This is a genomic window from uncultured Gimesia sp. (assembly GCF_963972345.1).
Classification (GTDB): Bacteria; Planctomycetota; Planctomycetia; order Planctomycetales; family Planctomycetaceae; genus Gimesia.
This window is the reverse complement of sequence record NZ_CAXAVM010000034.1, coordinates 1-44,967: the sequence shown is the minus strand read 5'-3', so window position 1 is coordinate 44,967 and position 44,967 is coordinate 1. Positions and strand designations below refer to the sequence as shown.

The 44,967-nt window shown below is 52.1% G+C and carries 42 protein-coding genes; 9 read left to right on the top strand and 33 right to left on the bottom strand.

The genetic code is table 11. The features are described 5' to 3' along the window. On the bottom strand, positions 1-1,411 hold a 1,411-nt coding region (locus tag AACZ40_RS08410), incomplete at its 3' end, for a PAS domain S-box protein (protein ID WP_339674001.1). A 303-nt stretch (positions 1,412-1,714) separates the two neighbouring features. On the opposite strand from AACZ40_RS08410, the gene AACZ40_RS08405 reads away from it, so the two are divergent. Next, positions 1,715-1,999, top strand: a complete 285-nt coding sequence (locus AACZ40_RS08405; protein WP_291173890.1) for an antibiotic biosynthesis monooxygenase — start codon at positions 1,715-1,717, stop codon at positions 1,997-1,999. 17 nt (positions 2,000-2,016) lie between these two features. Here AACZ40_RS08405 and AACZ40_RS08400 read toward each other — a convergent pair whose 3' ends face one another. The 7 genes from AACZ40_RS08400 to AACZ40_RS08370 form a co-directional block, all read right to left on the bottom strand. Next, entirely contained in the window at positions 2,017-5,229 is a 3,213-nt protein-coding gene (locus AACZ40_RS08400; protein WP_291173894.1) for a M56 family metallopeptidase, read from the bottom strand. A 5-nt stretch (positions 5,230-5,234) separates the two neighbouring features. Further along, positions 5,235-5,645, bottom strand: a complete 411-nt coding sequence (locus AACZ40_RS08395) for a BlaI/MecI/CopY family transcriptional regulator (protein ID WP_291173897.1) — start codon at positions 5,643-5,645, stop codon at positions 5,235-5,237. Positions 5,646-5,730: 85 nt separating this feature from the next. Next, positions 5,731-6,516: an MBL fold metallo-hydrolase gene (locus AACZ40_RS08390; RefSeq protein WP_291173900.1), complete on the bottom strand. Its 786-nt coding sequence runs from the start codon at positions 6,514-6,516 to the stop codon at positions 5,731-5,733. Further along, on the bottom strand, positions 6,516-8,165 hold the full coding sequence (locus AACZ40_RS08385; protein WP_291173903.1) for a TaqI-like C-terminal specificity domain-containing protein: 1,650 nt from the start codon (positions 8,163-8,165) through the stop codon (positions 6,516-6,518). The genes AACZ40_RS08390 and AACZ40_RS08385 overlap by 1 nt, the downstream gene beginning before the upstream one ends. 84 nt (positions 8,166-8,249) lie before the next feature. Further along, positions 8,250-8,678, bottom strand: a complete 429-nt coding sequence (locus tag AACZ40_RS08380) for a hypothetical protein (protein ID WP_291173904.1) — start codon at positions 8,676-8,678, stop codon at positions 8,250-8,252. Between the two features lie 55 nt (positions 8,679-8,733). Continuing rightward, positions 8,734-10,956 carry a right-handed parallel beta-helix repeat-containing protein gene (locus AACZ40_RS08375; RefSeq protein ID WP_291173907.1) on the bottom strand — a complete coding sequence of 741 codons (2,223 nt, stop codon included), beginning with the start codon at positions 10,954-10,956 and terminating at the stop codon, positions 8,734-8,736. Positions 10,957-11,120: 164 nt separating this feature from the next. Next, positions 11,121-11,579 (bottom strand): hypothetical protein, encoded by a 459-nt coding sequence (locus AACZ40_RS08370; RefSeq protein ID WP_291173910.1) that lies wholly within the window; start codon positions 11,577-11,579, stop codon positions 11,121-11,123. Positions 11,580-11,804: 225 nt separating this feature from the next. Between AACZ40_RS08370 and AACZ40_RS08365 the strand changes: the two genes are divergently transcribed. After that, positions 11,805-12,887: an SUMF1/EgtB/PvdO family nonheme iron enzyme gene (locus AACZ40_RS08365; protein ID WP_291173912.1), complete on the top strand. Its 1,083-nt coding sequence runs from the start codon at positions 11,805-11,807 to the stop codon at positions 12,885-12,887. Positions 12,888-12,904: 17 nt separating this feature from the next. Here AACZ40_RS08365 and AACZ40_RS08360 read toward each other — a convergent pair whose 3' ends face one another. The 8 genes from AACZ40_RS08360 to AACZ40_RS08325 all read right to left on the bottom strand — a co-directional run bounded on the left by AACZ40_RS08360 (position 12,905) and on the right by AACZ40_RS08325 (position 19,558). Then, entirely contained in the window at positions 12,905-13,534 is a 630-nt protein-coding gene (locus tag AACZ40_RS08360) for a hypothetical protein (protein ID WP_291173914.1), read from the bottom strand. Continuing rightward, positions 13,531-14,019, bottom strand: a complete 489-nt coding sequence (locus AACZ40_RS08355; RefSeq protein ID WP_291173917.1) for a metallophosphoesterase family protein — start codon at positions 14,017-14,019, stop codon at positions 13,531-13,533. The genes AACZ40_RS08360 and AACZ40_RS08355 overlap by 4 nt, the downstream gene beginning before the upstream one ends. Continuing rightward, positions 14,016-14,732 carry a hypothetical protein gene (locus tag AACZ40_RS08350; protein WP_291173920.1) on the bottom strand — a complete coding sequence of 239 codons (717 nt, stop codon included), beginning with the start codon at positions 14,730-14,732 and terminating at the stop codon, positions 14,016-14,018. The genes AACZ40_RS08355 and AACZ40_RS08350 overlap by 4 nt, the downstream gene beginning before the upstream one ends. 54 nt (positions 14,733-14,786) lie before the next feature. After that, positions 14,787-16,247, bottom strand: coding sequence for a hypothetical protein (locus AACZ40_RS08345; protein WP_291173922.1), 1,461 nt, complete (start codon positions 16,245-16,247; stop codon positions 14,787-14,789). Positions 16,248-16,391: 144 nt separating this feature from the next. Then, positions 16,392-17,417: a hypothetical protein gene (locus tag AACZ40_RS08340; RefSeq protein ID WP_291173925.1), complete on the bottom strand. Its 1,026-nt coding sequence runs from the start codon at positions 17,415-17,417 to the stop codon at positions 16,392-16,394. A 169-nt stretch (positions 17,418-17,586) separates the two neighbouring features. Continuing rightward, a complete protein-coding gene (locus tag AACZ40_RS08335) occupies positions 17,587-17,871 on the bottom strand; it encodes a hypothetical protein (RefSeq protein ID WP_291173928.1) in 285 nt (94 codons plus the stop codon). A gap of 44 nt (positions 17,872-17,915) precedes the next feature. Then, the gene (locus tag AACZ40_RS08330; RefSeq protein WP_291173931.1) at positions 17,916-18,401 is read right to left on the bottom strand and encodes a DinB family protein; all 486 of its coding nucleotides are present in this window, start codon (positions 18,399-18,401) and stop codon (positions 17,916-17,918) included. Between the two features lie 17 nt (positions 18,402-18,418). Next, a complete protein-coding gene (locus AACZ40_RS08325; protein ID WP_291173934.1) occupies positions 18,419-19,558 on the bottom strand; it encodes an NAD(P)/FAD-dependent oxidoreductase in 1,140 nt (379 codons plus the stop codon). Positions 19,559-20,010: 452 nt separating this feature from the next. On the opposite strand from AACZ40_RS08325, the gene AACZ40_RS08320 reads away from it, so the two are divergent. Continuing rightward, positions 20,011-23,070 (top strand): PQQ-binding-like beta-propeller repeat protein, encoded by a 3,060-nt coding sequence (locus AACZ40_RS08320; RefSeq protein ID WP_291173937.1) that lies wholly within the window; start codon positions 20,011-20,013, stop codon positions 23,068-23,070. Positions 23,071-23,129: 59 nt separating this feature from the next. On the opposite strand, the gene AACZ40_RS08315 is transcribed toward AACZ40_RS08320, so the two are convergent. The 12 genes from AACZ40_RS08315 to AACZ40_RS08260 all read right to left on the bottom strand — a co-directional run bounded on the left by AACZ40_RS08315 (position 23,130) and on the right by AACZ40_RS08260 (position 35,756). Beyond that, positions 23,130-26,819 (bottom strand): carboxypeptidase regulatory-like domain-containing protein, encoded by a 3,690-nt coding sequence (locus AACZ40_RS08315; protein ID WP_291173939.1) that lies wholly within the window; start codon positions 26,817-26,819, stop codon positions 23,130-23,132. Further along, positions 26,816-27,214, bottom strand: coding sequence for a BlaI/MecI/CopY family transcriptional regulator (locus AACZ40_RS08310; RefSeq protein ID WP_291173942.1), 399 nt, complete (start codon positions 27,212-27,214; stop codon positions 26,816-26,818). Before AACZ40_RS08310 ends, AACZ40_RS08315 begins: the two co-directional genes overlap by 4 nt. A gap of 172 nt (positions 27,215-27,386) precedes the next feature. Further along, positions 27,387-28,655, bottom strand: a complete 1,269-nt coding sequence (locus AACZ40_RS08305) for a hypothetical protein (RefSeq protein WP_291173945.1) — start codon at positions 28,653-28,655, stop codon at positions 27,387-27,389. 80 nt (positions 28,656-28,735) lie between these two features. After that, complete coding sequence (locus AACZ40_RS08300; RefSeq protein ID WP_291173948.1) at positions 28,736-29,713, bottom strand: carboxypeptidase-like regulatory domain-containing protein; 978 nt, start codon at positions 29,711-29,713, stop codon at positions 28,736-28,738. A gap of 1 nt (position 29,714) precedes the next feature. After that, positions 29,715-30,062: a PadR family transcriptional regulator gene (locus tag AACZ40_RS08295; protein ID WP_291173950.1), complete on the bottom strand. Its 348-nt coding sequence runs from the start codon at positions 30,060-30,062 to the stop codon at positions 29,715-29,717. Between the two features lie 380 nt (positions 30,063-30,442). Beyond that, positions 30,443-31,735, bottom strand: a complete 1,293-nt coding sequence (locus AACZ40_RS08290) for an AI-2E family transporter (protein WP_291173952.1) — start codon at positions 31,733-31,735, stop codon at positions 30,443-30,445. 14 nt (positions 31,736-31,749) lie between these two features. Next, complete coding sequence (locus AACZ40_RS08285; RefSeq protein ID WP_291173954.1) at positions 31,750-32,454, bottom strand: manganese catalase family protein; 705 nt, start codon at positions 32,452-32,454, stop codon at positions 31,750-31,752. Between the two features lie 266 nt (positions 32,455-32,720). After that, entirely contained in the window at positions 32,721-33,851 is a 1,131-nt protein-coding gene (locus tag AACZ40_RS08280; protein WP_291173956.1) for an endonuclease/exonuclease/phosphatase family protein, read from the bottom strand. Between the two features lie 47 nt (positions 33,852-33,898). Then, positions 33,899-34,468 carry a YetF domain-containing protein gene (locus AACZ40_RS08275; RefSeq protein ID WP_291173958.1) on the bottom strand — a complete coding sequence of 190 codons (570 nt, stop codon included), beginning with the start codon at positions 34,466-34,468 and terminating at the stop codon, positions 33,899-33,901. Between the two features lie 166 nt (positions 34,469-34,634). Next, on the bottom strand, positions 34,635-34,997 hold the full coding sequence (locus tag AACZ40_RS08270) for a hypothetical protein (protein ID WP_291173960.1): 363 nt from the start codon (positions 34,995-34,997) through the stop codon (positions 34,635-34,637). Positions 34,998-35,140: 143 nt separating this feature from the next. Beyond that, positions 35,141-35,569, bottom strand: a complete 429-nt coding sequence (locus AACZ40_RS08265; RefSeq protein WP_291173962.1) for a contact-dependent growth inhibition system immunity protein — start codon at positions 35,567-35,569, stop codon at positions 35,141-35,143. A 19-nt stretch (positions 35,570-35,588) separates the two neighbouring features. Beyond that, entirely contained in the window at positions 35,589-35,756 is a 168-nt protein-coding gene (locus tag AACZ40_RS08260; RefSeq protein WP_291173964.1) for a hypothetical protein, read from the bottom strand. Between the two features lie 25 nt (positions 35,757-35,781). Here AACZ40_RS08260 and AACZ40_RS08255 point away from each other — a divergent pair, with 25 nt between their 5' ends. Further along, positions 35,782-35,940: a hypothetical protein gene (locus AACZ40_RS08255; protein ID WP_339673974.1), complete on the top strand. Its 159-nt coding sequence runs from the start codon at positions 35,782-35,784 to the stop codon at positions 35,938-35,940. Positions 35,941-36,010: 70 nt separating this feature from the next. On the opposite strand, the gene AACZ40_RS08250 is transcribed toward AACZ40_RS08255, so the two are convergent. Next, on the bottom strand, positions 36,011-36,178 hold the full coding sequence (locus AACZ40_RS08250) for a hypothetical protein (RefSeq protein ID WP_291173966.1): 168 nt from the start codon (positions 36,176-36,178) through the stop codon (positions 36,011-36,013). A 449-nt stretch (positions 36,179-36,627) separates the two neighbouring features. Here AACZ40_RS08250 and AACZ40_RS08245 point away from each other — a divergent pair, with 449 nt between their 5' ends. Further along, the gene (locus tag AACZ40_RS08245; RefSeq protein WP_291173968.1) at positions 36,628-37,353 is read left to right on the top strand and encodes a class I SAM-dependent methyltransferase; all 726 of its coding nucleotides are present in this window, start codon (positions 36,628-36,630) and stop codon (positions 37,351-37,353) included. A 439-nt stretch (positions 37,354-37,792) separates the two neighbouring features. Here AACZ40_RS08245 and AACZ40_RS08240 read toward each other — a convergent pair whose 3' ends face one another. Next, entirely contained in the window at positions 37,793-38,182 is a 390-nt protein-coding gene (locus tag AACZ40_RS08240; RefSeq protein ID WP_291173970.1) for a hypothetical protein, read from the bottom strand. A gap of 339 nt (positions 38,183-38,521) precedes the next feature. On the opposite strand from AACZ40_RS08240, the gene AACZ40_RS08235 reads away from it, so the two are divergent. Next, a complete protein-coding gene (locus AACZ40_RS08235) occupies positions 38,522-38,848 on the top strand; it encodes a hypothetical protein (RefSeq protein WP_291173972.1) in 327 nt (108 codons plus the stop codon). Between the two features lie 20 nt (positions 38,849-38,868). On the opposite strand, the gene AACZ40_RS08230 is transcribed toward AACZ40_RS08235, so the two are convergent. Together AACZ40_RS08230 and AACZ40_RS08225 are read right to left on the bottom strand one after the other, a co-directional pair. Beyond that, positions 38,869-39,303, bottom strand: coding sequence for a secondary thiamine-phosphate synthase enzyme YjbQ (locus tag AACZ40_RS08230; RefSeq protein WP_291173974.1), 435 nt, complete (start codon positions 39,301-39,303; stop codon positions 38,869-38,871). 226 nt (positions 39,304-39,529) lie between these two features. After that, positions 39,530-40,498 (bottom strand): hypothetical protein, encoded by a 969-nt coding sequence (locus AACZ40_RS08225; RefSeq protein ID WP_291173976.1) that lies wholly within the window; start codon positions 40,496-40,498, stop codon positions 39,530-39,532. Positions 40,499-40,813: 315 nt separating this feature from the next. On the opposite strand from AACZ40_RS08225, the gene AACZ40_RS08220 reads away from it, so the two are divergent. The 3 genes from AACZ40_RS08220 to AACZ40_RS08210 all read left to right on the top strand — a co-directional run bounded on the left by AACZ40_RS08220 (position 40,814) and on the right by AACZ40_RS08210 (position 43,936). Beyond that, positions 40,814-41,692, top strand: coding sequence for a DUF1559 domain-containing protein (locus AACZ40_RS08220; RefSeq protein WP_291173978.1), 879 nt, complete (start codon positions 40,814-40,816; stop codon positions 41,690-41,692). Positions 41,693-42,052: 360 nt separating this feature from the next. Next, positions 42,053-42,355, top strand: a complete 303-nt coding sequence (locus AACZ40_RS08215) for a hypothetical protein (protein WP_339673968.1) — start codon at positions 42,053-42,055, stop codon at positions 42,353-42,355. A 150-nt stretch (positions 42,356-42,505) separates the two neighbouring features. Further along, entirely contained in the window at positions 42,506-43,936 is a 1,431-nt protein-coding gene (locus tag AACZ40_RS08210; protein WP_291173982.1) for an HTTM domain-containing protein, read from the top strand. 182 nt (positions 43,937-44,118) lie between these two features. On the opposite strand, the gene AACZ40_RS08205 is transcribed toward AACZ40_RS08210, so the two are convergent. Further along, the gene (locus AACZ40_RS08205; RefSeq protein WP_291173984.1) at positions 44,119-44,814 is read right to left on the bottom strand and encodes a class I SAM-dependent methyltransferase; all 696 of its coding nucleotides are present in this window, start codon (positions 44,812-44,814) and stop codon (positions 44,119-44,121) included. Between the last annotated feature and the right edge of the window lie 153 nt (positions 44,815-44,967).

Below are 44,967 nucleotides of genomic sequence, written 5' to 3'. Positions count from 1 at the left end.
CCATCACGCATAACATCATGATCTTGTAACTGACAAGACCTTTTCTACAGAGCAGCTCGAAAATATTTTTCAACGTCTCCTGATCCATGCCGGTACCGTTATCGCTTACCACCAGTTGCACATATTTGCCAGGCAGATAACCCGGATGTTCCAGGCAGTATGCTTCATCAAATTCCACGTTATGTGTCTCCAGCGTAATTTTCCCGATGCCGGAGATCGCATCACTGGCATTCACACACAGGTTGGCCAGGATCTGATCGATTTGTGAGGGGTCCATTTTGACCAGCCCCAGCGAAGAACCCGGCAGCCAGACAAATTCGATTCCTTCACCAATGAGCCGCCGCAGCATTTTGATCATATCTTCAATGGTTTCATTCAGATCAAGCAGTCGGGGCTCAATCACCTGACGACTGGCAAAGGCCAGTAATTGCTCCGTCAGTTCTGCAGAACGTTCGGCGGCACTGCGAATTTCTACGAGATGGTCGTGCAGGGAATGTTTTTCATCGATGTCCAGCAGACCCAGTCCCACATGACCTAAAATGACATTCAGCATATTATTGAAATCATGCGCCACACCGCCGGCCAGTCGGCCAATCGATTCCATTTTCTGGGACGCGGCGAACTGTTCCAGCAGTTTCCGGTTTTCTATTTCCAGTAACTTCCGCTCCGTGATATCCTCGGTCAGCATCACGATACCACCAATGATCTCCGGCGATTCATGCCAGGGCTGAATCACCCAGCGCAGCCACTGCAGCGAACCATCCGCGCGCACAAAACATTCTTCGTCACGTAAGACAGAACCAGCCAGTGCCTGCTGATGTGCTGTTTTCCAGTGCTCGGGGATCTCAGGGAAGACTTCATAATGCGTGCGTCCCAGCAGGTGCTCACTGACCAGACTGTAATCTTCCAGCCAGCGCTGACTCGTTGCCAGATACCGCAGTTGCTGATCGAATAAAGCAATCGCGATCGGCGCGTTTTCAATAAAGGTGTGTAAATCGTGTTCACTGAGCCCGAGCTTCGGCTGAGTGCTCTTTCCAGCAGATTTGGTATGCAGCTGATAAAGGGCGCCGATGATTGTTCCATTTTTCTCCCGTACCGGTAAAATCTGACCCGAAATGAGATGTTCTGCGGCATGGCTTTCCTGCAGGAACGTCCAGTCGGGAATATTGACTGTCCGGCCAGACTGCAGAACCGGCGCCAGCAGAAGACTGTGGTCGAGCGTCTGAGACTTAGTTGAAAACTCCAGAATCTCAGAAACCGGTTTGCCCAGCGCGTCACTCTGTTTCCAGCCGGTCAACTGTTCGGCGGGGGAGTTCAAAAGCATGACCTGTTCCTGAAGACTGACCGCAATCACAGTCTCTGTCAGGTTCTGCAATGCCGCTGCATACCAGTCTGTACCATGTTGGTCCATTTGAAGATTCCCGGTTAGATGAATATCTGGTGAAACAGGAATTTCAGGTAATCCGGACCGAGTTTCTCGCATGGAAAATAGGATTAGAACTCAGGCCCGCAAGTAGCATTATATAACTGAATTCCCCAGTGACGGCATTAAAAAATGGGAATCGCGTTCAGAATGGAAATAATAAAGAAAACGCAGATTTCTCGGCGGGGTTGATCAAGTACTCTGCTCATGATGATTGTGAACCTGACGATTGTGTACTAATATGAGCGCAGCAATTTTAACAGACCATATTTTTCAGGAGCAGATCAAGCCATGATCACCGTTGGCATGAATTACCACGTTATCGAAGGCAAACAGGAATCATTTGAAGAAAAGTTCGCCAGCGTGCTTGCTGCTTTGAATGAAGCGGAAGGGCACGACAGTTCCAACCTGTGGAAAGATGTTGCCGACGATGCCTCGTACATGATCACCAGCGAATGGTCGGACGAGCAGGCCTTCAAAGACTTCATCCAGAGCGACGCCTTCCGCGCTGTCACCAACTGGGGCAAAGAAGAAATCCTCTCCGACCGCCCCCGCCACAAAATTTACAAGCACTAAAAGGAAGTAAGCGTTCCTCACTCGTTCAGGTGGATTTCGATCTCACCCAGATCTTTCTGCTCTCCGGGCTGCAGGACAAACTCATGGGTGATTTGAGGATGCCCGTCGACAATAATCACATGCCGGTAAGAAGCACCGGGAATCAGTGCGGGAAAATCCAGTTTCCCCTGCGCGCTGGTGGTCGTCGTAGCCGGTGATTGATAATTCAAGCGGTCAATATTGACGACGAATGCTTCGTCCGCCAGTTTTTCTCCCCTTCGAATCGCCTGCAGATCATAATGAGTTTGCCCCGATGTGACGATCATTCTCAAACCCCCCAGCATTTCATCAACGAGCGGTTTTCCTTTTTGATCCACGTATCTTGCGGTGGCAGAGCCACACGGCTGGAGCACGATTCGGGGCGCAGGGTTTTTCGAACTGATCAGTGCTGCAGCGCCCAGCCGACGTTCGGGATCCAGAAAATAGACCGGGTATTCTTCCCCTTCGCGCAGTCCTTCCAACTTGAAGTTTCCGTTCTGCACTTTGTCCGACTCACCGCGCCACCAGTCGGGCGAAGTAGGCGCGACCTTCAATCGCGAAATCATCAGCGCCTGTTGCACGGGTTTACCGGACGGATCGACCAGTGTGCCTGCGACCGTGGCTCCTGATTGCAGGGTAATCTCGAGCGGTTCGAGCGTTTTACCCATCTGCGGATTGATCTTCTGAAACGCGTGAGCATAGACCCGGGTGCCTCCCGGTTTTCCTTCGTGTAATTCCCGGGAACCCTGTTCCTGCAGAATATATTTTCGTTCGGCAGCGTGTACGAGCAGTGATCCCGGACCCGGCAAAACAGGAATCTGAAACTTGCCTGCTTTGTCGGTTTTCTGAATGCTCTGCCAGCCGGTGATGATGTCTTCCGTGTATCGTTTATTAGCCCGCTCGGGATAATACTGGACCGCGGCTCCCTCTAACGGCTGGCCGGTCTTTGCATCGCGGACGAAACCTTCTGCCAGTACGACCTTGTCGAGTTTGATCTCAATCTCTTTCGAAGTTTCAGGAGTCCAGTGCAGATCTTTTATTTCCCGGGTAAGGTAGGGAGTCCCTTGCGGGGGATATGCGACTATTCCGAATCGAATTCCCGGACGGGGATTCAACCGAAAGTTTCCTTCCTCGTCGGTCTTGCCTTCAATCGAAACCATCGAACCAAAAGGTTCCTGCTGACTGGCCCAGATTTTAATCCGCGTGTTGGCAGCTGGTTTCCCCGTATCGCCCAGTAGAACCCGGCCTGAAAACCACTGAGCCGGCGCGAGGGGAATTGTCAACGTCTCTCCCGGTTTGATGTTTCGGACAATGTCACGATACGTTCCGTCGTGTTTGCTGCGTTCTTCGGGTTGACCCGTATTGATATTCACCCACTGCGGAGCGAATTGTTCCGAGCCGGTCACTTTCAGGGTGACTCCTCTTCGCAGATCAAACATGTTAAGCAGTAGCTTGCCCTGGTCATCGGTTTTGCGGGGAATGAGGATCAGCATGGAATCGGGGGCCAAGTGCATTATATTCTGAGGGCGTTTGGCCGGCTTATCAGCAGTCTGCAAAGGTTGAATGACCGCACCGGGAGGTGCCGAGATTTTGATGTTGCGCCGTTCCATCTCCAGCGACAAATGTTTCGCAGGCCGTCCTTTCGCATCGACGAACTGGATGACACCATTTGATGGTTTGAAAAGTTTCAGATCGACGGTCATGGAATCACCTTGCCATTTTCTGTTCCGTGATAATAAACCGGAGTGCTCGGTCCGTGCGAGGATATTCATCTCGGTATACATTTTCGGCACATCCACAGGCAGCGTCAGTTCATAATGACCTGCTTTGTCCGCCACTCCTTCTGCCAGCATTTTTCGATCGGGTATTGTCTCATCCACAGGTTTCAACCCGATGATCTCTACGCGTGCCCCTGCCGCCGGTTTGTCTTCGTGGGTGGTGATCGTGCCGCGAACGATGATGCCTTTCGCTACGGGTTCGGACTTTTTTGATTCCTTAGTTTGTGCGACCGCCGTTGTGAAGGTTCCCGCTGCGAGACCGGCTGTCATACATAATGAGAGTGCGAGCAGACACAGCAGCTTCTTTCCTGTGAGCCTGGTTAAGCGACTTCGTTTCCGGTCAAGCAGGCCGGCGATTCGATGTTCGAGCTTCCAGCGCGAGGTAAACAGGCCAATCGCACCGGGCAGAAATCGCTCACTCTGAATCAGGCTGGCAAGCGTGAACAACGTCTGACTGTACGTTTTCGCGTCCGTTTTCTCCAGCACGTAATTATCGCAGACTTCTTCACGCGCCTGGGCCAGCTGTCGGTTCAGGAACTTCACCAGCGGCTGCAACCAGAACAACGCTGACACCAGGTTTTGAATCAACAGAATCACCTGGTCGCGGCGGACGCTGTGCGCGATTTCGTGAATGAAAATATCCCGCAATGCCTTGGGAGCAATCTGGTCGGCAAGCTGTTCAGGAAAAATGACCCGCGGCCTGAATAAACCGGCAGAAACAGGCCCGGATACATGCGCTGATAAAACCAGTTCCGGCAGTCGATTGTGTGGAAACAGGCGTCCCGCTTCTGCGAAGGACTCTGCCAGTGAAGAATGACAGTTGGATTTCGCAGAACGCAAAATGGCGGTGAGTCGGTACCAGCCCGTGAGCTGTCTGATCAGCGCGATGATGGTGCCTGCAATCCAGATGAGCAGCACACCCTGCAGCGTGATGCGGAGTGTCTGAACCGCCTCTGCTTCCTTTGTCGGGACAACACTTGCGACAAGCGTTGATTTTTTTGGTGTTCTGGATAACTCCAGCACCGATCCGGAATGCAGTTCCCGTTTTAAGGTGCCCGGTTCGGTCGGATCAGGTAACGCAGTCTGTGCTGCATATTGTTGTTCGCGATTATCGGCAGAGAAATTCAAAGGCAATGCATCGACTGCGACCGGATCGTATCTCACCTCAGTACCAGAGCGGGCATCCGAACCTTCCGTTTCCAGCGAGAAGGTCAACAGACTCGTTCCGTAAGACTGCATGACCAGCGTGATCACCGGAGCCAGCAGGACCAGGATCAACGCCGCACACAACAGTCCATACCGCACCGCCGGGTTACGCCGCAGAAACAGAGCCAGCAGCAGCGTGGTCGCTGTCACGAATGTCACCTGCAGCAACACATTCATACTCCCCAGCAGGAGCAGATCACCGGGCTTCCAGAAATCAAATGCGATCATGGGAATTACCTCTGTCGTTTGGGTTTTTGCGTGGGCTCTGTTTCCGCTGCTTCGATCATGGCACGAATGCGTTCGGCTTCGTCGGCAGACAGGCCCCGGTACTCCAATAGCGCAGTCACCATTTCCTCGGGGGAACCGGAAAACAGGCGATCCACCATCTGCGAGACTTTAGCACCCAGCGAGACCGTGCGGGGTCGGTTTGCGGAATAGACGAACGTCCGCCCCTGCTCGCGATGTTTGAGCCAGCCCTTTTCTTCCAGACGTACGAGCATGGTCTGCACGGTATTGCGGGCCAGCGGACGATGTGCCGACAACGCTTCCCGCACTTCACTCACCGTCACTTCCTCGCGTTGCCATACGATTTCCATCATCTCGCGCTGAATTTCCGTCAGCGGCGTGGTATCTGCTTTCGCCATGTCCAACTCCTAAATCCGTTGTGCCTACGTTATGTAGGTAATTAATACCTACGCATTGTAGGTGTGTCAACAGGAATTTTTCAAATCAGCGAATCTCTTCGAACCCAGGCACGGATTCGGGCAGTTCGCTTGTATCGTGATAGCCGCAGTAGTCGAATGCGTTGCTATGCTCATTGATGCATGTTTGAAGTCGCGCCAGTGAGTGGAGCCGTTGGGCATTATCGGTCGCGCGGAACGCGGCCAGTTCGCCGATCGGATGTTGCGGGTCAGTCAGTTCTCCCCGCAGGTAATAGGCGTCCCCCACATGCAGGAACCAGCGATCCTCGGTCTGCACCGCCACTCCGCAGTGGCCGCTGGTATGACCGGGCAGGGGAATCAGCCGGACGTCGATATTCACGGCGGTATCCACACAGCGGGACGGCATGCCGAACCAGTCGGCGTCGTTGATGTCGTAGGTCACCCAGTGAGGACGATGCGAAAACTGCGCGCTGCGATAGCGGGGATCGTCAGTTTCCAGCTGCTGTTTCTCTTCCGCTGCCAGATGAACGCGAGCCTCGGGAAAATCGGCCAGGCCTCCCACATGATCGGGATCGCCGTGCGTGAGCATGATATCGCTCACATCGGTTGCCGAATAACCCAGCTGCTGAATCTGTGCGAGAGCCGTCACCGATTCGATAAACTGAAAGCCGGCGTCCTGCATTGCTTCCCTGCCGACACGTTCTTCAGGCGCCTTGATATCCAGCATGCCGATCCCCGTGTCGACCAGCATCAGCCCCGCTTCACTGCGTATGATCAGACAATGACAACAGGCCGGCGGAAACGGGGGCGCGTGTAACCAGCCAAAATTCGCATGCAGCAGTTCGGTGTTCATCACGCTCCCTTTCCCCGCCCTTTAATGCGATAGTCACCCTCGATTGTTTCTTCAATACCCAGGAAGTTCGCGTACGCGGCTTCGTCAAATTCCTCGTGCTGTTCGAAGTATTTTGTGTGAATCGGCAGGACGCCAATATCGGCGCGGAGCACTTTATGCGTCTCGAAGATCGATTGAAACAGCCAGTTCATCACGCGGCTGTTCAAGAGCTGGCAGAGCTGCTGGCCCGTAATTGGAAACTCCGGCGCCGGGATTAGCATATTCACACTGTTCAGAAAATAAGACTGTGCTGTGTCTACATGAAAGACCAGGCGCGACGAGATAAAGCGATAGATCAGTTTTTCCGGCGCGTGATACAGTTCCTCGGGAGCCACCTGATGATACAGCGAGAAATCAGTGGGAATGAACACGGAAGGCTTCCGCAGTAACCCCGGTTGCAGATCCGCGCCTTTATACACGGGCAGATAACCAGCGCGCGGCGAAGCGACACAATATTTCTTATTATTTCCGGTGACGATCCCCAGCCCGAAACGCCCATGGTCGGCCAGTGTCAGATGCTCCACCTCATACAGATGCGCGATCACTGCCGCCGCTTGCGGGGAACAGGAGAAATTCAGAATCGCTTTCGGATTCTGTTGAAATGAGGCGGGAGTCCGCACCGCGGTATCAGTCAGTCCTTCGCAGACAATCGGTTGATTCCGGTTTGCCTGGTTCTGCAGCACAATTCCTTTGGCCTTGGTCACCAGGCCGGGAAACGGTTTCCCAAAGTCCATCAGCGATTTGATATCCAGGGCCAGTGCCCGCCCCCGTGCATCGGCAAACGCGGCGACGTTAAAAAACGCGTCAGGCAGCAGAAAACCCAGATAACCGCCGGGCTGCAAGCGCGACAGGGCCGCACAGAAAAACAGCGAACAGGTATCGCTGCTGCTCCCCGCGGCGAACTGAATTGCATAGGATTGCTTCTGGGCTTTACTGAGCTTCTTCCCCCACGGCGGGTTTGTGAAAATCACATCGAACCGAGGCGGCCTGCCCTGCAGACTCGCCTTCAGAAAATCCGCACGTTGAATATTCGGTGAATCAAAGCCGGTCCGTTCCAGGATTCGACGTCTGGTAATCGCGACCGCGACCGGATCAACATCAAAGCCGAAAATGTTTTCCGGTGCAAAACCCTGATCGAGGGCCGCCAGAATAAAATTCCCCGAGCCACAACAGGGATCGCAAAATGTCAACGCCCGCCGATCTGCAGGCAGGTCCGCAAAGTAACGTTCAATAATCCAGTCCGGCGTATAATAGACGCCTTCCTGGTTACGATATGTGTTCGACAGCGATGCCTGGTACTCATCGCCAATCCGCTGACTGTCAAATTCCTCCTGCTTTACCAGTAGCCGAAACCGGCTGGAAAGGGCACCGTGATCGTGACCGTCTTTTTGCGATTTGTTGGCCCGGGCAATCAGCTTCTCCTGTCCGGCGATATTCTCTATGAACCCGTCGAATGAATCGCGGGTGATACAGCCCCGATCCGTCGAGACCAGATAACCGGCCTTGATCCAGTTGCGCACCGACGCTGTCGAAACACCCAGCGTATCCGCGGCGTCTATAATCGTCAGCGAAAGCACAGAAAGATCATCCAGCGCCACGAAATGCCCCATTCTTCAAGAGAGCCAGCATGGCTCGTTCATCAAATCAGCATCGATTTTACTGAACCCAGGCGAATATGAAAATATGGTTTGGGATTATGATTGATTGCCTTTCAGAAGAAACTGACCGTGATTGGCCAATAGTTGTTTTTTATAATCCATGGTAGTAGTACTTTCAATTCGCCGCATCGCAGTTATAAATCGTTTCGGATGTAGATAATGGTGCTGATTAATGTAATGCAGGATCAGTTCCGGTGCGACGAGGATGTCACCTTTATCAGGGATGAAAATATTTTTATTGCCAGAGACGCCATCAAACTGACATAGATTACATTGATGAGCTCCCATGGAATGAAAGGGTTGAAAAGCGGTCTCAATCAGCATACTCAAGTGCCGATAATCTTCTTCTGTCACGGACCCTGAAGAATATTCCTGAGTACCATCCAGCCAGCCCACCGCTAACAGATGACCCTGATGGTCGAATCCGAAGTAATCACAGGGAGTTAAATCAGGGTAATATGACATCGGTCATTTCTTCGATTAATCACTCAGCCAAATATGAAAATATGGTTTGAACTGTTTAATAGGAATGAGGATCTCGCTTCGGTAATTCTTTTCGATATTCATCGCGATACAGGCCGATCTGATCAAAGGGAATCGCTTCGAACGACGCTTTCGCTTTCAGCAGACGCGGGTCCTGCTGCAGTTTCAGCTGTCCGTCAATGCCGACAGCCATTCCCAGCGAGATCGGCTTGCTTTTCGAACCGCTCAGATTGGTGAAGCCTTTCAGGTCTTTCGTCATCGCAATGCCGTTTTTCGCGCCTGTCGTGTTCACGGCGAGGTTCTGTTCGATCTCAAACTTGCCGAGCAGTTTCTTCACGTTGCCATCCATGTGACAGACTTCTTTGCTGCAGTCCACAAACACATTCCGCCGAATCGGGTTATACAGGGGTTCGCGTGGCGAGTCGGACATGATCTTTGCCAGATGCGGATACTCTGTGCTCCAAGGCGGACTTTTGTAGTTCATGGCTTCCGCTTTCTCTTCCAGGTTCCAGCCGGCCGACTGGGGGTCATTCCACTGTTTCCAGGTCATGCCCCGCGAATCGATGTGCAGACCAATCGGACAGTCAATCACCAGGTTATTGAGAATCGGGTTATCGCGGCCGCCCCCGATCATGATGGCCCGCCCCGTACGATAGAAAATGTTTCCTTCGATCGTGTCGCCGCTGTCGCAGTCATCCAGGTAGACGCCCATCGTATTCACATGCTCTGCATCGCCGCCCCCCAGGTTGTGAATCAGATTGTGACGCAACACGTTTCCCTGGGTGGTCCAGTCGCGACCGGTATAGAACGCGCCCGAATCGCCGGTCTCCATCACCACGCGATAAATTTCATTGCGTTCAAACAGATTCTCATTCCCGCCATACAGAATGGCGTTATGCGGGGCATCGTGAATGCAGTTGTTCTGCACAATCTGCCCGCAGCCACCCGCGTAAATGCCCGGTGCATACGTTCGCTGAAACAGACCATAATCGTGGATGTGGTTATTGATCGCCCGGTTTTCGGCCCGCTGCAGTTGTTTGCGATCGCCGCCATTCAGCGTGATGCCCCGCGTTCCCAGGTGGTACAGATCACAGCTGCGAATCGTATTCTGCGTACCCGAAACCGAGATGCCGCCACTCGCCAGGTTCGCGACGACGCAGCCCGCCAGTTCAACGCCTTCGGTCGACTGCAGCGAAACTCCTTCGGAATGACCAAATTCGAAATTCAGATTTTCGAACCGAATATGTTTTGTGCCCCGCACCTGCATCAGAGGCTGCGTTAACGTCGCCAGGACAATCTCAGCGTAGTCCAGCTTTCCCTGCGGGTACAGGTACAGCTGCTTCTGCTTACGATCGAGATACCATTCCCCCGGCGAATCGAGTTCTTCCAGCACGTTCAGCGCAAAAAAGCGACGTGCCTTCGCACCCCAGGTTCCCCCCATGATGCCGTAACTGTGCGGAGCTGCCAGCCTGATGATTTTCTGCTGCGGATCGTAATCGGCGATGCGAATAACTTCGTCACTCCAGTCGTGCGTCCAGTAACCCAGCAGCCATACCCCCTCATCCAGCTTCCAGCGGGCAGGCCGCGGATTATCAAACACAAACGAACCGGGATGTGCCTTCTGCTGCGCCGGATCTTTCGCTTTGGGATCGGGCAGTCCTTTATCGACAACTTTTGTAAACGAAGCCCAGCCCTCCTCTGCCGCATCTGCATTCGGCCAGCGGGCGAGTGTCATCGGTCGATGATTCACATACAGCCACGGCCCGACCGGGACACCCCGATAAGAGGCTTTGAACTCCGCAAAAGGTTCCTTGCTCACGGTCGACAGATCGCAGACCAGAACTTTCTTTCGGGCTTCTTCAGGCAGCCGCTTCAGAATCGCCGCATCCGTGACCGGCTGAAACGCGCCGGCATCCAGAGTTTGACCTCCCTGGATCCGCACACTCCCCGGCTGTGTCGCGCGATAAACCACCGGGTTTCCTTTGCTGCCGCCATCGTTTTTATCAAACGTCAGCGAACTGCGAACCGGATAAACGCCCGGCTCGATGTCGACCGTCACAGGATCTTCCGGTTTCAACTGTCCGTTTTCCCGCACTTTGCGAATCTGATCCCGCGCTTCCTCAATCGAGGAAAAGGGTTTCTCCCGACTTCCATTTCCATCCGCCGCATCGCGTTTGACATACAGATTCAAATCCGCGTCCACACGACTTGTGAGAATGACAGCGAGGAAACAGGTCAAGATAGTAAGAAAGTATTTCATAATCATGGCTCTGCCGGAAGTTGGAGGTAGCAGTTGCGAAACAGCGTGAGCACGCTGTGGAATTTCAACCTTGACTATATGAGGCAAACCGGAAACCGTCAAATGACTTCGCTCAGGTCCGCCACTGGTGTCAATAATCAAAATATCGAACTGATGGCCACAGATTACATCCGGGACAGGAGCGCTTCATAGCCGTTGAATTCATTTTTCCAGTCTGCATAACTACCGACGAGGCCGCAGTCCACACAGCGGCAACCCAGATAAAGCCACCTGACATCTGCAGACAGGGTATCATCGGCGTTACGGTAGCGATGAATGCCCGCTGTGATCTGGAAGACCTCAGCATAACACATACACATATGCTTTTCGACTTCCGCTTCATCAGCATAATCCTCGCTGTCACCCATCAGATGTTCTGTTTCGCATTGAGTGCAGATCCGCAGTGCGACCCCTTCATTCTGATCGGTCCGAAAGAGAAATGAATCATTCCCGCAGGTACAAACGACGTCGACAAAATTGTCAATGGGGTAGCCGTTCAACTCACTGTATCGGGTCATTTCCTGACGCAGGTCTGCATGAGTCTCGCCGTACCAGTAACCATCCGGTTTTTGCTGCACAGTCATCAGCTTCACCTTTCTGCCGTAGGGTGATCACAAACAAAAAAGAATCCAAACCCAGACATTTCAACTCGCCTGTTGACATGCCGGTTCTGTCTGGTAGGATTTTCTTAACTTCCTTTAGTTGTGAGTTCAGGAATACTACAGGCTCTGACACATCCAATGCCTCAGAGTTCGATCCTGCCTGAGACGCCCTGCCAGCATGTGATACTTTAACAAGGAACCCCCCCGATGAGAATCTCCCGCGTCTGCCGTCTGTCGCTCTTTTGCCTGTCACTTGTTTTCGCAGGGGGAATCAGCAACCCGTCTCATGCCGCCGATCCGCCGAAGCAGGGGACGGTGAAACAGATTGATCTGGGCGGCGATGTCTCTCTGGAAGTCCTGTATATTCCGCCGGGCAATTTCATGATGGGCAGTACTCCCGAGGAGAAAGCCTGGGCGACCGGCATTGAAGGCGGGGCGACGCCGGGTACCGAGCGGGAATCGTATGAAGGCGAACAGCCGCGACCGATGCAGGTCAAAGACGGCTTCTGGATGGGCCGCACCGAAGTCAGCGTGGGACAGTTCAAACGTTTCATCGAGGAGAGCGGCTACGTCACCGATGCCGAGCAACCCGACGGCGAGACGCAGGTCTTCGATCCCGAATGGAAGATCACCGCCAAAGCACCCCCGCATCCCTGGATCTCCATGAAAGGCAAAAGCTGGCGCGATCCAAATTTTGGTTTCCCGCTACGGAACTCGTATCCCGTCGTCTGTGTCAGCTGGAATGACGGCCGCGCCTTCTGCAAATGGCTCACGGAACGCGAACGCAAAGCAGGACGACTGCCGGACGGACTGGAATACCGACTGCCTACCGAAGCCGAATGGGCTTACGCCTGTCGGGGCGGCAGCAGCGAGAGCCACTACTTCTGGTGGGGCAACGATCTTCGCGACGGTGAAGGCCGTCTGAATATTTCCGCCGTCGACTTTCTGCCCGGCCGCAATAAAATCTGGCCGCTGGCGAATGCCCCGTGGAGCGATGGTTTTGCCTTCGTCTCCCCCGTCGATCAGTACGGCGAAAAAGGTCGCAACGGTTTCGGGCTGGCCGACATGTGTGGCGGCGTCTGGGAAATTGTCCTCGACGATTTCGATCCCAAAGGGGGACACGAAGAACTGTACGTCGTCGAACAGAACCCGCGTCCCGTCTGTCGCGGCGGTAACTACTTCGACGTCCCCGGCAATGCCCGCTGCGCCGTCCGCTTAGGGTTGCAGGGCCCGGCCTACTCCGATTCCCGCGACGGCTTTCGCATCTGTTTAGGTGTGCCCCGCAGGTGAAGCTGAAAGCCCGGCTTTTAATTCTGTTCGTTCATTTTACATCGCTCCAGAAATTCTTTGAGTCTTTTCGTGGAACTGTGTTTCGGATCACTGTCTTCCAGGTACGGCTTTAACCGATTACGGGCCCGGCACAGTTCCGGTGACATCTCCAGTTCCCGGGTTATGCGAGTCAACAGCAGCTCTTCGGTAGCAAGCCGCACAGACTGATGTGGATCATCAATCAAGGTCAGTATGGTTTGATCGATTTCGGGTGACGAAAAATGGACTTTTCGCAATGTAACTATCGCATAAACCCGCACGGAAATACTTTGATCTTGCTGTGCCATTTGGCAGAGTGTAGTGACCAGAGGTCGACTCTCGTTTTGATGATAGTCAATAAAATCGCCTGCCACGGAAACCGTGGTCCTTCTGATCTGATGGTCCTCGTTCTTCAAATATTCCTGCAGCACTGTGATCACGGAAGGGTCGGATATCTGAATCGTTGAACGGGCATAACGACGCAACTGGAGTTCCAATTCCCAGCGCAGGAGCCAGCCTTTCGGCACGAACAACCAGAACACAATCAAGAGCAGCGGGGCTCCAAAAAATACCAGCAAGCATCCCAGGCCCGAACGATTGTAGCGCAGCTGAAATCGTGGCAATGTCATCTCGCCACCTCCCGCAGTTCCAGTTCATCAGTCGCCAGATCGAGTACCGCGACGGTAAACACCTTCGCCCGGAACAGCGCACCCGGGTTGATGCGGCGGGTGACGCCCACATGAAAATCGTGGCTCTGATGCGAATGCCCCGTCAGCAGGTAGTCCGGTGCCGCCTCCAGCAGCGGCTTCAGATCGCGGGTGATATGGCCATGCACAACCGCGATGCGTTTTCCCGCCAGCGTCACTTCGCCGCCCCAGCCCAGGCAGTGCGCACCATGTTGTTCCGCCGCCTGTTCTAAAATTTGCACCATGTCGGCATCATGATTCCCCCACGTAAAATAAAAGGGCTGCACCGCGCAGGTCGCGACGATTTCCTCGCTCGCCAGATCACCACAGTGAAACAGTGCCTCCACACCCGCCTCACGCAACAGCGTCACGGCTTGCTCGGTCCGTTCCCGATGATTGTGTGAGTCTGACAGAATCCCGATTTTCATTGTGAAGGTTTCATGTCTTTGAGCAGGTTCGCGGGTAACTCGAAATATCTTTTACCGGACTGGGCTTCAATATATTCTGAATTCATCTGATACTTAGTGTGCTTCTCCAGTATATCTGCAAGTACCACTGCCAGGTATTTGGAGTGAAAAGTCTGCCGCGTGCTTCCATAAAAACGATCCAGGAAAAATCCAATTTTTGCGATACCAATAATCACCGGTTCTTCAACTCCTTCAAACTGCAACTGCATTACACCCAGGCAGGCGCCTCCACCATAGGATCCACCCCCTCGTCCGATGTCTGAAACAGCGCTGCGAAACATGTATTGATTATTGAGTGCCAAAGCCAGCTTTCGACATACGGCCTGGTCTTTCAATGTGACATCTACATGATGTTCTTTGTCACCGATAAAAAAGAATCGCACCTGTTTCAATTTATGATCCTGCAAAAAAGAAAGCTGTGACCAGTCACTTAAATCTCCCGGCAAATAATATGGTTTCGCTGTAAATCTTCCTCTCTCATCTTCAGGTAATTCGTTAATCCATTTCGAGTCATCGGGTGGTACATAGCTGCTGCCCATCATTTCTTTCGGAGGAAACATAAGGGAAGATTCCGACTCAGACTTGGTTTCATTAAACTGAAATAACAATATAATCGCGACAATCATGGCACAAAACCGATATCGACTCAGCTCCGAAGAAATGTCTGCAGACATGATCGCCGCTTCCTTTAATTAAGAGATTGAAATCTTGTCAACAGGTCCAACATCTCACTCATTGCGAAAGCGCAGCGAATACAGGTCGGCGTCTTTCAGTACAAAACGTATCCGCACCGGTTTGCCCGCCAGTTGGCTCAGATCGGTTTTGCCTTTCCAGGTCGCCGTGTGTGCCAGTTCGTCGCCGTAGAATTCTTCGCTCTCTTTCAGCGTGAAGCCGGGTATCGGTTCGCCACTTCCATCCAGCAGTTCATACTGCACGCTGCCTGCTGCGGAAGTCGCGAGGTTGAGTTCCAGTTCGACCGGCGTATCCCCTTTAGACTTGTCGAACGTAATCAACCGCGTCGTCATCTCGCCGCCGGTATAGGGGGCGTTGATCGAAACAAAACCGTCCTGTCTGAGCGTGAACCGCCTTAAACGACAGGGGCCGACGTAGTAATTCTCAATCGCATACAGCGACAGTTCGGGCACATGGCCGGGCAGCGGGCTGGGTGTCGTGGTGATGCCCCAGGCGATGTGATTGTTCCGCTGCCACCAGCGTTCGCGGTTCTGTCCCGGTCGCAGGAAGGCTTCATCCCAGCGTTTCCAGGTGTTCCCGTCGCGGCTCGTCATCAATACACCATCACTGACGCCCGGGTGATTGTGTTCCGGATCCGGATGCCAGGCCGCTTTTCGGCTGGGAACGAAGCGTTTGGGAAACGCCAGAAACAGATGCGGGGCCCGCGGGTAGGCGATCGTCGCGTTCGTATAAAGGTGTTGAGGCGGAGAGTCTTTGATATCGATCAGGGTGGACGGCGTCCACTTGAGAAAATCATCTGAAGTACACGTCATGATGGCCCGTACTTTGTTCGAGAACGCGCGATGAAAATCGACATAGCGGCCGCGATGCTCGTCCCAGAATGCCAGGTTCTGCGAATCGAAGGCCCCTTTGGTGATCACCGGTTTGTCGTGCATCAACTGCCAGTGGATGCCATCAGGCGAGGCGAACGCGTAGAGCCCCCCTTTGCCGCGACCCAGGGCCTTGAACTTTTCGTCCGGCTTGCAGGCCGGGTTCGTATCCACGAACGGCGAGAAATTATGCGCTCCGATGCCCGACCAGACAATGTTATTCTGTTTGGAACCGTCGAACTCGAACAGCCCGAGATCAGGTTTGGTCCAGTGAATCGCGTCATCACTCTCGGCGTAGCAGACCACTTCGGCATGTCCGCGCTTGCGTTGTTCCCAGTCATAATGTGAGCCGCGATAGTACATGCGATACTTGTCGCCGTCTTTGAGGATGCGCACGTAATAGCTGGTATTGCCTTCCGCGGGCCCGTCATAGGTGATCGCGATTTCCTGGGGTTGCGGATGATGCAGTTCCTGCCGGGCGTTGTTCAGGCTGTGAATCATCCAGTCATCCACAAACAGCTCCCGCCGCGCCCCGATATGCTCTGGCTCTTCCGCAGCCACTGGCTTAGCAGACCACAGCAATAGACAGCAAATGACGAGAGACCACAACCTCAGACAACTTCGCATCACAGACTCCTCAGAAAAAACAGATGGCCGGAAACAACGCTTCCGTGATCAAACGGTTGCTACCAGTCTGACAGAGCCGGGGCTGGTTTTCAAATGGAATGTGAAAACGAACTTGATTTATTCAAAGCGAGTTTCGTGAGCCATTCATTTCGATGTATTGACTGGGGAACCGTTACTGAGTGGCTTGACGGGGCCGACAGGTTTTCCATCTTCGTCGGTGACATAGGTAACACCTTTGATGGCATCCACGATGGTCATGCCTTCGGTAAACGGAACGACCAAGTCAGAAGGTTTGACTTTTCCGTGTTCGATGTGAGTTACTTTTATTTCATGCACTGCGATCGTTTTTGGCGCAGGAGAAGCGAGAATTTCTTCTCTCAGTTGAATGGGCATCCAGACATCTCCTGTCAGTTTACTTTCCGAAACGACAAATCGTTCGATCCGCCACTGTCGCTGTCCGCTATTTGGTTGTGTTCCTTCCCAGCGGGAAGTTCCACGAACTGGTAAAAAGCCTTTGCTCGGATCCAGCAGGAAAACTCGTTTTCCACCCGGCTCTTTTTTCCAGCTTGGCTGATAGTCAATCGTGAGTTGAACGAACTTGTCATCCACGGGAGTCTGGATATCGAAATCATCCTTGTGTTTTATAATATCCTGAAACAGAAATATTTCCTGAGAGGGGTATTCACCGCTCAACCAGAATAAAAAATGGTTGTCTCTGAGCAGCGTGTCATGGATCGTATCGATTCGCCCATACTTGTGAGTTTTATCCGTAAACGTACTGCGCGAAACGCGTTTTTTCCCATCAAAACCATCGGAGATCCATTGAGAAGCCTGTTTGTCCTGGGGACGAAACATATCCGAATCCATGCGATAGGAATTTCCCAGTCGCCACTCACGGCAGCGTCGAAACGGACCCGAACTTCGGAGTTTACCAGGCTGTTCATCTTGATTCTCATGAATAAATAAATCCAGGTCGACTTCATAAGCAAGATTTTTTGAATGCTCCAGTCGTCTCTGAAACACGTCGAGTAATAGCGTTTTTTGCGCAGCTTGATCAAGTTGTGAGAACTCGGCAACCGACATGGAGACCGGCTCAGCCGCTTCGATCAAGATTGAAGACAACAGACTGACAGTCATAATAAACGTGAAAAAAACAGGTCGCTGCTTCATACCGACACCTCAAAGAATAATTTGTGTCAAAGCCATTCACAGAATTGTGTGCTGCGCGGGTTCTCTCAAGTGCGCACGCAATGAGCCACCCCGGGAGACGAAAGTTCATTATAGCGTATGTGCACAAAAGTAAAGAACAATCGTGTGAACGCAGGACTTTCTGCAGATCTTAAGAATGGGACTCATGTTCCTCGAAGTAATCATCAATTTCTCGGTCTTCGGCTTTCCAGTTCTGGCCACGTATCTTTCGCATTGAGATGAGTCCCAGAAGTTCCAGATGACTTGAGGCAAGAAAACGAAATTCAGAATTCTCTGCAACCCATAACTGTGCGGCTGAGAGTGTTGTATCCACCTCAGCTTTGGAAATGTCAAATCCCAGAGATTTAATTGCCAGATAACAGGGGATTTCAGTATTTCCAGCTGCTGCGATAGTTTCAACAGGTTTTTGATTCATAATGTATTCACTCGAATGATAAATGATCTGGCGAAGTAAATATTTCAGCCTCGTTTAATCTGAGTTTCCCAGGTGAAAACATTCCCTTCCGGCAGAGATTCCACCCCCGAAAGGCGCAGCAGGTAGAGCAGTTGGGCGCGGTGGTGCATGCTGTGAGTGATGATGTGGGCCAGGCCGGTGCCAAAGGTTTTTTCGCGGGGTGGATCGTCCAGGACGTCGATCCAGACCTCGTCCCAGGCTTGTTCCGCAGCAACTTGTTTGCCAGTCGATTCCAGGCGGGTGGCGGCAACCGTCAGGCGTTGGAGCAGACCCGCTATGCTCTGATCGCTCTGTGGCTCAATCGGTTCTGCAGCCATCAACGTCGACCAGATTTCCATGTTGCAGATGATGTGATGCAGCGTCGCGCGGAGTGAACGGTGACCGATATCAAATTCCCGGTCGAGTTGTTCGTCCGAGAGTGTGGCACAAATTTCGAGCAGCTGTCGTGTCGTCCAGGCGTCGTGTCCCAATAATCGGTTAAGTAAGTCCATGCTGAATCGGGTCTCTGTCAAATCGGTTCGTCGAACGCTTTGGCGATCGAACTGGCCAGTTGTTCGAGGGAATAGAATTTCGTAGCGACATCGCGGATGTGGGCGACGGTGGCGGATTTGATGAACATCATTTTTGCCAGGTGCCGCGAATCGTTCTGTGTGCTCTCCACGCGGTGCTGGCGGCGTTTGACATACAGCGACAGTGCGTGTTCCATGAACCGGTTGTTCGTGCGGGAGAGTTCATCGGCAAGCACTGCGGCGGACTCCATCGCCATGGAAGCACCGATGCCCGCGGTCGGCAGGAAACCGGCGGCCGCATCGCCCAGCAGCACTACGCGGCCGCGCGCCCAGTCGCGGGAACGGACGTCCGAAAGTTTCCAGAAAAACAGGTCTTCGCTGTCAGCGGGCAACGCCGCCAGGCAGGTATCCGCCAGCTCCCCCATGCCGGCAAACCGTGCGCGGATGCGGTCGCCGCGCCCCGGTCCCGGTTCGCCGAACTCACCGGCTGCCGGTGCGCCTGCATATACGCCGGCACCGTCCTTCGTCGGATAGATGCCGAAGAACCGGCCCGCGCCCCAGTGTTCGAAGAACGTTTCCCGTGGCAGCTGCGCGGGGTCAACCCACCAGACCCAGCCTCCCCAGTGCGTGTGATAATAAGGCTGTTCGCCAAACACCTGCTGGCGGACTTTGGAATGAATGCCGTCCGCGCCGACGACCAGGTCAAAGGTTTCGATCTTACCATCATTGAACTGGACCGCGACTTCATCTCCCGTCTGACTGATTGATTGAAACGACGTGTTGAACCGCAGGTCGACACCGTCGAGCGCGGAATGCAGCAGTTTCACCAGCTGCGGCCGCGTGCAGCTCAGGTTCGGCCCAAAGCGATCCGCGATGGGAGCCATCGACCAGTGCTTGACCAGTTCGCCATGATTGTCGCGGACTTCATAATCTTTGCACTCGACACAGTCGGCGGCGAAGCGGTCGTACAGACCCAGTCCATGCAGCACCCGATACCCGAGCGGCCAGAGCCCCAGCATGTAACCTGCGTGATCGAAGTTGGCGGCCCGTTCAATCAGCGTTGGCTGCAGACCCCGCTGTTTGAGCAACGCCGCCAGAGTCATACCACCAATGCCGGCGCCGACGATTAAAATCCGCATCGTAACGTTACTCCCTGACAGGGCCCAAGATAGAGTTTGCGCGATTGTGTACTGTAGCAAACCTGTGTGTTCCCGTGCGAGAAAAAACACGAAAATTGCACCACGATGTCGCCTTGATCGATGGTTCTTCATTTTACTTCCACGATCCAGTCGAAAGAGACGAACTGTGAGCGGGTGAAGTCTGCTGTTTTCCAAAACGATTTTCTCTGCATTCTTCATGAGTTATACTGAGAAGTTTCACGGCTTATTCATCACAAATTCAACAAAGCCGGAATCCTGCAGAGAGTACGAAAAACAACGCCAGTCTGCTGTTTCGCGACGGTTTGAGGAGTGATACACTCGGCAGGAGAGCTTTATAGAAATGACGGAACTGAAACGGGGAATGTTTAGATATCCGGTTCAGCACACGTCGACTTTAACACGAACCGATTCCGCAGCAGGAACGATTGCGCATGAAAAACAAAAGAGCCGTTCTCAACCAGCGTGCAGGCCTTCTCTTAATGGTGACGTGTTGTCTGACCGTCTGTCAGGCGGGACTGCAGGCAGCCGACTGGCCCACTTACCGGGCCGACGCACAACGCAGCGGATTCACCACAGACGGTCTGGCGGAGGAGCTGGCGCTGCAGTGGCGTCTTCGAAACACGCATGCAATCCAGTCCGCCTGGCCACGCAGTACACGGCTGACTTACGATCGTGTGAATCACTGTGTCATCGCCAATGATCGGGTTTTCTCTGGCGACAGTGTGACCGGAAAAATTCAGGCGGTCGACCTGCAGACAGGAAAACCGGTGTGGGAATATTTCACCGAAGGCCCCGTGCGTTTTGCTCCCACGGTCTGGCAGGATCAACTGCTGGTGACCAGTGATGACGGTTTTCTTTACGCATTGAGTGTTGACGATGGAAGCCTGTTATGGAAACATCGTGGCGGTCCGCGTGCGGAGATGGTGGTGGGGAACGAGCGTGTGATCTCCAAATGGCCAGCCCGTGGCGCTGCCGTGATCGTCGATGATACTGTTTATTATGCTGCAGGAATCTGGCCCAGCGATGGTATCTTTCTGCATGCTTTGAATGCGAAAACGGGAAAGCCGGTCTGGTCGAACACGGATTCAGGTCAGATATATATGCCTCAGCCCCACGGGGGCGCCGATGCGAACAGTGGCATCTCGGCGCAAGGCTATCTGGCCGTCGCCGGCGATCACCTGCTGGTGCCCGCCGGTCGTGCCGTGCCAGCATCGATGAATCGCCTGACCGGTCAGTTCGAATATTTTCACCTGCAGAAAAACCGGGCACAGGGGGGCGGCGATACGATTGTGTCCGGCGATCTGTTTCTGAACAGCGGCGTGGTGTTTCAGGCAGCCGACGGGGAAGCGATCGCGAAGTCAGCACCTGGTCCGACCGTGGCAACACCGGATGGCCTGGTGCAGGCGAGCCGGGGAAGTATTTCCCGTTATCAATGGGCCGATACCGAAAGCCGGGACCGCAAAGGCAAGCTGGTGCAGGGAAAATCCTTGAAACAGCTCTGGACCGTAAAGCAGACACATCCCAGCGCGGCGCTGATTATCGCGGGCGACAAAATTGTTTCCGGCGCCCCCAATCTGGTTGAGACCATTGACCTGGAAACCGGTAAGTCGCTGTGGTCCACGCCGGTGGAGGGCACCGCTTTTGGTCTGGCTGCCAGCAACGCCCGTCTGCTGGTCAGCACCGATCGCGGGACGCTTTATGCGTTCGGTGATAAAACGGCAGTACGCGCTTCCGATAACGACGCGCAGGTGAAGAAGTCACCTTACCCCGCTGATTCAGCGGCTTCCCGGGCGGCGGCGGAAATCGTTGAACGAACCGGCATCGAGAAGGGGTACTGTTTTGATGTGGGCTGTGGTGATGGTGCCTTAGCGTATGAACTGGCGACCCGTACGCAGTTGCGGATTATCGCCATCGAAGCCGATCCTGAACTGGTTGCGCAGGCCCGTCAGAAGCTGACGGCGGCAGGCGTATATGGATCACGCGTCTCAGTACTGCAGCGTTCGCTCGATCAAACCAATACACCGAATAAAGTCGCTAACCTGGTCGTCTCGGGGAGATCCCTTACCGAGGATCCCGCCGCGCTTCCTCAGCAGGAACTCAAACGCCTGCAGCGGCCTTATGGAGGCGTGATCTGTCTGGGGAAACCGGGTGAATTGAAAATTGAGAAACGAGGCGCGATTGCGGGTGCCGGCGAATGGACGCATCAATACGCGGATGCAGCCAACACGTTGTGCAGTAACGATAAACTGATTAACGGCCAGTTAAGTATGTTGTGGTATCGGGATTTCGATTTCGTCATTCCTTCGCGGCACGGACGCGGTCCTGCCCCCCTGTACTCAAAAGGACGTCTGTTTCATGAAGGCAATAATGGGCTGCTGGCAGTCGATGCGTATAACGGTCATGAACTGTGGCGGTTTAAAATCGAGGGAGTCCTGGCAGCCTACGATGGTGATGAATTGATGGGCGCTTCGGGAACCGGTAGTAATTACTGCCTGGGCGGCGATTCCGTATTCATCCGACATGAAGAACGCTGTTTTCAACTGGACGCTGCGACGGGAGAGCTGCTGCATACATTCGATGTCCCTCCCTCCGAAGATTCCACAGCAGAGAAAACGAAACAACCCTGGGGCTACATTGCCTGGCACGACGGTATGTTAATCGGCACCGCCGCAGATCCGAATCATGTGGTCGCGTATCGCTATCATGCGACGACGGGAGATATGACGAAACAGTTGACAGAATCGACCCGGCTGTTCGCCTTTGATACCAAAACCAGGAAACTGAAATGGCAATACGAGCCGGAAGACTCGATTCGACACAACGCGATTGCGATTGCCAACGAGAGGCTGTACCTGATCGATCGTCCGCTGGCCGATTTTGATCGTACCAAAGAGACGCGCAGTAAACCGATTCCCAAAACGGCTAAACATGCCACCGGTCAACTGTTGTGCCTGAGCATCCACGATGGTTACGTCTTGTGGAAAAACAAGGAAGACATTTATGGCACGATGATCGCCGTCAGTGCCGAGAACGACGCGCTGCTGATGAGCTATCAGCCGACGAGCTTCCGGCTCTCCTCCGAAAAGGGGGGCCGTTTGAGTGTCTTTAACAGTACGACGGGAGAAAAAACCTGGGAGGCGAAAGCGAACTACAGCTCCCGACCGTTGATTAACGGAAACACCGTGTATGCCCATGGCGGCGCCTGGAATTTGAAATCGGGCAAACCCCAGCCTTTCAACTTCAAACGTTCTTACGGCTGCGGCATTCTCGCCAGTTGCGAAAACATGATGTTCTTCCGGTCGGCGACGCTGGGCTATTTCGATTTCAATAAAAACGACAGCATCGAAAACTACGGAGGCGTCCGTCCGGGCTGCTGGATCAATGCGATCCCCGCCGGCGGTCTGGTACTCGTCCCCGATGCCTCCGCCGCCTGCAGTTGCAGCTATCTGAATAAATCCTGGTTCGCGCTGGAAACACAGACGGTGAAATAGTTTTCCGGTACGGAAAACCGTAATCACCTCCGACTGATGTCTGTCGAGGGGGATAGTTATTACTTCTCCAGCGTCAGTGTGCCCAGATCGATGGGTTCGGTTGTATTCTTCTCATCGGACGCTGGAACGGTGATCGAGACTGGCTTCAATCTGCCGGCGGGATTGTCATGCAGCCACATCTTTAAGTCATAGTTTCCTGGAGGTACATCGTCGATGTGAAATGCACCATCGTCGCCTATACTGGCCGAGAAATAGGTGTTGTCTGCTTGCAGTTGCAGGTACTTTTCATGCGCAATACGCCAGGCTTTTCCCGCTTCTGTCTTAAACCACTCAGCATACCAGAGCTGTAACAGGGCTGCATTTTGCTTGATTTTTTCGGGGACTGGCGGAGCTGGAGGCGGTTCGAGTGCGCCCTCGAGTCGGATCAGATTCAAATTCCAGATGACTCTGCCGGAATAACCGTCAGCGGGCACCAGTTGACCGATGATCCGCCGACCTGTGCCCCCCAGATTGAGGGTCGTGGTTTTTCCTGCGAATAATTCGACCTTTTCCCGATGTGACGATGTCACCTCGCTGGTGCCTTCATTCACTATCATTGTAATCTCTCGACCTACGCGGCACTTGCCGGGAAAGACACGGTTAAAAACGAAACGGCCGTTTTCATCGGTTTTGGTATTAGTCTCTGTATGAATATGCGGCTCTTTGTCGCCGTAGAGATTGAAGCCGTTACCAAACAGCGTCAGGTCGACATGCGGGGCGATGTCTTTTCCCACACGGAATGTTCCTTCCAGTCGTGCCCAGGGAGTGAGTTTGACGGGATCGGGAATCGGACCTGTTTCCGACTTGAGGTGTGCGAAGCCATCAGGATGAAGAATGATCAGTTGAAACGGTTCCGTTCGTGGCGGAATGCTGAACTGCCCCATGTCATCACTCTGCAGCCGCGTGGCATACGTTGAAATGTTACGAATCCTGCCGTTTTTGATCATGATCTGAGAACCCACAATTCCGACGGCTATTTGCGCATTGGCGGCAGGCTTGCCAGTTGCTGTCAGAATGGTGGCTGCAATGTCTTTGGCAGGTTTCAAAGCGAAATCGTAAGGCACACTTTCCTCATCAGGTTTGAATGCACGGGATGTGGCTACCTCAAAACCGTCTGCTTCAATTCGTAAAAAGTGGGCCGGATCGTCTCGGTGAATGCGAATACTGTATTTGCCATCAGAGGACTCGAAACTCTCGGACGTATTCCAGAACAGGCTGGACGTTGAATCGTCTCTTTGAACTCCGGGAGTGACGCGGAACCTTTTGACAGGCTGTTTTGTCTTCGCGTCGACGACACTTCCCGAGATCACTAATGCTTTGGGCGGTTGGAACACATATTCTTCTTCGCGTGCCAGCAGCGTCTGATTCGTGAGCTGCATGCCTCCCGGGCGGCAGATATCGACTTTGAATGAATCGAGGGGGGCTTCGTCCCATTCCCAGACCCCGTTTTCGTTGGCGTACTGGTTCACATAATCGAACTCAAAATTATCGACCCACCACCTGCGCCAGGTTTGGAAAAAGATGCGTGCTTTGGGAATACCCTTCCCGTTTTTATCGACAACACGCACGCGGACTTTACCTCCAGGCTTCAGCGAGAAATCGACCGGGATCATATCAGGTTCTACACGTACCTCCTGAACGTCCGGTGCACGGCCTTTCGCGGAGACGACGACGCGCGTGACCCGCGGTTCACAACCGGTAATCAGGTAGACGCCAAACTCATCGGTGGTTGCTTTGCGCACATCATTTCCAAATTTGGTGCGGACCAGCGCACCGGCGATCGGTTTTCCGTTTTCATCCGTGACACTGCCGGTGATGTTCAATCCCTCTTCCAGTGTGATTCTGGCAGACGGACTGGCATCGGCTTTCACTTCAAATTCGCTGCGGGCCACACGTTTTCGCCAGGGACGATAGTCGGGATGATTCACATCGATATGGACTTCTGCTTTGGAAGCGGGTACATAATCAAAGTGCCATTGCCCTTTGGCATCCGTTTTGATTTTCGTACCGACGCCTAACTGACTGGTATCGCCGGGTCGTTTTTTGAAATACACGCTGGGTGAAATTCGCGCACCTTCGACGGGTTTTCCTGCTTCGTCGACAATCACGCCGCCCACCGTCCAGCCTTTATCCAGAATGGCTGTAAATTCAGCGGGAATGGATTCGGGATGCTCATAAGAACTCCAGCCGGCCCAGTAGGGTGCATAGCCCGGCTTTTTAATACTGAGGTTGAACCGCTTCATCTGGAGAGGAATGCGAAACAAAAGCTCGCCTTTGTCATTCGTTTTCACAAACGGACCGTATGTCGCATCGCGCAGGTACTCACCGCGGAGAATGTGCTCGGCTGTGGGAGCCGGGTCACTGCGGATTTCCACGGTCGTATCGGGCACCGGTTTGCCGTCCGGGTCAACGACGTTGAGTTGAAACTGTCGTAGAGAATGGTCTTGAGTGTCGGTGTCGTCCGTAACGGGCTGATTCTTCTGTTGTGCTTCCGTTTCTGCTTTGATTGCTGTTTTTTGAGATGCAGGTTCGGCATTGGAAGGGGATACCATGGTGATCAGAGTCAGAGAGAAGCCAAGCAGCAGTAAAGCACATAAGCCGTTGCGCGAGACCGGCATTGGCTCCTGCAGGGATTCACCAAACAGCCGGGCCACGCGACGGCGGATTTCTGAAGGGGACCTGCCACTGGCAGCCAGCGATGTCAGGTCGCCGGTAGAGACACTGCTGCGTCTGGCCAGTTCCGCGACATGCAGCAGGGCCGTCGCATAATTCACGCGCGATTCGAACGGGGAAGTGGAATCGAGTTTCAACTGGCAGGTCATTTCGTCACAGCAGTATTCCCGCAGCATGCTGATACGGTGACTCAGGTACCAGAGCGCGGGGTTGAAAAACAGAATCGCTTCGGTAAACCGCTGCAGTAGATTGATCCATAAATCGAAACGACGGATGTGGGCCAGTTCGTGCGCGAGGATCAGTTCCAGTTCGTCGGTGGTGAGACCACTGATGGCAGAAGCAGGCAGTAGAATCATCGGTCGCAGAATTCCCGTTACGCGGGGCACAATGATCTGTTCGCTGCGTGCCAGGACGGGAACTGCCTTCAACGACCATTTCCGGGCAATCTCGCGCAGTGAGTTGACGAGCGGCCCGGCTATGATTCGCTCGGCTGAAGCGGCGAGTCGCTGCACGCGAATACTGGAAATGACGAGTCGCGCCAGCATCAAGACGACTCCCGCGACGTAGCAGGCGACGATCCAGGGGGCCAGCCAGAGCCAGGCCTGTGATCGTCTTGCGGGAGACGTCTTGGTTTTTTCTGGCGAAATATTGCTGGCGGGCTGCAGCTTTTGATTCTCTGATAAAGGTGATTCCGCTCCGGGCAGGAGTTCTGGCATTTCGGATCTGAATTGCGGCGGAGCAGCAGGTTTCGTCTCTGCCTGCGAGGGAAAAGTATCTCTCACAGTCTGAGGCTGGCTGATAACAACTGGTGTTGAAGCAGCCGGTCCCACGAGTAAAAATGTGACGGGCAGTGCCAGCAGGACACAGAGCAGGACGGCAACATGCAGCACATAACGCCGTTCCACGGTAATTTTCTGCCAGCAGCGTTCCACAAGCCAGAGCAGGCCAGCGAGCAGGGCGACCTGCCAGAGCGAATGCAGGAGCGTCAGACAGAGGCGGCCGCTCAAGGCGGGATCAAGAAGAGTATTCCAGATCATTGCTGTTGCTCCTTTGCCTTGCGGGCGATGAGCTTGCGAAGTGCCGCGAGTTCGTCGGAATCCAGGTCGGCCGTTTCGATCAGATTCATGACCAGCGCCGACGAAGAGCCTTCAAAGACCCGCGATAACAGATCATCCAGGATGCCGCCGGTTACCGCTTTTTTCTGCAGCTTCGGGGAGAAGAGAAACGACTTGCCGTCCTTTTTGCGTTTCACAAAGCCCTTGTGAAACATGATGTTAAGTGTCGTGATCACGGAACTGTGTGCCAGCGGGCGTGCGGCCTGGGCTTCGAGCCGTGCCCGCACATCGCGCACGGGCAGCGGTGATTCGTCCCAGAGGATCTTCAGAATTTCCAGTTCCAGTTCGGTCGGGTGTTCTGATCCGGGTCGCGCCATCGAAAAATTCCTCAATCGAAGTTCTGCCGTTGATCGCCTTTCACACGATCGTCTAATTCTTTAGATGATGTTACAGCGGGAATCTCAGTTCGTCAAGGAATCTTTTAATTAATTAGATGATCAAGGCGATTCGAACACGTCAAATAGAAACCTGGCGAAAAGCAGCGGGCGCTCAGTCTGTTTTCTCAAGCCAGTTGATTCCCTGGCGAATATTGCCGTAGACGTTTCCTTTCCAGCCGTGTCCGCCGGGATAGTCGACCAGCGTGGCACGCACGTGGGCCTTGTTGAATGTATCGCGCGCTGCTTCCGCCATGCGGTAAGGGCAGACACTGTCGTCGGGTGAATGCAGCAGATAGAGGCTGCGCTGTCTGGCATTCGCGGGATCAGGAAGCTGATCTGGTTTAAAGACAGACATGGCAATCAGCGCGCCGGCAATGTCTGTTTCTTTTTGAAGCAGAGCCGCGTAGGCAGCGGGGCCACCCGAAGACCAGGCCAGCAGATAAATTCGTTTCGGATCGATGTTTTGTTTTTCACTGACATTTTTGATCACGGCTGCAATCAGTTCTTCTGTAGTAAATTTCGAATCCGCAGTTTGACTGGCTTGCGCAGGCCAGACGACTTTTTGATCGGAGGTCCATTTTTTGGCGATCGGTTGTGCCAGTACGAAGTCATCGGGCAATGCATTGTCGAAGATCCGCTTTACAAAGGGATGAAAATCGGCCGAGCCGTCACCGCCGGGCAGCACGATCAGCAGGGCCAGCGGTTTCTTCTGAGCAGGTTTGTCTTTCGGTGTGATCAACAGGTATTGGCCGGTTTCTTCGTTGACTTTGACATCAATGGCTTGCTCTGTCTGATCGGGTTTCGCAGGTCCCGCGCCATTGGTTAAGGAAACTTCCAGATCATCAAACCAGATTTTCCCCGGTCCATAGATCTGCAGGCCGATGACAATCTGTTTTGTGTTCTCCGGGATTGTTGTGTCCCCCGTATAAGTTTTCCAGTCATGGCTGACGGGCGAATCGCCTGACTGTTTGGCGCCGATATAACTGAGCCACTGATGTCCGAGACTTTTTTTGTTCTCATCCAGGAATTGTACATCGATGATGGCTTTGGTGGCCTGTTCTGCCCGCACTTCACACTGGACCTGGAGATTCTGTTTCTCACCTTGATAAGGGAGCAGGCGATACCATTGTGCGATTGGAAAATAACGGCGGGCGGATTTCTGCAGAGAGAGACTGCGGTCTCCTGTTTTTCCGCGCCCCTTATCGTAGACATACCTGACGCCGGGCACATCAAAGCCGCTCTGCCAGCCTTCGGGGGCTGTGGTACCGGTTTCGAAACTGTCCTTGAGCAGCACCTCTGTTTCCGCGGAATACGAAACATTCATGCTCAACGGGATGAGTAAGATCCAGGTCAAAGTGAAGTAGTATCTGGGATGCATCATCGGGCCTTTCTGTTCAAATCGCGGCGCGTACCCTGTGCGCGGCAGAATGATTGAGTGTTTAAAATCAGATTCGATCTGTGTCAGCCATCATCAAGGTGGCTGGCAGGTTCTGGTGTCAGGGTTACAGTCTGTTTGTCAGCGGGAACGGTTAACTCTCGTGTCTGCCATTCGCCGCCGGGAAACTGGATGTAAACGGTGACCTGTTCTCCCGGCAGAAAGTGGGGCATGGGCAGATTTCCCTCCGTATTCGATTTCCGGACGACGGGCCGGGCACTGCAGAAATAAATGCAGTGTTCCTGCCCGCTTTGATCAATGCGTTCAAAAGGAAACGCGCTGACTCCTGCCAGGGGTGTTCCCGCGTTTGACTCAAAGTGCAGCACCAGCCCTGCGGACTTTGTCAGTTGAAAACGAAAGGGTTCCAGTGTGCCTGTGCGCATTGAGATATATTCGGATTTCAACAGATGTGCGTCGGCGATGGCGGCGATCTGGACTTCGTATTCCTGACCGGGCGGGTAGACATTTTCGATAAGAAACGTGCCGTCGGGACGCGTGAGGGCGGTAAATGAGTTCTGTCTGAAACCGTGGGGAGGCCAGGTTTTGACCACAGCCAGTATATGAGTCTCGCGGAGAGGTTGACCATCTTCGGCTACGACTGTGCCCTGGATGTCACCAGTCGTTTCTGATTCCGGATATCCCGAAGCCGCCAGTTGTGTACTGTCAGACGGCGGTTTATTTTGGGACGGGAAATAAAGCCAGATCAGCCAGCCCAGCGCACCAACGAGTCCCAGCGTAATCAGCTGATGCAGACGATGCCAGAACAGATGCCGTGAAAGCGAGACGTCACAACAATCGTCGACAACCGCTTTGACATCACCAAACTGCTCGAGCGCGGTCTGTTGAGACTGCCGGGCATCCATGCCTTCACTGTGATGTTCGGCGGCACTGGAGGAGAGATGAAACTCAATTTCTTCACGAATATCGTGCAGTTCACGATCCGCATGGGCAATGAGAGGCAGGCGCAGATAAGAGATCAGGGTGCGGAACCAGTGACGTAACATTTCAGCCCTCCGCCAGGTTGGATTTCAGCACCAGACTGATCGCATCGACCAGCTGAGACCAGGACTGGACTTCGGTTTTGAGCTGGGCGCGACCGACAGGCGTCAGTTCGTAATATTTCGCCCGCCGGTTACTTTCCGATAAGCCCCACTCCGATTGGATCCAGCCTCGTTTCTGCATGCGATGTAATGCCGGATAGAGCGAACCTTCTTCAATCTCCAGGGCGCCGCGCGTCGTCACCTGAATCCATTTCGCCACGCCATACCCGTGCCGCGACTGCGACAGCAGGCTTTTCAGGATCAGCATATCCAGCGTTCCCTGCAGCAGGTCGGCTTTCTGTTTTTTTGCCATGCCTCTCTCCCCAAGAATGCTTAGGGAAGAGTATCACAGACTACCCCTAGAATGTCAAGGGAAAAGTTTCCGGATCAAAAATTATTAGAGCGCATCACATCTGACTAAAGCGTCTTTGAATCTGTATCACTCCGTTTTAATGGCCTTGGAGACGTGACAGTCAAACGGGAACCACCATAAACTCGCGCCGTAGATGTTCTCCTGTAAGGCCAGTTGATTCGGACGTTCCAGAAAGCTCCTGTCAGCAGCTGATTCCCGTTTCGTACAATGACAAAACGCCTGCTCCCTCATCGTGCCCACCGGGCTTCCTCTTAGAACTTCCTGCGTTGCCCGCGGTCTTCAGTATAGGTAGATTACAAAACAGCATAGGATCGCAGGGATCAGCCATCGGCATCGGGAGCCGGGGGATTCTGTTCTTCCAGGTAGTCTTTGACGTACAGTTCCTTCACGATGACTTTGCCTGCTGCAAGCAGTGGTGAGGCGACTATTGCTCCCATTAATCCGAACAGGACTCCCATGATCGCCTGAAAGGAGAGCAGTAGCGCGGGGGGCAGTGAGACCTGCCGTTCCTGGATGAGGGGCGTAATCAGGTAACTTTCCACCAGCTGTAATCCGATGAAAGCAGGCACAACCAGTGCGGCTGTCGTCGTGCCTTTGGGAAGCGCGATTAAAATCGCCAGGCAGAATGCAATCAGGGAACCGATATTGGGGATGAACGTCAACAGCCCGGAGATCACACCCAGGGTGCCCGCCATGGGAACCCCAATCAGTGAGAGCACCAGCCACGCACCCAGGCCGGTAATGACCATCGATCCAAACCGCCCCAGCAACCAGTGCCAGAGCGTTTCACTCAATTGATTCATCAGACCCTTGATGCGGTCTCTGCGCCGGGGAGTAAACAGGATGACCACCCCATCCCGGTATACCTGTGGCGAAGCCGCCAGGAACAGTCCGACAAACAGAATCAGAATCACATTCACGACGAATCCAAACGTCGATTTAAACATACGCCCCACAAAAGAGACAGCCTGCTGAGCGGGCTGCGTCAGCGACTGTAAACCGGACTGCGACTGCTTATCTTTTGATTCGGCTTCTTTATCGGAACTACCCTGATTTGCCGAGTTCTGCTCTGAAGCGAAATCGGATTCGCGGGAAGACTTGTTTTCCGACTGCTTTGGATCCTCCGGCTTTTTTTGTGGGGCCAGTAGCGGGACCAGCATTGGTGTGGAATGAATGGCCGAGTTGATAGACGTATACTCATCAGCCCAGTTCCGCACCTGTTCGACACCCCGCTCAATCTGCTGGCGGACTTCATCGATCTGAGTGTTGATCTGGACAAAGAAAAAAATCGTGATTCCAAACCAGGCTCCGATCAGTAACAGAACCACTGCTGCCAGGCTGGCTTTATAGGGCAGGCGAATCAGTTTACTCAACTCGTGGCTGGAATGATTCAGGAACACGCCAAACAACACTGCCAGGAACAGCGCCAGGATAATCTCCCACGTAATGACCAACGCTGAGGCGAGAACCACGACAACAATCAAAGTTGTAATCGTGTGAGCAAGGGTACGCGAAGAATGGGTTTGGGCATTCTTCACCATGTCGGCTTCTGCTCGCGCTCTCGTCTCAGGTTGGTTCTGTTCGGACAGATGATTCTCTCCCGTCTGGTGCATGCGGGTTCCTGTTATTATTTCTGAAAGGCAGGATTTTCGATGACTTCCCATTCCTTTCCGGAATTCCAGGGGCCTTCATAGTCATCACCCAGATCGCCTGATCCTGTGGAGTCGTTGAAATATTTATCGACCCACTTGTCATCCGGTTTCAGATCCCCGATTTCCAGAGGTTTTTTATCCATACTTTCCAGAGCCTGCCCGAAGGCTTTCAAATGCGTGATTTCCCGGGTCATGAGAAATTTCAATGCATCTTTTGTTCCCGGATCGTCGGTATATTCAATCAGTCGTTCATAAACGATCTTCGCCCGGGCTTCCGCCGCCATATTAGAACGCAGATCCACTTCCAACTGACCGGTGACATCGACATAAGTGGACATCCAGGGAACTCCCTGGGAGTTATTCAGTGAGACTCCCCCGCCCCCCACGACTGCGATTAAGGGATCTTCCAGGGCTCCCTCTCCCTTTTCACGTAAAGGCTTCAGGTGCATCCGGGCGAGCGAACCAATGACTTCCAGGTGACTCAATTCTTCCGTTCCAATATCCATTAATAGGTCTTTCCGAGCAGGATCATCGCAGTTCAAACCCTGGATGGAATATTGCATCGCCGCCGCCAGTTCACCATTCGCACCGCCGAACTGTTCCAGCAGCATATTTCCAAAACGCGGATCAGGATTGCTGACATCGACGGTATACATGAGCTTTTTAACGTGATGATACATGGAAAATCCTTTTTGATATCTGACGTACTAAATATTAATAATGAAAAATATCCGACAAGAATATGTGACATGCTGCAGCGCAGTGCCACTTCAATGCTGTCTCAGCTAATAAATTGTTTTCGAGGAACCAACTCGCAAACAATGTGCCAATACGTGATCTCTGGACTTAGCTCGATTTTCCAGCGAATACGACCCGGGCGGCGTGTTGATACTGTAGTCGGAGTAAACGAAGCGGTGTCTGAGCGGTCAGCGTGCGCGGTGGGCTGTCAGTTATTCTCGGGAGATGGATGCTTCTTTCTGGCAGACTGCACGGCCTCGGCAGCATCTTCCTGATCCCCTGAATCCAGGTCCGGGCCTTCCTGGCTGGCAGCCGCCTCGGGTTCGTAACTCAGTTCCACAAACAGCGGGAAATGGTCCGAACCGATGTCAGGCAGCGTGCGGATTTCTGCCACGCGAAAGTCATCGGAAACAAACAGATAATCCAGAGGGTATCGCCAGATCCAGGAGGTGGCATCGTAAGTCGCAAACAGGCCCCGCCCTTTTCTCGGGTCGAGTAAACCACTGACTTCCTGAAACAGATTCGTCGTGCGCGACCAGCCGACATCGTTCAGATCCCCCAGCACGATGGCACTCTTGCTCTTACTCACTTCGCGACCGACGAGTACCAGTTCCGCATCCCGCTTGGTCGTGTCTTCTCCCGGCCGGGGTGGATTGGGATGAACGGCAAACAGGCGGACTTCTTTCCCGGATCGCAAGAGGACGGTCGCGTCGATGGAGGGGATCTCCCGCTTGACCAGTCCTCTGACTTCCGCCGACTTCACCCTCAGATTCGTATAGAAGGCCATCCCATAGGTGTTATCCAGGGGATGCGTGAGATGGTAAGAATACTTTGTTTCCAGCGGAGCCAGGTCGGAAATCCAGCGTTGATTGACTTCGCACAACACGACGATGTCCGGCTGTTCCCGGTCGATCAATTCGAGAACCGCTGCCGCATCAGTGTTCTTCTGCAGTACATTGGCTGTCAGAATTCGCAGACGCGTCTCCGTGTTTTGTGACTGCGCGGTCTCCATTTCATGGGGGGCAATCGCGAGGTAAGGAAAGATCCAGAACAGCTGAATTCCAATGCCCGCACACAGCACGGCTGCAGCAATTTTCGCCGTGATTTTCCGGCGAAACGGGATCAGGGTCAGCAGGACGACAATATAACAGACCAGTAGTTGCAGCCGCGGAAAATCGCCAATCCGCACCCACCACCAGTCGACTAACAGTAAGGGAAAAAACGCGGTGATCGCCAGGATGACACAAATCAACAGCAGTCCGTACCACAACCACCGCCGCCATCCGGGCTCATTCGAAACCGATTCTTTTTTTTCAGGTGTGGTGAGTGTGCTGTTCAATTTTGCGGTCCGACCTTGAGTTATTGACGGGAAGAATCAGTTACGGGTCAATGTCCGGAAGCAGACTCCCGGTTTTCAAACAGCTGCTCTGCACCAGTCACATTGCGAAAAAAGTCTGGCTCCAGTTTCGCATCCGGATCTGCTGAATGCAAAACAGAAATATCACCCGTCGTTTCAAACACGACCGCCAGCACCTGGTCGGCGTTCAAGGCATTCGCCTCGCGCAGTTTACCATAAACATCATCCCTGGTAATATTCGCTTTTTTAAGATTTTCATCCAGAATCGTACTCCCCCGCATCAGCAGTAGCGGCTCGTTGTCGACCAGCTTACTGAACCAGACAAAATGCTGCCTGAGCATCGCCAGCAACCACTGTCCGAAAAACAGACTGGCCAGTGCCGTCAGTCCGATAACGAGCGTGGGTGTAGAACTGGAAATCGTCGAAGCAAACAACGAACCGACGGCAACCGTCATCGCAAAGTCGGCGGCGGACATCTTGGAAAAACTCCGCAATCCCGTGAGCCGCGTATAGAGCAGGATCACCGCATAAGTCAGCAGACACGACAGCAGCACCATCGGCATTTCAGCCCATTGGTCTGTGATCCACTTCTCAAACATCGCACAGCCTTTCTGATGGGGACGCAGGGAGTTTACCGACTAACACATGCCAGCAGGTAATCGCACATTCCATGCCAAGCCAGGAAAATCCGATACGTGCTGAATGAACTTACAGGCTGAGCCGAGAGAGATACCTGTAAACTGGCATAGCAGGGAGATCGTTTCCTCAGCGATGTTTCTCACCATAAGTCACACGGTAAGCCCAGTCGATCTGATCTTCCCGGCCCTGCAGTCGATACAGTTGTTTGTCAAATGAACTCCCCGGTCGACGGAGCATGCCCTGCGGTCCCCGTTCGCCGATGCGACATTCCAGCCAGTTGATGCGATCGATGGCAGGATCAATCTGCAGTTGAAGATACATCGGCACAACAGACTGATCACGGATCAGCCAACTCATGCCAAAGAAAACCGCTTCCCTTTCACCGGTCCGTTCTGCGACCAGCGGAATCACATCATCCAGCGTATCCGATTTCCATTCAGGATAAAGTTCAGCCAGGACTTCGGGAATGAAATAGTCTAACGCACCCATGAGTTGCCTGAAGTCCTCGGTTTCCTCAAAACTCGCACCCACAGCAGTCTGATTCAAGAGTGTGCGCAGTGATCGAGCGACAATGATTTCTGATTTTGAAAGTTCACGGTTGTCTTGTTCGTTGTTGAATGAAAAGTCTCCTGTTACGAGTCGGTCAGTGAGTCTGGTGCATTCGCTAACAGCTTGCGGACCGTTCTTGTTTCGTGTTCTTTCAGCGAGTCTAATGTTTCGTTTGCTTTGGTGATGACTCGACGAAGTACTTCGCGCTTGTCGGTATGTATGTTCCAGAATGACTCCGGGACACCTAATACAGCGTTCAGCAAATCACCGGGATAACAGTGACCCTCCACCAGTGGATCTTCTTCGAGAGTTTCCAACGCCAGAGGAATAAGAAAAAACAGGCTGATCTGCTGGCCGATCATAATTCGGAGATCTTCTGTTGAGAAGTCATTCAGAGGAACCCGCCGCAAACGATGACATGTTTTTACAAGAGAGGAATCGAAGTCTGGTTCTCCCCAGTCCTCTTGTTCCAGTTCCTGCAAAGTTCTTCGACGGTCGAAATTGGTTTTCAATTTTAGTCCCCACGTCTTTTCACCAGACTTTGTTTCCATAGTCCCAGGCACAGCTTACCATCTGACTCTGAGTATCGACAACAGGTTCACGAATTCGACTATCCACCTGATTACCGGTGGGATAGAATGCAGGCTCTGCAACCAGTTTTCGATCGCCGCCATAGAGGTGGACAGGGGGAATATTCAATACGTCACGACCAGCGTTTCTCTGGATGCCTCTTCGCGGCGCTGTCCTTTTTATCACATCAATGGCGCAGGCCGGCGTTGAGGAAGCGAAGCTCAAGGAACGCTTTGGTGAGCAACAGTTCGTGCCCGCAGGACCTGTATTGCGTCGTAAGATGAGCTGCTGCTGTGTGGATTGCGAGGTTTAAAAGTCTTTGACACGCAAGCCAGGGGTAACCGGAGAATCTCCCAGCAGATGTTCTAAGCCGATGACATTTTTTAAAAATTCAGGTTCCAGTTTCGTATCAGCGTCATCACGAAGTCAGCAGCCGACATGTTTGAAAAGCTCCGCAGGGTGGTGATACGAGTATAAACCAGGATCAGACTGTAGGTGATCAGACAGGACAACAACACCATCAGAATTTCATTCCCTGGGCGGCGATCCATTTTTCGATCATGGGACTTGCATTTCTGAAATATGACACAGGATTAAGCGACGACTGTCACTCAAACTTAGCAGTTTGCGTGACAATTAGAGAAAACGAATGATTACCCAGTACTCCCATTTCATTCTGGCTTTACGCTTACCGAACACGTTCGTTTTGGTTGTTCCATTCACTATCCATAGGCGAGGCCCACGAAATTTCCAGACAGGGATGCCTGACTAGAACTTCGATTGACTCCTATGCCAGAGTGACTTAAAGCGAGATTTCATCCTGGAGAGGTCGGTGACGACTTAACAATTATTCTTATTGACAGTTAATCTTGAAATGCTAGGATTCCGTGTTTTGAAATGATGGTAAGTATTACTGAGTCAAATTAAGTCCTGGGGTTCCTGCAATAACTAATCATACGATAATCCAGATAACTTTTTTCAAGCAAAGAATCGAATTAAGATGAATAAGCATCCAGAGTTATTTGTAGAATTAGATCAAATTGGTTTAACATTACCTGAATATCTTCCCACATTTGATTTCCCCAAGGCCTATATTAACTCATCCCACGCCGTTTATGCTAAGTGCCCAGTGAATGAAGATGATTTAGTTAAAGTGAAAAAAAGCCGGTGGGGTTTTGGAGAAGACATTCCGGGATGGCTCCGTAGGGCTGATGCTTTGAAATTGTATGAATTGGCCTATTTTGTCCAGGGAGACATCTTGGAAGTCGGTTGCTATCACGGGTTAAGTACGACGATTTTAGCAAAAGCTGCCCGTCAATCTCCCTGGTCCAAACATATTTACAGCATTGATATGAGTCCAGAATGTGTAGAAGAAGCGAAAACTCATCTGCGTATGAAGAAATTAGATCGGGGAGTAACAAATATCTGCGACGAAGGAACCGCGGCAGTCAAAGCTTTAAAGGCCGAAGGGAAACAGTTTGAATTTGCCTTTATCGATCATTCACATGAGTACGAGCCGGTATTGAGTCTCTGCCGTGAATTAGACTCCCTGATGGTTCCAGGAGGATTTTGCCTGTTCCATGATTTCAATGATTCAAGAAACGCAGATCCAGAAGCTCATGAGTATGGGGTCTACCAGGCAGTGACTGAAGGTCTGGATCCAGACAAATTTGAGTTTTATGGACTCTACGGATGCACTGCCTTATATCGGGCGAAACCAAGCTAGGAAATGGAGTTACGTAACACAGTATGATCTTGATTGAAAACTGAGAACTGGATGACATGTAACTCAGCTTAATCACAGACTTTCCAACCAGCGATCATAGTCAGCATGCAGTCCTGATTCGTTATGGTTGATGAAAACCGAAGCGGTGATATGCATCGCGTTCCCCAGGCACATTGCATTACACACTGGCTTTTGTGGTATCTGGGAAAACGATCTCACCGATATCTCATGTTAAACACTCAAAGAACATCATACCCCCAGAACTTCGAGATGTGTACGCCGAAGTCGTTACCAGGGCCGCTGATCTCCGGGATCAGGGGAAGACACATATGGAAGTCTGCGAAGCTCTGAACGATCTTGGGTTCAGAACTCGAACTGGCAAGCTCTGGCGGCACCCACAGCAAATTGTGAAGTAATTTCGTTCGTTTTCGTAGGATGATTAGTCTCCAAAACAGACGACAGCACATAGACTTGATTGGGCCTCAGTAACCAGATCGATGAGTTTCGTCAGCAATGCTTGGAGTTCGGACTTGGTTACTGTCGACATGAGAGCATCGTCACCACGCCACCCGATGCGTACATCCCACTCATCTGGTTGTTCTCTGGCTTCTGCGGATGCTCTTTCAAGGATCGCAAGTAGAACTGGCAGTTCATTCGCACTGAAGACAGCATCGTCATACAGGTCAATAATTTTTCCCGTCTGTTCCCATACGTCTTGAAAGAACGGAAAAAGAAACCAGTAGTAACCATCATCTTCGAGATAAATACCCGAAGTGTAATCTGCATTGTGGACATCGTCTGTGCGAGATAGCCCAATTGATAAAGCCATGACCTTGCTCCAAGGGCTACTCCCCAATAATCTTCGCCAGAATCCGTTTTCGCCGGCGGCCGTCGAATTCATAATAAAACAATGTTCCCACGGTCACAGGTTCAACACTCAAAAAACATCATACCCTCAGAACTTCGAGATGTGTACGCCGAAGTCGTCGCAAGGTCCGCTGAGCTCCGAGATCAGGGGAAGACTCACATTGAAATCTGCGAAATGCGGAATGCTCTCGATTTTTGGATAAGAGCGGGTAAGATGTGGCAGTATCCGCAACAAATCATCAAACTAATACGGTCATTCCAGCGGCAGTCCTGATAGCACACGAGTAGAGGAAGCGAAGGCATGGTTGATCCAATCAGAATCATCGGGGTTCATCCAATCTCTGCGAGTGAGTCATGCCATCTCGTAGAAATTGAATTGAACGCACCTGCGGACGAGTTTGATTTTGGATCGGTCACACAAGAGATGCCCGACCAATCGACCGACAACTGGCAAGTTGCCTATGAGGAGCAGCAGGTCGGCGACGTTGAAGTCGGATCTCGGTGGGCGTTTTTCTTCCACAATCTCGTCTTCGAGCGTCCACTGCTAACTCCGCTTGGTTCAATCGCAATTCCTGATCCGACACGTCTCCCAAGTCACCTAAAAGAGATCGAATACTACGAGCCATAGGCTATGTGACTGGATTTCCTTTACTCCCCAATAATCTTCACCAGAATCCGTTTCCGCCGGCGGCCGTCGAACTCGTAATAAAAAATGTGTTCCCACGGTCCCAGGTGCAGTTTACCGTCGGTGATGGCAACAACGACTTCGCGGCCCATGATCTGACGTTTGTGGTGGGCGTCGGCGTTGTCTTCGCCCGTGCGGTTGTGCAGATACCCGCCGGAAGCAGGATCACTGCCCGCATCGAAGGGGGCCAGCTGTTCCAGCCAGCGATCATAGTCGGCATGCAGGCCTGATTCGTTGTCGTTGATGAAGACTGACGCCGTGATATGCATTGCGTTTATAAGTATTAAACCATCGGTAACTCCACTCTCGGCGACCAACTGTTCTACGTCGTTGTGTATAGAAACGATCTGTCGACGCTTTGGGATATCCATCCAGAGTTCTCTGGTGAGTGTTTTCATGAGGCTGCTTTTTCCAGCTGGACTGTGTTCTGTTAGTAGCATCTCCAAGGGCATTTGGGCTGATTATAATAGTTTGAGAGACGCTATGATAAAATGCGATGCGATCTAGAGTCCGGGATCGTTAAGACTCTATGATAGTTAAAGCGTAGTCTTTCGTGAAACTCAAAAGCAGGAATTTAAACGGGTGGTCGGGCAGCCGCAGCAGAATGTGTTTCTGATTTCCGTACTAATCATCTCGTTCCGAATAGTTCACGCTGAAATTCACTTCTGTTACCGCTGATGCCAGTTCCTTGAAGGCGGGCTTTGTGATTCTGGTACCCTGCAGTTGAACAATCGCCAGATGCTTTAACTGCTGCAACGATTTGAGTGAAGGAATCGCGGAATCGCTGAGTGGTGTTTCCTTAAGCGATAAAGCTCTCAGTTTCGGTGTGGCCTCTGTCAAGGCAGTCATCAAACTCGCAATCAACTGGTCATCGATCGTACTGTTGCCCAGGTAAAGCAGTTCCAGATTCGGGAATTGCCGCAGCGATTCGATGAGCGCTGCATCTACCTGTATGCCACTTAGATCAAGGTGCGTCAGTTGCGGCAGTTCTCCCAGAGACTGAAGACCCGCGCCGGTGAGTTCCGTTTCGCTGGCATAGAGTGATTCCATCTTTTTGAGTGGTTCGAGATGTTTCAATCCTGCATCAGTGACATCGGTCTGATTGAGGTTGAGGAGTTTTAATTCCACCAGTCGGCTGAGAGGAAGCAGGCCGGCATCCCCTACTTTGCACTGCGCCAGTGACAGAGTCCTGAGCTGATCTGATTGCTCCAGCTGCAGCATGCCTGTGTCGGTCACCTCGGTTTCATCGAGAAAGAGTGCTTCCAGATTTTTCAAGCCTGTCACATGCTGCAGGGCAGCATCGGAGATACCACTGCGTTCGAGGTGCAGTCGTTGCAATGCAGGCAGTTCTTTCAGATAGATGGCCAGTGTGTCATTCATCGTAGAATCGGTGGCTGACAGATCGACCACGTGTCCTGTTTCATTCACTTTGAACCGAATCGGTGTTTTGCTTTCCAGCGATGTGAGGGCAGCTTGTTCCGATGCAGGAGTCAAATGAAACAGATTGCCTTTCATGAGAAGAACGATTAATAGCAGAGCAATCGAAGTTGCTGTTAACCAGGATGCCAGTTTGATCCGGGAAGAAGTTTGCATTATCACCATACCTGTTCTTTAGCTGTGCTAAGGGAAGTAGCGAAAAGTCGACGCTCGAGAATCGTTTGATCCGCAAATGATAGAGTGTGTGTCTGAATAATCAATGGTCAATCGCGCTCCGAGTTCGGGACCCGTTTTGTGAATCAAGGTGATTTAAAGGAATGCCGGAGTTTCATGGTCTCTTTGCCATATATTCACACTTACTCTTTAGAATCACCCGCAGTTTCTGATTCACATTGATGTGTATCAAATGGCTGGCGCCCATCTTATTTCTCGACTTATCGTCACTTAACTCTCCCCGAAGAAAGATTGAAAATGCAAAAGAATTTGAGGAAGCAAAAAGGTTTCACGCTGATTGAATTACTGGTTGTCATCGCTATCATCGCCATTCTTATTGCGCTGTTGTTACCCGCTGTTCAACAGGCACGAGAAGCGGCCCGACGGTCGACCTGTAAGAATAATCTGAAACAGATTGGTATTGCATTACACAATTATCATGATGTCGCCCGGGCTTTTCCGCCGGGATCTCTGTATGGCGACGATGAATATGGCTGGGCCTGTATGATCCTGCCCTACATTGAACAGGCCAATATCTACAATCAGTTAAATTTTTCAGGACAGGGGCCGGATATCACCATCCCCCTGCAGGTTGGCGTTACCGATCAGGTAATCCCCATTTACCTCTGCCCTTCGAACTCAATGTCTCTGACAAGAAGCCCCATTCGTGCGGGTGCGGGCCATAATGGAGTTGATCTGGGGGGACACGCCAGAAATGACTATAGCGGCAGTGCTGGTACCTCAGCGGGTTCAGTCACGGGCATGTTTGGAAAAATCAAGGATACGCTGTCCCCTACAAAAATCCGGGATATCGTGGATGGATCGAGTAATACGATCGCCGTTGGTGAAGCTTATACTCAATATATGAGAGAAATTGATGGCCCGACACATGCCAATGTCGGCGATTTCAAAGTCTGGGTTGGTACCAATAATCAACATCAGAATATCATTGCAGAAGCAGCTCCCGAACATGTCCTGAATAGCACGCGAGACGATTCCTTCGCCAGCCAGCATGTGGGTGGAGCGCAGTTCCTGTTTGCTGATGGTTCCGTCAGCTTCGTTTCCGAAAACATCGATATGGTCACATTCGGTAAACTGGCCGACAAAGCAGATGGCGGGGTCGTCGAAAGACCATAACCTCATCGACGGCTTTCTGTACGTGTACCGTACTCTACGGAGTAGCCCTTCCTTCCGGGGAGGGCACTCCGGTTTTGGAAAAATCGACTCGCAATCCGTTCACGAGTTCAAGTGCATTCCGGAAGAGTATCAAATCGTGGAACAATCAAGCAAAACTCATGTCGGATCCATGCTGGACGAGACTCAATTATTCATGGCAGTGAGATGGAAATGTACTTTAAAAACCAATTAATTTTCTGGTCGATTTCATGTTTCTCGTTCATTTTCTGCGGAGGCTGTGGGGAAGACTATCAGAAAACAGTCGTTCCCGTTTCCGGGTTTATTCGAGTTGATGATGATCTTGTCACTGAGGGATATATAGTGCTGACGCCTGTGCCAGGCAGTGATGCAAATCCGCTGAACTCCGGTAAATCCGCCAGCGGAACCATTACCAGTAACGGTACCTTTGAGTTAACAACTTATGAAAAGGGTGATGGGGCGCTGGTGGGGAAACACATTGCCCACTTTTATAAGCCCGACCCCGAAGACGACGAGCAGGTTGTCAAAGAAAAATATTATCCGGGAGGACAGGAAGTCGAACTGGAAGTCATTGATGGTAACAATCAGTTCGACATTCATTTACACGCCGACGGAGCACCGGAAGTCGTTCAGACTGGTTCCTGAGAATCGTGATTCGTGGAAGGACTGACAGCCCAGGCGAGAACAGAAAGCATGACCGACGACAGACTAGACAGCATGGAACTCAATATACAGAACACTCAATCAGCTGGCACAGACGGACTTCAGAATGAATCTGGTTGTGTTCGGAAGAGGATGGAAGCTTTATGTCGCTGGTCGTTTCGACCGGTCGACATCGCACCGCTGGTCTTTTTCCGGATCTTTTTTGGCCTGATGATGCTGTATCATATCTGGTCGATGACAAGAGATCGCTGGGTGCAGTATTTTTACATTGACCCCGATTTTCACTTTTCCTATCCAGGCTGGAGCTGGATAGAACCCTGGCCTGGCATCGGAATGCATATTCACTTTGCCGTGTTGATGATTGCGGCTTTGGGGATTTCACTGGGACTGTTTTATCGAATCAGCGCACTCACCTACTTTGTGGGTTACTCATATGTCTTTCTGCTTGAGAAGTCACTTTATCAGAATCATTGCTATCTGATTTGTCTGCTCAGCGGGATCATGGTGGTGATTCCCGCGCAGCGTGCCCTTTCGCTCGATCGTCTCTTTGGAAGAATTAAAGGATCTCCGGTCGCACCACAGTGGTCGCTGGGACTACTGCGATTACAGATTGCCATCCCTTATTTTTATGGTGGTTTAGCTAAGCTGAATTATGACTGGCTACTCACCCAACCGATAGGAATGTGGATTCAGCGACGAACGGATGTCCCTTTTCTCGGTACCTATCTGGGCGAAAACTGGGTCGCCTGGGCCTTTGCTTATGGGGGGTTGTTGTTCGACCTGCTGATTGTACCTGCCTTGATCTGGCGTCGTACGAGGCTCTTTGCTTACCTGGTTGCAGTTTCATTTCATCTGACCAATGCCGTTCTGTGGGAGATCGGTATTTTTCCCTGGTTCATGATCGGGGCGACGCTGATCTTTTTTCCTCCCTCTGTTTTTCGCAAGGCGGCTCATCTCAATAAGCTGGAATTTACTCCACTGGATGTTCCCTCCCGGTCTGTCTGGGGAGAGCGAATGACGGTTGCTTTATTGTCGGTGTATATTTCCTGGCAGCTGATTTTTCCTTTTCGACACTTTCTGTATCCGGGAAATGTGAGCTGGAATGAGGAAGGGCACCATTTTGCCTGGCATATGATGTTACGCGAAAAAAATGTGGGGATTCGATTTTATGCCTACGATCCTGCCACTAATCAGCGTGGGTTGATCAAGGTGGAAGAATTTCTGAATTCACGTCAACTCAGTCGTATGGGGAAAGACCCTGATATGGTGTTGGAATTCGTGCACTACGTGCGTGATCATTACCGGGAACATCGAAATACTGAGCTGGAGATCTATGTTTTGAATATTGCCTCACTCAATGGTCGGAAACCTCAGCTCCTGATGAACCCCAAACTGAACTATGCTGCCGTTGATCGTGTCTGGACCCCTCAACCATGGGTTGTGCCTCTCAAGGAGCCGCTACCGAAAGAAAGCTGGAACAGGCCACTGGATCAATGGGAGAAAATACTTGATCTGGATATCCCGGAAAACATGCAACTGGCACGCATGCAGCAATCCCCCTGACACCTCCGTTAAAACTCCAAACTGATTAAAGCTCAGGCAACATTACTTCAGTCTGCAGAGGCTCAAACATGCCTGACTAGTCAATGATTTGTATTCTGACTCTGACAGCATTCTATTGTTCTACGATAGCTCAGAGGGAAGAAGAAACTCAGTTTGGGCATAAACGAGCATTTGAGGGGAAGCTAAGAATCAGATGAAAAATACTTCTTCAGTCGGCGTTTTGATTTTCTGACGATAAAGTAACTTCTTGCTTTGGCGTCCAGCCATTTGATACCGGGAATATATTTCAGGAAATTCAACTTCCGGACTAACACATCCAGCGATTTCAGTGCCTGATTATCGGAATAGCGATAGCCTTCTGCCGAGTCGTATTCGCCGCCATTGTCGGTTCGCTCAGAGATGAGGTTCGATGCGTTACGATTAATGTGAAAGGCCACGAATGATTCGTATGTCTGAATCGACCAGACACGCTGGTCGGCGACTGTGTTGTCAAACTCGCTGTAGCGCTGATTGATTTTGTCGATGAAGCGTTTGACATATTCGAGAAAAGAAAATCGCCTGTAACCAAAGCCGTCCATATATGAAGTATGGGTGTCTTCCACGACCAGCATGCCATGGTCGTTGATGATGTCGAGCAGCATTTCCGTTGTGATAATCTGTTGCTCGAACGTATGGCCGCCATCATCCAGGATCACGTCGACGCGGCCGACCTGTTTTTTAAAATCCTGCCAGAACAGCTCATCGGATTGATTCCCGATATAAATTTCAAAGCCTTCACTTTCCCATTTTTTGGCATTGGGATTCATATCGACGCCAATAATTCTCGCCTGTGGTCCCAGAAACTCCCGCCACATAAAGAGCGATCCGCCGCCCAGCACGCCAATTTCGACAAACGTGATCTGCTTTCCCCGGTAGCGGGAAAACAGGTCGTCATAGACTTCGAAGTACGTGCTGTGCTTGATACTTTTATAGGGACTCTGCGATAGCCCAAGACTGGCGGACTCCCGAAAAGTGAATTATGCGGCCAGTTG

Bases quoted from the DNA above. Each gene is read 5' to 3' on its own strand.
- AACZ40_RS08390 (WP_291173900.1), bottom strand. From the start codon at position 6,516: ATGAACACCGAACTGCTGCATGCGAATTTTGGCTGGTTACACGCGCCC.
- AACZ40_RS08285 (WP_291173954.1), bottom strand. From the start codon at position 32,454: ATGTATCATCACGTTAAAAAGCTCATGTATACCGTCGATGTCAGCAAT.
- AACZ40_RS08275 (WP_291173958.1), bottom strand. From the start codon at position 34,468: ATGTTTGAGAAGTGGATCACAGACCAATGGGCTGAAATGCCGATGGTG.
- AACZ40_RS08310 (WP_291173942.1), bottom strand. From the start codon at position 27,214: ATGGCGCGACCCGGATCAGAACACCCGACCGAACTGGAACTGGAAATT.
- AACZ40_RS08345 (WP_291173922.1), bottom strand. From the start codon at position 16,247: ATGCGAAGTTGTCTGAGGTTGTGGTCTCTCGTCATTTGCTGTCTATTG.
- AACZ40_RS08320 (WP_291173937.1), top strand. From the start codon at position 20,011: ATGAAAAACAAAAGAGCCGTTCTCAACCAGCGTGCAGGCCTTCTCTTA.
- AACZ40_RS08380 (WP_291173904.1), bottom strand. From the start codon at position 8,678: ATGTCATATTACCCTGATTTAACTCCCTGTGATTACTTCGGATTCGAC.
- AACZ40_RS08250 (WP_291173966.1), bottom strand. From the start codon at position 36,178: ATGGATCGCCGCCCAGGGAATGAAATTCTGATGGTGTTGTTGTCCTGT.
- AACZ40_RS08395 (WP_291173897.1), bottom strand. From the start codon at position 5,645: ATGGCGAAAGCAGATACCACGCCGCTGACGGAAATTCAGCGCGAGATG.
- AACZ40_RS08255 (WP_339673974.1), top strand. From the start codon at position 35,782: ATGCCTCTTCGCGGCGCTGTCCTTTTTATCACATCAATGGCGCAGGCC.
- AACZ40_RS08295 (WP_291173950.1), bottom strand. From the start codon at position 30,062: ATGGCAAAAAAACAGAAAGCCGACCTGCTGCAGGGAACGCTGGATATG.
- AACZ40_RS08245 (WP_291173968.1), top strand. From the start codon at position 36,628: ATGAATAAGCATCCAGAGTTATTTGTAGAATTAGATCAAATTGGTTTA.
- AACZ40_RS08330 (WP_291173931.1), bottom strand. From the start codon at position 18,401: ATGGACTTACTTAACCGATTATTGGGACACGACGCCTGGACGACACGA.
- AACZ40_RS08375 (WP_291173907.1), bottom strand. From the start codon at position 10,956: ATGAAATACTTTCTTACTATCTTGACCTGTTTCCTCGCTGTCATTCTC.
- AACZ40_RS08400 (WP_291173894.1), bottom strand. From the start codon at position 5,229: ATGATCGCATTTGATTTCTGGAAGCCCGGTGATCTGCTCCTGCTGGGG.
- AACZ40_RS08315 (WP_291173939.1), bottom strand. From the start codon at position 26,819: ATGATCTGGAATACTCTTCTTGATCCCGCCTTGAGCGGCCGCCTCTGT.
- AACZ40_RS08240 (WP_291173970.1), bottom strand. From the start codon at position 38,182: ATGGCTTTATCAATTGGGCTATCTCGCACAGACGATGTCCACAATGCA.
- AACZ40_RS08350 (WP_291173920.1), bottom strand. From the start codon at position 14,732: ATGTCTGCAGACATTTCTTCGGAGCTGAGTCGATATCGGTTTTGTGCC.
- AACZ40_RS08370 (WP_291173910.1), bottom strand. From the start codon at position 11,579: ATGACTGTGCAGCAAAAACCGGATGGTTACTGGTACGGCGAGACTCAT.
- AACZ40_RS08385 (WP_291173903.1), bottom strand. From the start codon at position 8,165: ATGGGGCATTTCGTGGCGCTGGATGATCTTTCTGTGCTTTCGCTGACG.
- AACZ40_RS08225 (WP_291173976.1), bottom strand. From the start codon at position 40,498: ATGCAAACTTCTTCCCGGATCAAACTGGCATCCTGGTTAACAGCAACT.
- AACZ40_RS08405 (WP_291173890.1), top strand. From the start codon at position 1,715: ATGATCACCGTTGGCATGAATTACCACGTTATCGAAGGCAAACAGGAA.
- AACZ40_RS08230 (WP_291173974.1), bottom strand. From the start codon at position 39,303: ATGAAAACACTCACCAGAGAACTCTGGATGGATATCCCAAAGCGTCGA.
- AACZ40_RS08355 (WP_291173917.1), bottom strand. From the start codon at position 14,019: ATGAAAATCGGGATTCTGTCAGACTCACACAATCATCGGGAACGGACC.
- AACZ40_RS08325 (WP_291173934.1), bottom strand. From the start codon at position 19,558: ATGCGGATTTTAATCGTCGGCGCCGGCATTGGTGGTATGACTCTGGCG.
- AACZ40_RS08305 (WP_291173945.1), bottom strand. From the start codon at position 28,655: ATGATGCATCCCAGATACTACTTCACTTTGACCTGGATCTTACTCATC.
- AACZ40_RS08300 (WP_291173948.1), bottom strand. From the start codon at position 29,713: ATGTTACGTCACTGGTTCCGCACCCTGATCTCTTATCTGCGCCTGCCT.
- AACZ40_RS08235 (WP_291173972.1), top strand. From the start codon at position 38,522: ATGGTTGATCCAATCAGAATCATCGGGGTTCATCCAATCTCTGCGAGT.
- AACZ40_RS08360 (WP_291173914.1), bottom strand. From the start codon at position 13,534: ATGACATTGCCACGATTTCAGCTGCGCTACAATCGTTCGGGCCTGGGA.
- AACZ40_RS08335 (WP_291173928.1), bottom strand. From the start codon at position 17,871: ATGAATCAAAAACCTGTTGAAACTATCGCAGCAGCTGGAAATACTGAA.
- AACZ40_RS08340 (WP_291173925.1), bottom strand. From the start codon at position 17,417: ATGAAGCAGCGACCTGTTTTTTTCACGTTTATTATGACTGTCAGTCTG.
- AACZ40_RS08210 (WP_291173982.1), top strand. From the start codon at position 42,506: ATGGAAGCTTTATGTCGCTGGTCGTTTCGACCGGTCGACATCGCACCG.
- AACZ40_RS08270 (WP_291173960.1), bottom strand. From the start codon at position 34,997: ATGGGTGCGTTAGACTATTTCATTCCCGAAGTCCTGGCTGAACTTTAT.
- AACZ40_RS08290 (WP_291173952.1), bottom strand. From the start codon at position 31,735: ATGCACCAGACGGGAGAGAATCATCTGTCCGAACAGAACCAACCTGAG.
- AACZ40_RS08220 (WP_291173978.1), top strand. From the start codon at position 40,814: ATGCAAAAGAATTTGAGGAAGCAAAAAGGTTTCACGCTGATTGAATTA.
- AACZ40_RS08365 (WP_291173912.1), top strand. From the start codon at position 11,805: ATGAGAATCTCCCGCGTCTGCCGTCTGTCGCTCTTTTGCCTGTCACTT.